51 protein-coding genes and 5 pseudogenes (1 of these 56 running past the window's edge) are annotated in these 57671 nt (G+C 46.7%); 26 read left to right on the top strand and 30 right to left on the bottom strand.

The window, feature by feature from the left end; genetic code table 11:
- The 5 genes from A3SI_RS05850 to A3SI_RS05840 form a co-directional block, all read left to right on the top strand.
- Window positions 1–884, top strand: the 3' portion of a protein-coding gene (locus tag A3SI_RS05850) for an ABC transporter permease (protein ID WP_009054310.1). It extends 472 nt beyond the left edge of the window; 884 of the gene's 1356 nt are visible here — the last part of the coding sequence; its start codon lies beyond the left edge, outside the window; it ends in the stop codon at window positions 882–884.
- Between the two features lie 158 nt (window positions 885–1042).
- On the top strand, window positions 1043–1225 hold the full coding sequence (locus A3SI_RS23170) for a hypothetical protein (protein ID WP_394330352.1): 183 nt from the start codon (window positions 1043–1045) through the stop codon (window positions 1223–1225).
- Window positions 1159–1965, top strand: coding sequence for an ABC transporter ATP-binding protein (locus tag A3SI_RS05845; protein WP_394330351.1), 807 nt, complete (start codon window positions 1159–1161; stop codon window positions 1963–1965). Before A3SI_RS23170 ends, A3SI_RS05845 begins: the two co-directional genes overlap by 67 nt.
- A 42-nt stretch (window positions 1966–2007) precedes the next feature.
- Entirely contained in the window at window positions 2008–2178 is a 171-nt protein-coding gene (locus A3SI_RS20275) for a hypothetical protein (protein WP_238531617.1), read from the top strand.
- A gap of 67 nt (window positions 2179–2245) precedes the next feature.
- On the top strand, window positions 2246–2875 hold the full coding sequence (locus tag A3SI_RS05840) for a sugar phosphate isomerase/epimerase family protein (protein WP_009054307.1): 630 nt from the start codon (window positions 2246–2248) through the stop codon (window positions 2873–2875).
- A 119-nt stretch (window positions 2876–2994) separates the two neighbouring features.
- Here A3SI_RS05840 and A3SI_RS05835 read toward each other — a convergent pair whose 3' ends face one another.
- The gene (locus A3SI_RS05835; protein ID WP_009054302.1) at window positions 2995–3573 is read right to left on the bottom strand and encodes a hypothetical protein; all 579 of its coding nucleotides are present in this window, start codon (window positions 3571–3573) and stop codon (window positions 2995–2997) included.
- 282 nt (window positions 3574–3855) lie between these two features.
- Here A3SI_RS05835 and A3SI_RS05830 point away from each other — a divergent pair, with 282 nt between their 5' ends.
- Together A3SI_RS05830 and A3SI_RS05825 are read left to right on the top strand one after the other, a co-directional pair.
- Window positions 3856–5634: a tetratricopeptide repeat protein gene (locus A3SI_RS05830; protein WP_009054301.1), complete on the top strand. Its 1779-nt coding sequence runs from the start codon at window positions 3856–3858 to the stop codon at window positions 5632–5634.
- Window positions 5635–5638: 4 nt separating this feature from the next.
- The gene (locus A3SI_RS05825) at window positions 5639–6706 is read left to right on the top strand and encodes a pyridoxal-phosphate dependent enzyme (RefSeq protein WP_009054300.1); all 1068 of its coding nucleotides are present in this window, start codon (window positions 5639–5641) and stop codon (window positions 6704–6706) included.
- A gap of 27 nt (window positions 6707–6733) precedes the next feature.
- Here A3SI_RS05825 and A3SI_RS22280 read toward each other — a convergent pair whose 3' ends face one another.
- The 16 genes and pseudogenes from A3SI_RS22280 to A3SI_RS05755 all read right to left on the bottom strand — a co-directional run bounded on the left by A3SI_RS22280 (window position 6734) and on the right by A3SI_RS05755 (window position 24207).
- Window positions 6734–7048, bottom strand: a complete 315-nt coding sequence (locus A3SI_RS22280; protein WP_316929097.1) for an MFS transporter — start codon at window positions 7046–7048, stop codon at window positions 6734–6736.
- Entirely contained in the window at window positions 6939–7997 is a 1059-nt protein-coding gene (locus A3SI_RS05820) for an MFS transporter (RefSeq protein WP_009054299.1), read from the bottom strand. Before A3SI_RS05820 ends, A3SI_RS22280 begins: the two co-directional genes overlap by 110 nt.
- Before the next feature lie 157 nt (window positions 7998–8154).
- Window positions 8155–9952 (bottom strand): annotated as a pseudogene (locus A3SI_RS05815) (acyl-CoA dehydrogenase family protein).
- 34 nt (window positions 9953–9986) lie between these two features.
- Window positions 9987–11161, bottom strand: a pseudogene (locus A3SI_RS05810) (thiolase family protein).
- A gap of 116 nt (window positions 11162–11277) precedes the next feature.
- Window positions 11278–13683, bottom strand: coding sequence for a 3-hydroxyacyl-CoA dehydrogenase/enoyl-CoA hydratase family protein (locus tag A3SI_RS05805; RefSeq protein WP_009054285.1), 2406 nt, complete (start codon window positions 13681–13683; stop codon window positions 11278–11280).
- An 11-nt stretch (window positions 13684–13694) separates the two neighbouring features.
- Window positions 13695–14171 (bottom strand): MarR family winged helix-turn-helix transcriptional regulator, encoded by a 477-nt coding sequence (locus A3SI_RS05800; RefSeq protein ID WP_040670306.1) that lies wholly within the window; start codon window positions 14169–14171, stop codon window positions 13695–13697.
- 322 nt (window positions 14172–14493) lie between these two features.
- On the bottom strand, window positions 14494–16248 hold the full coding sequence (locus A3SI_RS05795) for an AMP-dependent synthetase/ligase (protein ID WP_009054282.1): 1755 nt from the start codon (window positions 16246–16248) through the stop codon (window positions 14494–14496).
- A gap of 435 nt (window positions 16249–16683) precedes the next feature.
- Entirely contained in the window at window positions 16684–18387 is a 1704-nt protein-coding gene (locus A3SI_RS05790) for an Ig-like domain-containing domain (protein WP_238531616.1), read from the bottom strand.
- 86 nt (window positions 18388–18473) lie between these two features.
- Window positions 18474–19061, bottom strand: coding sequence for a class I SAM-dependent methyltransferase (locus tag A3SI_RS05785; RefSeq protein WP_009054280.1), 588 nt, complete (start codon window positions 19059–19061; stop codon window positions 18474–18476).
- A 25-nt stretch (window positions 19062–19086) separates the two neighbouring features.
- A complete protein-coding gene (locus A3SI_RS20270; RefSeq protein WP_238531615.1) occupies window positions 19087–19365 on the bottom strand; it encodes a hypothetical protein in 279 nt (92 codons plus the stop codon).
- Between the two features lie 7 nt (window positions 19366–19372).
- A pseudogene (gene mnmG / locus A3SI_RS05780) lies at window positions 19373–21239 on the bottom strand (tRNA uridine-5-carboxymethylaminomethyl(34) synthesis enzyme MnmG).
- A 629-nt stretch (window positions 21240–21868) separates the two neighbouring features.
- The gene (gene ybeY, locus A3SI_RS05775) at window positions 21869–22300 is read right to left on the bottom strand and encodes an rRNA maturation RNase YbeY (protein ID WP_009054279.1); all 432 of its coding nucleotides are present in this window, start codon (window positions 22298–22300) and stop codon (window positions 21869–21871) included.
- 3 nt (window positions 22301–22303) lie between these two features.
- Complete coding sequence (locus A3SI_RS05770; RefSeq protein WP_009054278.1) at window positions 22304–22705, bottom strand: ATP-binding protein; 402 nt, start codon at window positions 22703–22705, stop codon at window positions 22304–22306.
- A gap of 7 nt (window positions 22706–22712) precedes the next feature.
- Window positions 22713–23477 carry an exodeoxyribonuclease III gene (locus A3SI_RS05765; RefSeq protein ID WP_040670302.1) on the bottom strand — a complete coding sequence of 255 codons (765 nt, stop codon included), beginning with the start codon at window positions 23475–23477 and terminating at the stop codon, window positions 22713–22715.
- A gap of 11 nt (window positions 23478–23488) precedes the next feature.
- Window positions 23489–23857 (bottom strand): hypothetical protein, encoded by a 369-nt coding sequence (locus tag A3SI_RS05760; RefSeq protein WP_009054276.1) that lies wholly within the window; start codon window positions 23855–23857, stop codon window positions 23489–23491.
- Window positions 23854–24207, bottom strand: coding sequence for a carboxymuconolactone decarboxylase family protein (locus A3SI_RS05755; protein ID WP_009054275.1), 354 nt, complete (start codon window positions 24205–24207; stop codon window positions 23854–23856). The genes A3SI_RS05760 and A3SI_RS05755 overlap by 4 nt, the downstream gene beginning before the upstream one ends.
- A 312-nt stretch (window positions 24208–24519) precedes the next feature.
- On the opposite strand from A3SI_RS05755, the gene A3SI_RS05750 reads away from it, so the two are divergent.
- Window positions 24520–24978: a ComF family protein gene (locus A3SI_RS05750; RefSeq protein WP_238531614.1), complete on the top strand. Its 459-nt coding sequence runs from the start codon at window positions 24520–24522 to the stop codon at window positions 24976–24978.
- Between the two features lie 12 nt (window positions 24979–24990).
- On the opposite strand, the gene A3SI_RS22275 is transcribed toward A3SI_RS05750, so the two are convergent.
- The 5 genes from A3SI_RS22275 to A3SI_RS05730 form a co-directional block, all read right to left on the bottom strand.
- Entirely contained in the window at window positions 24991–25410 is a 420-nt protein-coding gene (locus tag A3SI_RS22275; protein ID WP_009054273.1) for a hypothetical protein, read from the bottom strand.
- Between the two features lie 5 nt (window positions 25411–25415).
- A complete protein-coding gene (locus tag A3SI_RS22270) occupies window positions 25416–25802 on the bottom strand; it encodes a TPM domain-containing protein (protein ID WP_316929091.1) in 387 nt (128 codons plus the stop codon).
- Between the two features lie 4 nt (window positions 25803–25806).
- Complete coding sequence (locus A3SI_RS05740) at window positions 25807–26241, bottom strand: TPM domain-containing protein (protein ID WP_009054270.1); 435 nt, start codon at window positions 26239–26241, stop codon at window positions 25807–25809.
- A gap of 11 nt (window positions 26242–26252) precedes the next feature.
- Entirely contained in the window at window positions 26253–26843 is a 591-nt protein-coding gene (locus A3SI_RS05735; RefSeq protein ID WP_009054269.1) for a LemA family protein, read from the bottom strand.
- Between the two features lie 103 nt (window positions 26844–26946).
- Complete coding sequence (locus tag A3SI_RS05730) at window positions 26947–28179, bottom strand: aspartyl protease family protein (RefSeq protein ID WP_009054268.1); 1233 nt, start codon at window positions 28177–28179, stop codon at window positions 26947–26949.
- 300 nt (window positions 28180–28479) lie between these two features.
- Here A3SI_RS05730 and A3SI_RS05725 point away from each other — a divergent pair, with 300 nt between their 5' ends.
- On the top strand, window positions 28480–28950 hold the full coding sequence (locus tag A3SI_RS05725; RefSeq protein WP_009054267.1) for a Fur family transcriptional regulator: 471 nt from the start codon (window positions 28480–28482) through the stop codon (window positions 28948–28950).
- A 116-nt stretch (window positions 28951–29066) separates the two neighbouring features.
- Here A3SI_RS05725 and A3SI_RS05720 read toward each other — a convergent pair whose 3' ends face one another.
- The 4 genes from A3SI_RS05720 to A3SI_RS05705 form a co-directional block, all read right to left on the bottom strand.
- Window positions 29067–29516: an SRPBCC family protein gene (locus tag A3SI_RS05720; protein WP_009054266.1), complete on the bottom strand. Its 450-nt coding sequence runs from the start codon at window positions 29514–29516 to the stop codon at window positions 29067–29069.
- A gap of 138 nt (window positions 29517–29654) precedes the next feature.
- Complete coding sequence (gene hflC / locus A3SI_RS05715) at window positions 29655–30590, bottom strand: protease modulator HflC (protein ID WP_009054265.1); 936 nt, start codon at window positions 30588–30590, stop codon at window positions 29655–29657.
- Complete coding sequence (hflK, locus tag A3SI_RS05710) at window positions 30587–31564, bottom strand: FtsH protease activity modulator HflK (RefSeq protein WP_009054264.1); 978 nt, start codon at window positions 31562–31564, stop codon at window positions 30587–30589. The genes hflC and hflK overlap by 4 nt, the downstream gene beginning before the upstream one ends.
- Before the next feature lie 34 nt (window positions 31565–31598).
- A complete protein-coding gene (locus A3SI_RS05705; protein ID WP_009054263.1) occupies window positions 31599–32207 on the bottom strand; it encodes a cytochrome c oxidase subunit 3 in 609 nt (202 codons plus the stop codon).
- Window positions 32208–32411: 204 nt separating this feature from the next.
- On the opposite strand from A3SI_RS05705, the pseudogene mfd reads away from it, so the two are divergent.
- From mfd to A3SI_RS05680, 7 genes and pseudogenes are all read left to right on the top strand, one after another.
- Window positions 32412–35776: pseudogene (gene mfd, locus A3SI_RS05700) on the top strand (transcription-repair coupling factor).
- Between the two features lie 119 nt (window positions 35777–35895).
- The gene (gene gldJ / locus A3SI_RS05695) at window positions 35896–37119 is read left to right on the top strand and encodes a gliding motility lipoprotein GldJ (RefSeq protein WP_040670300.1); all 1224 of its coding nucleotides are present in this window, start codon (window positions 35896–35898) and stop codon (window positions 37117–37119) included.
- Between the two features lie 327 nt (window positions 37120–37446).
- The gene (locus A3SI_RS05690; RefSeq protein ID WP_009054261.1) at window positions 37447–39492 is read left to right on the top strand and encodes an alpha/beta hydrolase family protein; all 2046 of its coding nucleotides are present in this window, start codon (window positions 37447–37449) and stop codon (window positions 39490–39492) included.
- Complete coding sequence (locus A3SI_RS22265; protein WP_316929090.1) at window positions 39489–39644, top strand: hypothetical protein; 156 nt, start codon at window positions 39489–39491, stop codon at window positions 39642–39644. The genes A3SI_RS05690 and A3SI_RS22265 overlap by 4 nt, the downstream gene beginning before the upstream one ends.
- Window positions 39641–39877: an alpha/beta hydrolase family protein gene (locus A3SI_RS22260; RefSeq protein WP_316929089.1), complete on the top strand. Its 237-nt coding sequence runs from the start codon at window positions 39641–39643 to the stop codon at window positions 39875–39877. Before A3SI_RS22265 ends, A3SI_RS22260 begins: the two co-directional genes overlap by 4 nt.
- A 153-nt stretch (window positions 39878–40030) precedes the next feature.
- The gene (locus A3SI_RS05685) at window positions 40031–40693 is read left to right on the top strand and encodes a hypothetical protein (protein ID WP_009054259.1); all 663 of its coding nucleotides are present in this window, start codon (window positions 40031–40033) and stop codon (window positions 40691–40693) included.
- Between the two features lie 157 nt (window positions 40694–40850).
- Window positions 40851–43793 (top strand): DEAD/DEAH box helicase, encoded by a 2943-nt coding sequence (locus tag A3SI_RS05680; RefSeq protein WP_009054257.1) that lies wholly within the window; start codon window positions 40851–40853, stop codon window positions 43791–43793.
- An 11-nt stretch (window positions 43794–43804) separates the two neighbouring features.
- On the opposite strand, the gene alr is transcribed toward A3SI_RS05680, so the two are convergent.
- Window positions 43805–44959 carry an alanine racemase gene (gene alr / locus A3SI_RS05675; RefSeq protein WP_009054255.1) on the bottom strand — a complete coding sequence of 385 codons (1155 nt, stop codon included), beginning with the start codon at window positions 44957–44959 and terminating at the stop codon, window positions 43805–43807.
- Between the two features lie 4 nt (window positions 44960–44963).
- Window positions 44964–47797, bottom strand: a pseudogene (gene polA / locus A3SI_RS05670) (DNA polymerase I).
- Window positions 47798–48082: 285 nt separating this feature from the next.
- Between polA and A3SI_RS20265 the strand changes: the two are divergent.
- On the top strand, window positions 48083–48406 hold the full coding sequence (locus tag A3SI_RS20265) for a hypothetical protein (protein WP_009054254.1): 324 nt from the start codon (window positions 48083–48085) through the stop codon (window positions 48404–48406).
- A gap of 177 nt (window positions 48407–48583) precedes the next feature.
- Here the strand turns inward: A3SI_RS20265 and A3SI_RS05660 are convergent, their stop codons facing one another.
- Window positions 48584–49168 (bottom strand): hypothetical protein, encoded by a 585-nt coding sequence (locus tag A3SI_RS05660; RefSeq protein ID WP_009054253.1) that lies wholly within the window; start codon window positions 49166–49168, stop codon window positions 48584–48586.
- Window positions 49169–49417: 249 nt separating this feature from the next.
- Here A3SI_RS05660 and A3SI_RS05655 point away from each other — a divergent pair, with 249 nt between their 5' ends.
- Together A3SI_RS05655 and A3SI_RS05650 are read left to right on the top strand one after the other, a co-directional pair.
- Entirely contained in the window at window positions 49418–50248 is an 831-nt protein-coding gene (locus A3SI_RS05655) for a tetratricopeptide repeat protein (protein WP_040670282.1), read from the top strand.
- Between the two features lie 23 nt (window positions 50249–50271).
- Complete coding sequence (locus tag A3SI_RS05650) at window positions 50272–50637, top strand: tetratricopeptide repeat protein (protein ID WP_009054250.1); 366 nt, start codon at window positions 50272–50274, stop codon at window positions 50635–50637.
- On the opposite strand, the gene dgt is transcribed toward A3SI_RS05650, so the two are convergent.
- On the bottom strand, window positions 50634–51875 hold the full coding sequence (gene dgt / locus A3SI_RS05645; RefSeq protein ID WP_083836451.1) for a dGTP triphosphohydrolase: 1242 nt from the start codon (window positions 51873–51875) through the stop codon (window positions 50634–50636). The genes A3SI_RS05650 and dgt overlap by 4 nt on opposite strands.
- Window positions 51876–52088: 213 nt before the next feature.
- Here dgt and A3SI_RS05640 point away from each other — a divergent pair, with 213 nt between their 5' ends.
- The 7 genes from A3SI_RS05640 to A3SI_RS05610 all read left to right on the top strand — a co-directional run.
- The gene (locus tag A3SI_RS05640) at window positions 52089–52886 is read left to right on the top strand and encodes a DUF4382 domain-containing protein (protein WP_009054244.1); all 798 of its coding nucleotides are present in this window, start codon (window positions 52089–52091) and stop codon (window positions 52884–52886) included.
- On the top strand, window positions 52883–53959 hold the full coding sequence (gene ribD / locus A3SI_RS05635) for a bifunctional diaminohydroxyphosphoribosylaminopyrimidine deaminase/5-amino-6-(5-phosphoribosylamino)uracil reductase RibD (protein WP_009054241.1): 1077 nt from the start codon (window positions 52883–52885) through the stop codon (window positions 53957–53959). Before A3SI_RS05640 ends, ribD begins: the two co-directional genes overlap by 4 nt.
- A gap of 27 nt (window positions 53960–53986) precedes the next feature.
- Complete coding sequence (locus A3SI_RS05630) at window positions 53987–54469, top strand: GAF domain-containing protein (RefSeq protein ID WP_009054240.1); 483 nt, start codon at window positions 53987–53989, stop codon at window positions 54467–54469.
- Between the two features lie 10 nt (window positions 54470–54479).
- Entirely contained in the window at window positions 54480–55070 is a 591-nt protein-coding gene (rdgB, locus tag A3SI_RS05625) for an RdgB/HAM1 family non-canonical purine NTP pyrophosphatase (protein WP_009054239.1), read from the top strand.
- A gap of 72 nt (window positions 55071–55142) precedes the next feature.
- Window positions 55143–55763, top strand: a complete 621-nt coding sequence (gene udk, locus A3SI_RS05620) for a uridine kinase (RefSeq protein ID WP_009054233.1) — start codon at window positions 55143–55145, stop codon at window positions 55761–55763.
- 123 nt (window positions 55764–55886) lie between these two features.
- On the top strand, window positions 55887–56267 hold the full coding sequence (locus A3SI_RS05615) for a hypothetical protein (RefSeq protein ID WP_009054230.1): 381 nt from the start codon (window positions 55887–55889) through the stop codon (window positions 56265–56267).
- Window positions 56268–56370: 103 nt separating this feature from the next.
- Window positions 56371–57671, top strand: a 1301-nt coding sequence (locus A3SI_RS05610) for a SecDF P1 head subdomain-containing protein (protein ID WP_040670278.1), incomplete at its 3' end; no start/stop codon positions are given.

The following is a 57671-nucleotide window of genomic DNA, read 5'->3' as shown; positions in this document are numbered from 1 at the left end:
TGGTTTTTGTCTTCAGTATTCTTTTTATCGAGTCGAAGCAGCGCGGACAGCGCCGTTACAGTAATGTTAATGGTCTGAACAAGCCGCTCGTCCGTCTGAAGTTAAGTCCAGCTCGTCAGGGACTGCTCACCTTACTCTGCGGCCTACTTTTCGCGGTTAGCTTTTTTATTCCCTTTTTACAGCTGCTGTACTGGGCGAAGCTCACCTATGCGAAAGTCATCGATGCGGCATTTTTTACGCTTATTTACAGAAGTTTTACCCTCGCTGCCACGACGGGGGCGCTGGTCGTTTTTTTAAGTGTGGTCTTACTGTACGCACTGCGGCTCTCTCCTTTTCGGGAGATGAAAGCGCTGGTAAAAGTGGCCACTTTAGGCTATGCCATCCCGGGAGCCGTGATCGCCGTGGGCGTCCTGATACCCGCTTTAGCCTTAGACAAGTGGCTTTATGCGACCTTCGTGTCGAAGGAAACGCTGGGGCTCGTTCTTTCGGGCACGCTCTTCGTGCTGGTCTTCGCCTATATCGTACGTTTTATGGCGGTAGGCTATAACCCCGTAGAAGCCGGTTTCGAAAAGGTGGGCATGCATGTGCATGAGGCCAGCCGACTGTTAGGAAGTAGAAGCACGCGTACCTTACGAAAAATCGAACTGCCATTAGTAAAAACAAGCTTGATTTCGGGCATTCTGCTCGTCTTTGTGGATGTTTTAAAGGAATTACCCTTAACTTTGATCCTTAGGCCCTTCAACTATCATACCCTAGCCACGAAGGCATTCGATATGGCTACGAATGAGATGATAGCAGAATCGGCCAGCGCTTCCTTAGTCATTATTCTAACAGGAATTATTCCCATTATCGTTTTAAATAAACTGATTAAGAGGCGCGCTTAATTTATTCACCTAAGCTTAAGCATGACCTTATTAAAACTTAAGGGAATATCGAAGCGCTACAGCAGTTCGAAATCTTATGCTGTACGCGACCTGGATTTGGACGTAGAAGAGGGAGAGATCGTGGCCTGATCGGGGAAAGTGGCTCTGGAAAGACGACTTTGCTTCGCTTAATCGCGGGTTTAGAGCATCCGAATTCGGGTAATATCCGCCTTCTAAATAAAGAAAGTCAGTCTCAGGTAGTTTTACGGTGCCGGCGCATGAGCGCCAAATCGGCATGGTCTTCCAGGATTATGCGCTTTTTCCTCACCTCACCCTCTTGGAAAATGTATGCTACGGATTAAAAGGCAGTAGAAAGGATCAAGAAACCGTGGCCATGAACACGCTCCGCCTGGTCGGACTACAGGAAAGTGTAAAAAAATACCCACATCAGCTCTCTGGCGGGCAGCAGCAGCGTGTGGCACTGGCACGGGCGATCGCACCCAATCCTAAAATTCTGCTGATGGACGAACCTTTCTCGAATCTGGATGCTGTCTTAAAAGATCAGGTTCGAGAAGAAATCCGCCTTATCATTAAAAAAACGGGGATTACGGCCATCTTTGTGACCCATGACACACGAGATGCGCTATCGACCGCGGATCGAATCGCCATTTTACATGAAGGCAGACTGCAGCAGGTAGATGTGCCTCGCACGCTTTATGAACAACCCGCGAATGCGTATGTGGCTAACTTTTTTGGCAAGCAAAATGCCATTTTGGCCAGTGCTACTACGGAAGGCTTTTATACCGATTTCGGTTACATTCCCGATCCACGAGCGGGGGAGTATAGAACGAAGGTACAGATCCTTTTTCGCCCTGAGCATGCGCAGCTTTTGCCGGAGGCAAAAAAGACAGATGACCCTAGCCACCCCCTTCTTTTCGGCCGTTTATATAAGGTAAACTACTATGGCGACCATCAAATCGTTAAATTGAGCGATGAATTCGGAAAGAGAATCAGCATTCGGGTAGCGGCAGACATGGTTTTACCCGAATCTGGGCTGCTGGCCTTCCGACTGCTTCAGTATGCGACGGCAGAGGCGGTATAAGCTCCGAGCATTATTTTAAACCTATATAAACCAAGTTAACCCATGAAAAAGAACCCTTATGACCGGCGAACATTTCTCGCACTAAGCGGAACGGTGCTGGCGGGAACGCTACTCAGTCCAGGAATCGGCTGGGCGAAAAGACACGAAAAAACCATCGGCCTTCAGTTATACTCCATCCGCGATAATATGCAGGCACACGCAAGGCGCAGCTAGAACGGGTGGCGGAGATCGGCTATAAAGAGCTGGAGACGGCCAGTTATGCCGATGAAAAATTTATACGATGCGCCCGACAGAGTTTAAGGGTTTTATAGACGGCTTAGGTTTACAGGTGCGTTCGGCCCATGTGATGGGACCGGAATTTGATCCAGCAGGAACACAGTATGCCACAGATTTTTGGAAAAAAGCTGCTGATGATCATGCCGTTTTAGGGGCGACTTATTTGGTAAAGCCTGCGATGCCGGTGCCTGAGACCAAGGCTGCTTTAGCGGCATGGGTGAAGTATTACGATACTATTGGGGCTATTTGCGCGGAGCGCGGACTGAAATTCGGCTTCCATAACCATGACTGGGAATTCCGACAGGTGGGTGATGTACGCATGCTCGACTTTTTAATCGAGGAAACCAATCCTGAGCTGGTGACATTTGAGCTGGACGTGTACTGGTGCCAAAAGGCCGGGGTATCGCCGGTGGAATTTATGGAAAAACACCCTGGGCGCTTTGAACTTCTCCATATAAAAGACGAAAAGGAAATCGGCGAGAGTGGGGAAATGGATTTTGCATCTATTTTTCATACTGCGCGTAAGGCGGGGGGCATGCGCCACTATTTCGTAGAGGTAGAGCGCTATAATTATGAGCCGATGGAATCTATCGAGCGCAGCTTTAACTATCTGGCTAAAGCGGACTACGTCTAACCGGAAGGCCTGAGTGCCCCAAGTATGTAGGCTAAAATGAAAGCCCTTCTCCTCCCTTTCAGGTATGGAGAAGGGCTTTCGTATGTGCGGGCCAGCCCCTTTCTGGCTTTGCTTCGTGCTTAAAAAGAATAGCCAAAGCTCACCCCGAACCAGAAAGGCCAAAAGCCATTTTGATTAAATATAGGCGTCATCTGCGCACGAAACAGGAAGCCACTTTTCTCTGGAACTAAGCGATATCCCAGGGTAAAGGTACCCATTAAGGAGGGGGTTTCCCCCAGGTCGAGGATAAAGTCGTAATCGTTACGGCGAACAGGTCGCTGGGTATTCCAGTCGGTAAAGGTATCTTGGAAGTAAACGAAGCTAGCCCCTCCACCTACTTCGAAGAAATGCTTGCCATTCCCATACAGCCTATTAATCTGTACGGGGACTACGAGCATGCCTTCCGAGGAATCCCATCGTGGCTCTCGGCGGTAGAATCCTCCCAGACCTGCGCGCATTCCCCAGCCGTCACGCTGGCTGCGATCAAAGCGGAAGTCATAGTTAAAGGAATAAATCAAGGAAGGGCCACCAAGTTCAATAAAAAAGTTATTCGACCCTGGTGCTTTTCCGGGGTTCACCTCTTGAGCGTAGCCACTTAATGGTCCGAGCAGGCACAGGAATAAAAATGCGCCGGCTAGCGGTTTCAAAATAGTTTTCATAGTTGCTGCATCTTGAATTTAAGGGAAAGCTACGCTAAATTTTGTCTTATTCAAAGGATCCCTTATTAAATATTCTTAGCTAGCTATACCCGATAGCTTCTTAGGCTGAATATAAACAGTAAAAAAAACTAAAAACTTGGTAGGTTAAAACCCTATTTCCCGCTTTTAAATTGGTAAAAATGTGTGTAATTTCACTGATAAGCCCAAACTACAAGTACCTTGAATCGCCCTGTTCTATCCCCACTCACCCGATGTAAAGTCGCACCTTCCCTATTTTGGTGCTTGCTTTGCTGCTATTGGATCAGCTTCGGCCCCCTTGCCGCCAGGCAAAACCCCTCTCCTGAGCGTGAGGAATACCGTGCCCTTATCGACAGTGCGGAACAGCTTCAGCGGGCTGGGGACTACACGCTGGCCATACAAACCTGCGAGCAAGCCTACCGTGGAACTGCTGATCAGGCATTTCTTCAGGACCTGCGTGCGGAGGCGGCCATGCGGATCGGTTCGCTTTATGCTTGGCAGTCTCAGATGGAGCAGGCGCTACAGTATCTGCTGGAGGCGAGTACACTTTTTACGGCATTAGACGATGGCATGATGGCGGCACGAACGCTGAATAATATTGCTGCCATTTATCAGGAATTAGACGATCTAAAACAGGCTGAGGAGTACCTAAAAAAAGCCCTTGCCTTTATGAATCGGCTGAATCACCTGCCAGGTATCGCTGTCATTTCTGGCAATTTAGGAAATTTATATGCACGTCTGGAGCGCTTCGAAGAAGCTAAGGACTTCTTAAATCGGGCCTACGAGCTGCAGGTGTCCTTAGAAAATCCCGTGGGTCAAGCGTATAGCCTAAACTACTTGGGCGGGGTCTTCGAAAAGGAAGGGCGTACCCAAGAGGCCATCGCGAATTATGAGCTGGCCTTACAGATAGAAGAGGAGATCGGAGAGCATTTTCTTATGATGCATTCCTATTTTAATCTGGCGCAGCTCTACCAGCTGGAGGCAGCAACTTACGCGCTGGCGGAGTCGTACTACGCGCAGGCCGCTGAAAAGGCCCTTCAAATCGGCTCTCCTAAAATGGGGCTACGGATTTTGGATGCACAGGCTGCTCTGGCCGCGCTTAGGGGAGATTTTCAGCTGGCCTATGCGCTATCTACCCGCTCACGCGAGGAGGCGGACAGCCTGGCCTTACTGGAGCGAAACGAGCAGGTGGCGGAAATGCAAGCTAAATTCGATCTAAGCCAAAAGGAAACTGAAATTCTAGCCCTCTCGCAGGCGAATGAAATTCAGCAGCTGCAGCTCGCACGCCGTAATACCCTCCTGGCTGGTGGCCTGGGCACCCTGCTGCTTCTACTTATCGCAGGCTATACCTATACCAGTAAAAAGAGCTTGGAAAGCCGTATCGTACAGTTGGACGCTGAACAGCGCTGGCGGCGGGGTCAGATGAACCCCCACTTTTTATTCAATGCCCTTAACGCCTTGCGGTCCGTCGTTCTGCAGGAGCGCGTGGCCGACGCTGATAGCTACTTGAATGCCTTTTCCCAGCTGATGCGCAAGGCCCTAGATGCATCCGAGCAGGAATTTATCGACCTGGAGGAGGAGCTACAGTTTCTTCAGCACTATGTGCAGCTGCAGCAGTTGCGCTTCCCGGGGCACTTTCGCTATGAGGTAGACGTGGCAGCGGAGCTGCAACATCTGGGTGTGCGTCTCCCCGTGATGCTACTACAGCCCCTGCTGGAAAATGCCATCGAACATGGACTTCGCCATCGTGCTCCTGGAGGTCACCTGACCCTACGGATTTTACCGAAGGTGGCTGGCGCTACGGATGAGGGCGCCCCTATTCGGATAGAAGTGGAAGACGATGGGATCGGACGGGCAGCTTCTGCGGCACTCTATGCCCAGCAAGTGCGCGGTCATGTCTCTAAGGCCACAGGAATCATCAAAGAACGCATCGAGCTGATGCGTGAACGAAACGCTTTCCCTATCGTTTACGCTGTAGAAGATCTACATGCAGACGGCACGGGCACCTTAGTATGCTTGGACATGCCGCTAAAAACCTTTTAAGCTGATGGCGATTCGACGTTTTTACCTCCAAAACCCCGATTTTAACATAGGGCTCAGTGCCGCGCAGCTGGAAATGCTGCAGGACAATCGGGCCATCGCTTATCATGAACGATTACCGGCTTATCGGATGGCTCCTGTGCGACTACAGCGCTTAGCACACTGTCCGGCGCCGATTTTCATAAAAGATGAAAGCGAGCGTTTCGGGCTTCAGGCCTTTAAGGCGCTGGGTGCCTCCTATGCTCTACACCGCCTACTGGAACGCGAACCCTCCATACAAGGGGTCTGCACTGCCACAGATGGAAATCATGGGCGCTCACTGGCTTGGTCCGCCGCACGGGAGGGCTTGCCTGCATTGATTTTCGTACCTCGGGAGGTGTCGGCTGCTCGCAAGTTAGCGATTGAAAAAGAGGGTGCTGAGGTTCAGCAGTTAGACTTGAATTATGATGAGACGGTCGCCTTTGCGCTGGCGCAAAGTCAGGTAAGGGGCCTTACATGCGTTCAAGATACTGCTTGGGAAGGCTACACGGAGATTCCCTCTTGGATCATGGCGGGCTATCGAACGCACCTGATAGAGCTGGAACGGCAGGGTGTTTTTAAGCGTTTATCGCAGAATAGCTGGGTGTTTTTGCAAGTAGGCGTAGGCTCTTGGGCAGCTGCCGTGGCGCTTTATTTGTATGAACGCTTTGGAAGGGAGATGCCGCAGGTGCTGCTGGTGGAGCCCGAAGGATCGGCGGGATTTCTGAGCAGTTTGGAGGCAGGATATCGAAGAGCACCTGAATTCGAAGGGCCGACCACTATGGGAGGCTTGCAGTGTGGCATTCCTTCCAGTTTAGCTTGGCCCATTTTACGTGCATTAAGTCGGGGGGCGCTAACTATTAGTGAAGAGGCAGCAGCAGCGACCCTTCAGTTTTTTAAAGGGCAGGTAGATTTTGGCGCTTCAGGAGTGGCGGGCATGGCTGCGGTGCGTTCCTTGGTACAGGATTCGGAGGTGGAAAAATTGCGCGAAGCGCTCCACTACTCGGCAGTAGATGGCATTTTAGTCTTCAACACGGAGGGAGCTCTTCTGTCCTGACATTTTTTCGAAGTATTTCTCCATATATCATGGATTCATTTCGTGCATGACTTCCTTTCCATTCGGCATTCGCAGCAGGATCAATACCCCTGAGGCTATGGTTAGGGCACCGATGGTGACGATAGCCGCGGAGATACCAAAATAATCTGCTAAAACTCCCGATAACATCGCCCCGAAGGCATATCCAAGATCCCTCCAAAGTCGGAAAGTCCCGATACTTTCGGCCCTCTGGCTAGGGTGTGTGGCGCTGGCTATAGTGGCCAAGAATGTCGGATAAACCAGTGCGGTACCCAAGCCAAGTACCACAGCCATCAGCGCGATCCCTGTAAAGGAAGTCCAGATGGTAATGCCGATGATGGCCACCCCTTGCGCCAGCATTCCCCATCACCAAGAGAGGCTTTTTCGCCAATACATCCGCTAATTTTCCTGTGAAAAGTTGACCCAAGCCCCATACGGTGGGATACAATGCGGTTAAAATAGCGGCATCTGCGGTAGAAAACTGGTTTTGGAGGAGTAAAACAGGCAGAAGTCCCCAAATCATGCCATCGTTTAAATTATTTATTAGGCCAGCCTGTGTAACTGTACTTAAGGTCTTGTTACTAAATGTTGTGGCCAAAAAAATATTGGGAAAGATAGCTTGCGTACTAAGCTCTGGCGCTGAAGATTCAGCCTGCATGTGCTGTATAGTATCTTTGACGAAAAAAACTGAAAAGAATAGACCCAATAAACTAATACCTATACCGAGGTAAAAAGGATAGGGATGGACACCAAAATTCGATGCGACAAGACCTGTAAGAAAAGCGATTAGGCCTACGGCAAAATAACCTGCAAACTCATTAATGCCCATGGCGAAACCCCTATTTTTTTGTCCCACGAGGTCGATTTTCATAATCACCGCGGCACTCCACGTTAACCCTTGGCTGATACCCAGTAGGATATTAGCTGCTATGACCCAGTTCCATGTGGGGGCAACTAAAAGTAGCATCGGTACGGGAAGGGCTATAATCCAGCCCACTACTAAGAGCTTTTTTCTACCTAATCGCTGCGCTAAACGGCCTGTATAGTAGTTTGCGATGGCCTTCGAGATGCCGAATGCAAGAATAAACGTAAGCATCACTGAGGTAGAAACTAGCCCGAAGCGAACGGAGGCAAATTCCGGTAAAATACTTCTCTCCATTCCGATCATACCGCCTACGAAAGCATTAACCAGTACGAGAAGTGCGAACTGTTGCCAATTTTCTCGCAGACCTAAAGTGATTTTATTAGAAGTATTTGACTTTAAAACAGACATACACGCAATTTACGCCGCTCTGCTGCCAAAATCTGTTCCTTTTATCACATAAGGCTTTTACTTTTTCCAAAATCCGATCGAAAGGTATTTCTATAAAAAAAAGGCCTCCTACGAATAGGAGGCCTTACACTTATTTACTTAGGGGCACTTCAGCTTATTAAGAAAAGGGGTATTTTCCTTTTTCGATCATGTAATCTGCGATCTCACGACGTAAAGAACGTGTATCGATTAGATCCATTTTAGTGAAGCGCTTCAAGCCCATGAGCATCACTTTCTGCTCATCACCCTTCGTGAAAGAGGCGATGGCTTCTTTTGCTGCCACATTGATTTTATCTGCTGCTTCTGCTAGATAAATACGCGCCATGTTGATCTGATGCTTTGTCGCTTCCTCACCTTGGATGCTCGGCAAGTTTCTCAGCCCGTAGGATAGCAGATTCTGCAGCATAAATTTCGATCATCACATCTGCGAGGTTCATCATGATTTCCTGCTCAGACTCGATGCGATCCTGCAGAGCCATCGCCGCTTTACCGCCTACCATGAGGAAGACCTTCTTCAGCTTTTTAATCACTTCTTTTTCTGCTGCGAAAAGCTCAGAAGTGTCGATAGAATCGAAGCTTGGTACAGAAGTAAGCTCTTTCGATACGGCCATAGCAGGATCGAAGAGATTCACCTCTCCTTTCATCGCACGCTTAAGGAGCATTCCTACCATAAGCATACGGTTGATTTCATTTGTACCTTCGTAGATACGTGCGATACGGGCATCACGATAGGCACGCTCCATCGGTGCATCGGCCGAATAGCCCATACCACCATATACCTGTACGCCCTGATCCACGACATAATCCAGAACCTCCGAGCCATGGATTTTAGAAATCGCACATTCGATCGCGAACTGCTCTACTCCTTTTAATTTCGCTTCCGTAGGATCCATACCTTCCTCGATAAGCGCAGCGATACGGTCTTCTACATCCTGACCCGCACGGTAAGAGAGGGACTCACTCACGAAAGTCTTCACTGCCATTTCAGCGATTTTAGATTTTATGGCACCGAAGGTATTGATGGACACTCCGAACTGCTTACGTTCTGTAGAATACTTGATGGCATGGGAGATAACCGTTCTACATCCACCTAGGACACCTGCACCTAACTTGATACGTCCGATGTTTAGGATGTTTACGGCGATTTTAAACCCATTACCACGATCGGAGAGCATGTTTTCTACAGGCACCTTGCAGTCGTTAAAGAACACCTGGCGGGTCGAAGAACCCTTAATACCCATTTTCTTCTCCTCCTCGTTCATGGTGATGCCACCGAAATCCTTCTCTACGATAAAGGCAGTCAAATTTTTATCGTCTTCTATTTTCGCGAACACGATGAAAATATCCGCAAATCCCGCATTCGAGATCCACATTTTCTGACCATTAATGACATAATGCTTACCATCTTCGGTAAGTACGGCTTTGGTTTTACCGCTATTAGCATCAGAACCTGCATCTGGCTCGGTCAAGCAGTAGCAAGCTGCCCACTCGCCTGTCGCTAGCTTAGGAAGATACTTGGATTTCTGCTCCTCATTTCCATAGTACAAGATCGGAAGAGTACCGATACCTGTATGTGCTCCGTAAGTGGTAGAGAAGGCTCCAGCAGCTCCGATGATATCTGCGATTAGCATCGAGGTGTTAAAGCTCATTCCCATCCCCCCGAATTCTTCAGGCACTGAAATACCTAAAAGACCGAGCTCTCCTGCTTTCTTAAAAATAGCTGGCACTAATTCAGGGTGCTTCATCGAATCGATTTCCTCCATCTTCGGAGTAATTTCGGTGTCGATGAAATCCTGACAAGCCTGCGCCATCATGCGCTGCTCCTCATTAAACTCTTCGAAGATAAAGATATCTTGGGCTTGGGTTTCCTTAATAAGGAATTCTCCTCCGTTAATTGATTGTTTTTGCGTTAGCATAATGATAACCTTTAATGCGTTTAATTTTCGTGTCTTATTTCAGTAATTCTACCACACCGGCTACACCCTGACCACCGCCGACACAAGCGGTAACGAGTCCATATTTGCCGTTCCTTCTTCTAAGCTCATTGATAATTTGGACGGTGAGCTTAGCACCAGTACATCCGAGTGGGTGTCCGAGTGCCACCGCACCACCATTCACATTCACAATATCCGGATTCATATCCAGCGACTTGATTACTGCGAGACCCTGTGCTGCAAAAGCCTCGTTTAATTCGATAAGGTCGATGTCTCCCAAGCCGATACCTGCTTGCTTTAGCGCTTTCGGCACGGCTTCCTTCGGGCCTATACCCATGATACGCGGCTCCACGCCCGCTACACTGTAAGACACTAGGCGTGCTACTGGCTCTAAATTGAGCTCTTTCACCATGCGCTCTGACATCACGAGGACGAAAGCGGCACCATCAGACGTTTGGGAAGAGTTCCCCGCTGTGACCTGACCTCCCTGTCGGAAAGCAGGACGGAGATTTGCTAAGGCCTCCATGGTGTACCCTTTCGAGGTCCTTCATCGGTGTCTACGATATACTTGCGCGTCTTACGCTTGCCTTTCTCATCCAGGTAGGTTTCTTCTACTTCCACAGGCACGATCTCGTCTTTAAAACGCCCTTCGGCGATAGCCGCTAGTGCTTTTTCGTGAGAGCGAACGGAGAAGGCATCGGCATCTTCTCGTGTGATGTCATATTCACCCGCCAGCTCCTCCGCCGTGAGGCCCATGCTGAGGTAGTAATCAGGCGTCTGAGAAGCTATTTTCCAGTTGAGGGCCGTTTTATACCCCATCATAGGAACCATGGACATGGACTCTGTACCACCTGCAATGATGCAGTCTGCCATGCCGGCTTTGATTTTGCCTGCGGCCAAAGCGATGGCTTCTAAGCCCGATCCGCAGTATCTATTGATGATAAAACCTGGAACCTCTTTTCCGAGGGCCAAAAGGGAAATCATCCGGCCCATCTGCATGCCTTGTTCTGCTTCAGGTATGGCATTTCCTACGATGAGGTCATCCACCCTTTTCGGGTCTAGGCCTGGGGTTTTTTCCACTAAGAACTTAATCACGTCAGCGGCTAAGTCATCTGGGCGATAAAATCTAAAGCCACCTTTCTTTGCCTTGCCCACTGCTGAGCGAAATCCATTTACGATATATGCTTCCATGTGTTGAATGTCGTTATTTTGTGTTTTTGTTTTTCCGTGCTCATCCATGTTTGGATACATGGTAAGGGGCCTGAAAACCGTTCACTTTGGCCTTTAGGCCCCCGCCTTAAAAACGCTTAATTTCTTAGCGGCTTTCCTTTAAATAGAATGCTGTGAATACGCTCCAGTGTTTTCTGCTCACCTGTTAAGCTGAGGAAGGCCTCACGCTCTAGGTCTAGCAGATACTGCTCGCTCACTTCGGTCGGGCTGGATAAATCACCTCCGGCCATCACATAAGCCAGCTTACGGGCGATTTTCGCATCGTGCTCGGAGATGTATTTTCCATACTGCATGCCAGTGATACCTGCTTCGAAGAGCGCCAGGGCCGTTTTTCCGAGCACACGAATATCCGTGCGGTGAATCGGCTGTGTATAGCCGGCCTCATCTAAGCTGAGTACCTTGGCTTTGGCGTCCGCCAAAACACGTTTTCTATTTAAGGTAATGGCGTCCTTGTCCGCTAAATAACCCAGCCCATAGGCCTCTTTAGCGGAAGTAGATACCTTCGCCATCGCGATATTCATGAAATATTCCTGTAAACGGTTAAGCTCCACGTCGCCGGACTTCACCTGATCGGCAAAGCGCAGGGTCATTTCTTTCGTTCCACCACCAGCAGGGATCAGGCCGACACCTACTTCGACGAGACCCATATAAAGTTCTGCATGAGCCTGAATGGCGTCTGCATGCAGGGAAAGTTCACAACCGCCACCAAGTGCCATATTGTGAGGCGCCACTACTACTGGCACAGAGGAGTAACGTGCACGCATCATGGTGTTTTGGAACTGTGCGATCATCAGGTTGATTTCATCAAAATCCTGATCTCCAGCGAACATAAACAGCATGGCTAGATTCGCCCCTGCGGAGAAGTTACCTCCCTCATTTCCGATAACAAGTCCCTTAGCGGATTTTTCTGCCATGGTGATGGCGGTATTAATGCCTTCGATAACTTCGGCACCTAAGGAATTCATTTTCGTGTGGAACTCTAATCCGTAAACATCATCCCCTAAATCATGGAGTGTGGCACCCGCATTCCCCCAAACTTTTTTATTAGCAGCTTTAAGGGTATCCAAAAGGATAAATTCTCCTGTTCCTGGGATAGTCTGATACGATTTGGACTGGATGTCGTAGTATTTCTTCTGGCCGGACTCTACTTTATAGAAACTTTCATGTCCAGCGGCTAACATTTCATGTACCCAGTCAGCGGCCTTTTCTCCAGCAGCTTCCATTTTCTCTACCGTTTCTTTTACGCCGAGAATATCCCAGGTCTCGAATGGACCTAACTCCCAGCCGAAACCTGCGCATACCGCCTGGTCGATGCGATAGAGTTCATCCGAAATCTCAGGAATACGGTGTGAAACGTACTTGAATAAATCATAGAAGGAAGCCCGGTAGAATTCCCCTGCCTTATCTTCGAAGTTCACAAGGAACTTGATGCGTTTTTTCAGATCATCTATTTCCTTCGAAGCCTCGAGCGCCTTGAATTTTGGCTTTTCGGCATCCTTATATTCGAAGGTATTAAAGTCAAGCTCTTTCAGTTCTTTACGTCCATCCTTATGACGGATCATTTTAAAGTAACCCTGACCCGTTTTATCACCTAGCCACTTATTTTCATAGAGCACTTCCACGATTTTAGGAAGCTTGAATTTTTCTCTGGACTCATCCTCTGTAAGGGTTTTGTACAGGTTATTCGCTACATTCACTGTAGTATCCAAACCGACGACATCCATGGTTCTAAAGGTGGCTGACTTGGCTCTACCGATAACGGTTCCGGTCAACTTATCTACTTCAGAAACGCCGAGACCCATCTTTTCTACGGTATGCATGCCTGAAATGATGGCATAGACACCGATTCTATTCGCGATAAAGGCAGGTGTATCTTTACATAAAACAGTTTCTTTACCGAGGAAACGATCGCCATAGTGCATAAGGAAATCTATGATTTCTGGCTTGGTTTCTGGTGCTGGGATAATTTCTAAAAGACGCAGATAGCGTGGAGGGTTAAAAAAGTGCGTGCCCGCAAAGTGCGTTCTAAAGTCTTCCGAACGGCCTTCTGTCATCAGCTGCATCGGAATACCTGAGGTATTAGAGGTAATGAGTGTACCGGGTGTTCTATATTTCTCTACCTTTTCGAAAAGGCTCTGTTTAATATCTAAACGCTCCACCACTACTTCCATGACCCAGTCGTAATCCTTAATTTTAGGGAGATCATCATCGAAGTTACCTGTGGTGACCAAGCTAGCATTTGCTTTATCGTAGAGAGCTGCTGGTTTGGCTTTCAGTGTATTTTCAAATGCGGCATTTACAATGCGGTTGCGCACTGCTTTATCCTCCAAAGAAAGGCCCTTGGCTTTTTCATCATCGCTTAACTCAGATGGGACGATATCTAAAAGAAGCACCTGTACACCGATGTTAGCGAAGTGGCAGGCGATTCTGGATCCCATTACTCCTGAGCCTAGAATAGCTACTTTTTTAATGGTTCGTTTCATAATTTTGGTTTTTAGCTGTCGTATAAGGCCGACTTATACTTATTTGGGTTCACGTTTTCTATTACTATATCTTCGATGACAGACTGGATTTTCTCAAAAACCCGGAAAAAAATGGTTAATTCTTCTTCCGAGACCCTTTCGCGGACATGTAAGTTGAAAGCTTTAATCACCTGGACGGATACTTTTTTCTTTTTAATGCCTTCCTCTGTTAAGAAGATACGCACAGAACGCTTGTCGGTTGGATCTTGCTTTCTATAGATCAGTCCCTTCTCTTCCATACCTTTTAGCATACGGGTTAAACTCCTTGACTCTAGTCCCATCAGCGGCGCTATCTTAGTGGCTGGCGTGCCCTCTTTTGAGTTGATATTGATAAGCACAAACCCAATCGAGGTGGTAAAGCCCTCCTTGGCGGCTTGCTGATTGTACATTCTGGATATGGCGTGCCAGGAACTCTTAATGTGGTGATCGACTGTCTCCTCTCGTTTCATAGGCACTTTATTTATGCATACTAATTTAAGAAAAAAAAAGTTATGCATGCATACTATTAGAGAAAAAAAATGCTGCATGCATAAGAAATTAAGTTGGCATCTTTGGGAGCAAATCCAAATATTATAACAGGTTAAATCAAAATAAACTCTATTTTAGAAATAATATTCTTTTAAAAACTAATAATTCGAAAATTAGTTTCTTGAATTTTTTTTTCGGAATTTTTGTGCTCCGAACGCAGTAATTTCTCCTATGTTACCCCCGACGTGTTAAAAAAAGGACTAACAGTTCCATCTGCTAGTCCTTTCTATCTGTGAACAGGTGCTAAGCGTACAAGCGCTCTATTTCCTTGGCATATTTACTATGGATTATCTTTCTTTTTAGCTTCATCGTAGGGGTTAGCTCTCCTGTCTCCACAGTCCATGGTGCTCCTAGGAGCGTGTAACGCTTTATCTGCTCCCAGTTTCCAAAATACTTGTTGAGCTGCTCGATCTCCCGATCAAATTTCTCCTTAATCTCGGGTTTTTGGATCATCTCCGCATCGGTCGTATAAGGAATATCCTTGTGTTTACAGTAATCCTTCAGGCCATCAAAGCTCGGAACGATAAGTGCCGCTGGATACTTTTGATTTTCCCCTACGATAATGAGCTGTTCGATCAGAGTAGACTCCTTAAACTTATTCTCCATTGGCTGTGGAGCGATGTACTTACCTCCCGAGGTTTTAAACATCTCTTTCTTACGATCAGTGATCTTCAAGTAGTGTTTTTCTACGATTTCTCCGATATCGCCAGTCGAGAACCAACCGTCTTTTACTACCTCAGCAGTCATTTCTGGCTGTTTGTAATAGCCCATCATTACATTAGGGCCTTTTACCATGACCTCGCCATCTTCAGCGATGCGGACTTCTACATCGCGAACGATTTTACCTACGCATCCGATGCGAATATCTTCATGGGAACGTACAGAGGCGGCCACTACGGGAGAGGTTTCTGTCAGTCCGTAGCCTTCGCACACGGGAATGCCAGCACTCCAGAAAACACGAGCCAGTCGTGGCTGCAGCGCAGAGGCACCGCTATTGATTTGGATTATTTGCCCGCCTAGGGCTTCCCTCCATTTACTGAAAATAATTTTATTCGCTAACTTGAGCTGAAAGTTGTAAAAAGCACCTTGATTCTGGTTAGGTTCATACTTGAGACCAAGATTAAGCGCCCAGAAAAAGAGTGATTTTTTTATCCCTGTGAGTTCATACCCTTTTGCCACGATTTTATCGTAGACTTTTTCAAGTAGTCGAGGTACAGTGTTGAAAATCTGTGGCTGCACCTCCTTTAAGTTATCGGCGATAGTCTCCATACTTTTCGCATAATAGATGGAGATACCCATGTACATAAAGCAGAAGGAACCTGTGCGTTCATAGATGTGGCAGAGCGGAAGAAAGCTTAGTGCCTTGGAAGTGCCTTTGGGTGCTACGATGCGATCTTCTACCGCGCGCACATTATGCATAACATTCGCGTGGCTGAGCATAACCCCCTTAGGCCTTCCGGTGGTCCCTGAGGTGTAGATAATGGTAAAGAGGTCCTCTTCCCTCACCTGCTCCTTTAAAGCGTGCAGATCGGCTAGATTACCTGATTCTCCGGAGTCCATGAAATCCTTCCAGAATTTTTCTCCCTTAATTTGATCGAAGGTGTAAATAGGTACCTTTTTTTGGGCATTCGCTACTTTGGCTTTTGCCAAAATTTCCTCGTCACCGACAAAGATCATGGCTACCTCGGCATGATCAAATATATAGGCATAATCATCCGCCGAGATCGTCGGATACATCGGAACTGAAATAGCATGGACCTGCTGTAAGGCGAGATCTATGAAATTCCATTCGGGACGGTTATTCGAGATGATGGCTACCTTGTCGCCTTTTTGAATACCAGCTTGGAGAAGCGCAAGACTGACATTATCCACGATCTGTTTAACGTCGCGAGAAGAATAGCTTCTCCAGCTTCCATTGGTTTTTTGGGCGAGTGCCACTTCTTTGTCGTATTGAGCGATTTGATGATCGATGATATCAAAGAGCCTGGTTACTTTCATGGTTATATGGGTTTGGGATGTTGAAAATATTAAAAAGTTAGCCGTTATGCAAATCCACTGTCCACACCCTATTTAGTAATTATATAAGTATATATAAAAAAAACTATTATTGTTATTAAGGCGTGCATAAGTGGATAACTTCTTGGTAGCTTTTTATCCACGGTATTCTGCACCATTTATGCACGTGATTGGAGCTTTATCCACAAGTTGTGAACGTGTACTTAGCTGTAAATGTAGGTTTTATCGTATTATCCACATTTTGGCCTTATTTTCCACTTTCTGCCCTACGTGTGTATCTCTGTGTGCATAACAGAAACTTAACTTGTGCATAACCTAGCGTTTATCCTCAGCTTAAAATTCTGATCTCGAAATTTAGAGCCTGCTGGGGATAAGCCTTCCTTTATGCACAAGTTATCCTGATTTATCCACGCTTATTTACTGCTTATCCACAGGGTTTTCTACCTTGTTTTCCAGCCATTCTTGGATTTTCAAGTCCATTTGTTCCGGTGTTAGAATGGGTTCAATGACACTTTTTGGAGCCTCCTCCTTAGCTTTTGGTCTCCATCCCAGGGGTGGTGTTTCTGTGATAGTAATGTTATTCTCCCATCCAGCTTTTAAAATGACATCCCGTTTATTTTTTTCTGCCTCTGGATTGATCGCATAAAATACCTCTTCTGCTTGCCTTCCCTCATAGAAATTAGAAGGATCCCACCTGTTGTTTTCATTAGCATCCACGATGACTCTCACCTGATAGGTGTCTGGATCCACCTGTGTAAATGCCACAGTTTTCTCTTTTGTCGTGATGTGTCGGATGACTTCTTCCTTCTTAAGCAGCTCATAGCGGAAGGGCCCTTCTTTTTCTGTTACGTAGGTAATTCCTAGTCGTTCAGCTAATGTTTCTGGATTAGATCGTTTAAAATTTACTTCTACCTTACCTTCAAAAAACAACCCTTCTACATCTAAGAATGTAGAATCTGCAGCGGATAGTTTAAAGTTTCGCGTTGTGCTTACGGTGTCTATAATGCTTAGATCGATGCGTATATCTGTTCGTTTAGCTGAATCTAAGAAGCTTATCCATTCTTTTTGTACCGGTATGACACTTGCGGAATCGTATTGTATGAGAAGGGAATCTAAACGTATTTCTGCTATGGGTTTATTGAAATTTATTTCTGCTGTGAATGCCTTCAAAAAGCTTTTACCGCTATTGGTCTTAACCTCTAGCTTCTCTTTTCTTCTTTCGCTGCTCTCAAATTTAGCGAATAGCACGGTATCAATATGGAATCCTACGGAGTCTTTAAACTGTAGGCGCATCGATGTGCTGTCTTCCTGTAGTGCCGTATGATAGAAGCGTAGTGTTTTTTCGTTTAATCGGTAAAAAAGTGTTTTACCTATATCCTCATTTTCCAGTTCTATTTTCACTGGTGTTTTACTTAAAACGATATCAAAGTTGCTTCCAGAGCTTGCGGCGCGTGTAATTTTAAAGTCGGAGAGATCCGCCTTACTGATGTAAAACTGTAGGTCTTTGACGTTTTCTTTTATCTGAATGGTATCTAAGATAAAGCCATAAGCCTCTGTTTTATCTTCCGCTTTTATGGAATTATTATCATCGTGCCAAGCATAGGCCATGTATTTTCCTGGTCGTAGGTTGGTCATCCTAAAATTACCACTCGTATCTGCGTTGGCTACATAATAGGGTGGTGCTGTGAGTACATTCGTGGTATCCCCTACTTCATAGAGACCTACGAGTACATCTTCCATTTTATTCCTAGGAAAAATAAAGCGTACATTTCCTTCAGCTGTTAAGCTATCGATATCAGGACCTGTGGAAAATACCAGCTTTAAATTTTCAGCTGGATTTCCCTCTGAAATGTCCTGAATACTTTTTTGAAAGTTGAATAGGTAAGTCGTACTGTCTTCTAGCTCCTGGTTCAACTTGATCAGGACTCGATTTCGATTAGCCGTTATCTCCATTTCATCCTTTTTTACCCGCGGAGTGATAATAATTTGTTTGAGTGCATTATCTAGCTTCACGAACTCATCAAATTCCAATTCTATAACCTCTGGCTTGACATTTCGTGTTTCGTTTTCTGGTTTGATTCGTATCAGTTGAGGCGGTGTTTCGTCTTTTGGACCGCCCATGGGTGTGCTTTGCTGTGCACATGCACCTATCAACAATAAGCTCAATAAAAATAAGAGTGGAATGTAGGGTGAATATACCTGGTTCATTAGATTTTCTTTAGCGTATATTGAATACTTGATGCGCTACGGATGTTTTTTCTGGCTGCCCAGTAAGACTTCAGACCCATGAAGAAGCCCTTTATGTAGTGATTTAACGTAGATGCCTCTGGGTTTTTATATGTTTCAGATAAGAGACTGACATAAAAACTATCAAAGGGCATGAGCTCCTCTGTTATAATTTCAAATTTAAACTTTTCACATAGATAGTGGATGCTTTCCCTGTTAAAGTGGTACAAGTGCCGCGGTACATCGTATGCTGCCCAGTATTCCTGATACATAGATCGCTCATATGCGTCATGATTAGGAACAGCCACGATAAGGTAGCCTCCTTCTCGTAGCGCCTTTCTAAGCCGTTTTAAGGTGGATCTCAGGTCATGTATATGTTCTAATACATGGTACAGTGTAATGACATCGTAGCTATCCCTATTCAAGTTATCTAGGCTTTCTTCTAATGGAATTCCTTTTTTAAGAATCTGGTTTTTCGCTTGTTCATTTGGTTCAAATGCTGCCACTTCCCACCCCGCTTCTCTCGCTGCCTCTGGTAAATATCCCAAGCCACTTCCTACATCCAGCATTTTTTTATGTGCTGTCTGTAAGCCGTTAAGGTGCTTTATCTTTTTTTGAAGGTTGATTCCGCGTACCCTTTTTGTAAAGCCATGTTTTCAGTCCAGCACCTTCATCTTTGTGGGAGGTGTAGTTGTCAGAAGCATAATAGGGAGCTATTTCAGATGCTGTGGGTCTTTTATTTGTAAAATGTAATTTGCACTTCGTGCAATGGCAAAGTGTAAAGGTTTCCTTACTAATCGCATGGTCCTTTACTTTGGTAAAGACAAGAAAACGCCCACTTTTACAAAGTGGGCAGTGTAAGAGGTCTTCCATGTATTTTTTATCTTCCTAGATAAACTGTTAGTATAGAAACATCTGCGGGACTTACTCCGCTTATTCTACTTGCTTGTCCGAGTGTTTCAGGTCTAATTTTGTGTAACTTTTGCTTTCCTTCTGCAGATAAAGCAGGTACTGCGAGGTAATCAAATTGCATCGGAATTTTAAAATTTTCCATTTGATTGATTTTCTCAACCATCTGTTGTTCCTTTTCGATGTAACTGTCGTACTTCACCTGTATTTCTGCTTGTTCTCGTACCTCTTTACTGAACTTGCTCAGATAGTCCGCTAAATCTGTTGTTAGCGTAGCGATGGCATCCAGTCCTAGCTGGGGACGTTTTAGTAGTTTATCAACAGTTATTTTCTCTCTTATTTCAGCTGTTCCGATTCCAGTTAGTTTATCATTTACTTCATCCGGAGTTACCTTTTTTTGAGTTAAATCATGGATTAATCTTTTGGTCTGCTTTTTCTTATTGTTCATGGCTTCATAGCGCTCATGACTGGCTAATCCTATGGCATACCCTTTTTCGGTAAGACGTAGGTCGGCATTGTCTTGGCGTAGCAGCAGTCTGAATTCTGCACGCGATGTAAACATACGATAAGGTTCTTCAGTCCCTTTGGTTATTAAGTCATCGATGAGTACACCTATGTATGCTTCAGAGCGTTTCAGAATAAAAGCTTCCTCTTCTCGCACTTTTCGAATAGCGTTTATTCCTGCTATAAGCCCTTGGGATGCCGCTTCTTCATAACCAGTAGTCCCATTAATTTGCCCAGCAAAATAGAGGTTTTCGATTAGCTGTGTCTCTAATGTGAGTTTCAGCTGGGTAGGTGGGAAGAAATCATATTCTATCGCATAACCGGGCCTGAACATTTTCGCATGTTCAAAACCTGCTATTTTACGCATCGCTTTATACTGTACATCTTCAGGTAGAGATGTTGAAAAGCCGTTCACGTATATCTCTACTGTGTTCCACCCTTCTGGTTCAACGAATATCTGATGCCTTTCTCGTTCAGAGAATCGATTAATTTTATCTTCTATAGATGGGCAGTATCGTGGTCCTAGTCCTTGAATTCGGCCATTAAACATCGGTGAACGATCGAATCCGGTCTCTAATGTTTCGTGTACCTCTTTATTTGTATAGGTAATCCAGCACGAATGTTGCTTTTCGAGTGGTTTGGTTTCGTCTGAATAGGAAAATTTTTCGGGTTGCTCATCACCATATTGAATCTCCATCCTAGAGTAGTCGAGGCTTCTGCCGTCCACACGTGGTGGAGTACCTGTCTTCATTCTTCCCGCTTCAAATCCTAAGCTTATCAGTTGTTCGGTGATACCTTTTGCTGCGGATTCTCCTGTTCTTCCTCCTCCAAATTGTTTTTCTCCTATATGAATTATTCCATTCAGGAAGGTACCATTGGTAAGTACGACAGATTTCGCTTTTATTTCTAGCCCCATACCTGTCTTAACCCCTAAGACATGTCCATCTTTTACGATAAGTTCGCGCACCATTTCTTGCCAAAAGTCGACGTTTGGTGTTTTTTCAAGAGTCTAGTCTCCACTCTTCGGCGAAGCGCATTCGATCATTTTGTGTTCGTGGTGACCACATGGCAGGGCCTTTTGATCTGTTCAGCATACGAAACTGAATCATGGATTTATCAGATATTATCCCTGACATACCCCCTAGCGCATCGATTTCTCGCACGATTTGACCTTTGGCCACCCCACCCATGGCGGGGTTACAAGACATCTGTGCAATGGTATTCATGTTCATCGTGCATAGTAAGACCTTTCCTCCCATGGTAGCGGCAGCATGTGCTGCCTCGCATCCCGCATGTCCTGCACCAACTACTATTACGTCGTATTCTGAAAACATATCTTTATTCTTGTGTTCCACGTGGAACAGTTACTTATTCACTATTATTTTATAGCTCCTGCCTGCATAGAAGCATAGAAGTTAACTAGACTTTCTATGTACGCATGAATCGGTTTCATTTAGAAGCTCATTTGATTTCATTCTACTAATAAAAGCTAATCCGCTACCTTTCGTCCTTCAATTCATTTTGATGATAATTGGTTTCATTTATCCCCTATTTTTGGCATTCTTTTCTTTATTCTAACTTTAAAACCTGACTTTTCTTTAAACGAATCTAGGCTTCATACTCCACACATGGTCCTTGTTGTCTTTGTTACCTTGCTCAGATTCTCATCTCCATTCTTTAGAAGTGTTCCACGTGGAACATTTGCTTTCCCGCATGTGGCTTTATGTTATTAAGGATGTTATATCAGTTCTGCTCAATTTTAATAATTCTGGGATAAATCCGTATTTGTATTGTTTGAATTTTATGTCTAGTCCTGGTTCACTCCTTAATTGCGTTTCAGGGTAGAGGTAAGAACTTTGTTGGATTCATTTACTCTTGTTTCAGTTCTACCCTAGTTCGTCCTTTTTTATTTCCGTTGTTTTGTTAACGACGATTTCTGTTTTTATGTGTTCCACGTGGAACATCAGATAGTTTCATACTGTGCGATAGCGTCATCTTCTGCTGCACGCATGGCTCGCGCCTCCTCTTCACTTTTGTCTTTAAAACCCATGAGATGCAGCAGGCCGTGTGCTAGTACACGGCGCATTTCTACTTCAACTGGTTCTGCTAGCTTGGCTGCATTCTCCTTAACTCTATCTACACTGATGTAAATGTCCCCTTCTATCGTCTTATCGGTAGGATCATCAGATTGATCGAAAGTGATAATGTCTGTGTAGGTGTCATGATTGAGGAAATTTACATTCATCTCATGTAGATAGGGGTCTGAGCAGAAAACGTAGCTCAACTCTGAAATGGTAAACCCTTTACTTTGCGCTAGCGTCCTAAGCCATTTCTTATGTGTATTCTTAGGTTTCAAATCATAGCGAACATCCTCTACGAAAAAAGAAATTGCCATAACTTAATTCATGTAAAAGGTAAGAAATGCTTTACTGCCATTATTTTCATATTTGACTTCATCTGCTAAATGCTCCATAATGTAGATTCCTCTACCTCCTGTTCTTTCCAGGTTTTCAGGTGCTGTAGGATCTTTTAGCGTATCATGGTTGAAACCCGTTCCTTCGTCAGAAACGATAAAGGTTAGCTGGTCATCAGAAAAATGTAGCTCTATGTGGACCTTCTTTTCGATATCTTTTCCATTACCATGAATAATCGCATTACTAACGCACTCAGTAACGGATATCATGATGTTTCCATAGATATCATCATTAATGTCAAACTTCTCTCGAGCATTATCGATGAAACTTTCGATGATTGTTATGTTCTCTATCAGAGAAGGAATCGCTATTTTAAATGAAGTCATAGTCTGTCTAAATATCTATTTCTACTGCTACAGGACAATGGTCCGAATGATGTACATCCGGTAAAATACCGGCTCCTTTAACTTGTGGTACTAATGCCTCGCTGACCATGTGGTAGTCGATCCTCCATCCCAGGTTCTTCGCCCGAGCATTCGCACGATATGACCACCAACTATAGTGATCCGGACCTTCGTGAAATAAGCGAAAACTGTCTTGAAAACCGTTTTCTGTCAACTTATCCATCCAAGCACGCTCTTCCGGTAAAAAGCCCGAACTTTTCTTGTTGCTCACCGGATTATGAATATCTATCGCTTTATGACAAATGTTATAATCCCCGCTTACAACTATTTTTTCTTTCTCTTTTAATTTTCCTTGGATAAATGTATAGAAATCATCCAAGAATTCATATTTAAAGTTTTGTCGTAGGTCTCCTGTAGTCCCCGATGGAAAGTAGGCGGAATAAAAGGAAATGTCGGCTATATCGACACGTAATACCCGTCCCTCTGCATCGTATTTAGGGTTCTCCATACCAGTAACTACCTGATCCACGGGAAGACGACTCAGAAAAGCCACACCGCTGTACCCTTTTTTCTCGGCATCATGCCAGTACGCTTGATAGCCTAAATCTTCAAATGGACGTAGATCTACCTGCTCTTGGCTCGCCTTAACTTCCTGCAGGGCGATTAAATCAGGTAATTCTTCCGCCATCCAATCCGCAAAGCCTTTTTTTAAGGCCGCACGAATACCGTTTACATTATACGACAAATACTTCATCCTTTTAATACTCATAGGATTTCTATCCCAAACTCTTCCTCAAAGTAAGTGAGCACAGATAGCTTTAAAAGCTTTTCTTGCTCTAAAATGTCAAAATGAGGGAGCTCTTTCTCTAATTTCCAATGTGGCCAACCCTCTTGATCGATAAAGTCCAAGCTGTAATAACCATTTAGACTTAAAACCTTGCAAATGGCGATATGCATCAGGTCTTGTTTCTCCTCTTTTGTAAAGGTTCGGTTCCCCCTACCTAGCTCTTGAACACCTATTAAGAATAAAACACCATTTAAATCTTTCGGACGCTTCCCTATCGTCTCCTCTAAGCCGAGAAGTAACTTGGACCAGCGCTTTTCTAAATCGTGTTCTTTTTTAACGCGAATCATGCCTTCTCCTTTTCAACTTCTAAAGCTTCCCAATATTCCACAGCACGGCGCAAATGAGGGATAACGATAGAACCTCCGATTAACGTGGCGATCGAAAATACCTCAAAAACCTCTTCCCGCTTCATGCCTAGTTCGAAACACTTCCCTAAATGATAGCGCACGCAGTCGTCACAGCGTAAAACCATCGAGCACGACAAGCCGATCATTTCTTTCGCCTTCACATCTACCGCGCCTGCCGCATAGGCGTTCGTATCTAAATTAAAGAAGCGCTTAAGTACTTTATTATCCTCACTCAGGATGCTTTCATTCATCCGCGTTCGGTAGGAATTGAATTCTTCTACTAAATTCATTATTTTTAGCTATAGGTATACTAATTAACAAATATAACAGGTTCATGCCTGCATTAGATTCATTACAACGCTTTTTTAACCATGAAATACCCCATTTTTCAAGACTTTTTCTCGCTTTTGTTTCCGAAGCATTGTGTAACCTGTACAGAAGTACTGCTGCCAAATGAAATTGGACTCTGTTCTACCTGTTTTTACGCACTTCCAGTCACTTCTTTTCACTTAACTCCACATAAAAATGAGCTTGTCAATAAGTTGATTGGACTCTGTCCCGTCCATCAGGCTTTTGCTTATTTACGATTTTCTAAAGGGGGTATGAGCCAGAAAGTGCTGCACGCCATTAAGTATAAAGACAGCCCCGAACTGGCTACCTATCTTGGAAATGCCTATGGAACCCTATTAAGGAATCTGGGGAATCCCCTAGCGCACATAGATGCTCTAGTTCCTGTGCCGCTCCATCCTAAAAAAATGACCATTCGAGGCTATAACCAAAGCCAGGCTTTGGCCGAAGGCCTACAGCAAGCACTCGAAATCCCCATACTCCAAGGGCTAGTCCGAACCCAACATTCCCTCTCTCAAACCAAAAAAAATCGCATGGAACGCCTGGAGGTTGTTAACCAAATTTTTCAAGCTCAAGAAAATGTGAAGGGAAAAAATGTGTTGCTCATCGATGATGTGATGACTACCGGTGCCACGCTCATCGCCTGCATGAATAGTCTGGTGGAGCAGGGGGCTAAGCGCGTAGATGTCTTCGTTTTAGCAGCGGGCCGCTGAGGGGAAGGTGCTTTACCAGCTTCCCCCTGCTCCTCCTCCTCCGAAAGAGCCACCACCAAAACCACCAAAACCACCGCCGAAGCCTCCTCCGAAAGAGCCCCTTCCAGCGCTAAACTGCCCATATTTGCCTTTGCTGCCTCCTTTCAGGATGTTCGCGAGCATGATGGTGCTCATCAGATCCACGTCTGCCCCTCGCCCTCCGATGTGGTTTCTGCGGTCTCTTTTATTCCGTAGAAGAGGTATCAGGAAGAAGAGCACAAAAAACAAAAAGACGATAAATCCGCGCAGTACTTCAGGCTGTGAGGGTGCGCCTAAGGCTTCCTTAGGGGAAAATTCACCCGCAGCCAGGCTGAAGATCAGGTCCGTCGTTCTATCTAAACCTGTGTAGTAAGCCTCCATGCGGAAATTCGGAATGATAAGTTGCTCGATCATCCGCTTCACCAGAGCATCTGGAAGGACCCTTCCATGCCATAGCCCGTGGCTATAAAGACCTTTCTGTCCTCGATAGCGGCTAAAATCAGGACCCCATTATCCACATCTGAGCGGCCGATTCCCCAGCGGTCTCCCAGTTGAAAAGCATAATCACCGATGTCATAAGCACCCACCGAGCGCAGCAAGACGATGCTGACCTGTGTACTCGTGCTATCGTTATAGGCCACTAACTTGCGCTCCAGCTGCTGAATTTCCGCAGGTTTTAAAGTCTGCGTGAAATCATTCACCAGGCGCGGCGGAGAAGGCTGGCTAGGAAAATCATTTTGGGCCATGGCCCAAAAGCAAAGGAAAAGCAGGCTAAGGGTAAGAAAGAAGTTTTTATGTGCTGCCATGGGCTTACCCGAAAGAAATATCATCTGGAAGTTCGTTTGTATCCCCTTTATCTGCATAAGGGAAATGTGTGCTAAGGGCCTTGCCAGCCCGTAAAATACCTATTTCCAGGCCTTTGGTGAAGGCGCCGGATTTAAAATGCCCGAGCATTTCTTCTTTAATATCGTCCCAAAACCCTTCCTCAACCACAGCATGAATCCCCGCATCTCCGAGGATGGCGAACTTTTTATCTCCTGTCGCCAAGTAAAAAAGCACCGCATTTCGTGCAGCAGTTTCCTGCATCTTCAGGGCATCGAAGACTTCGGCAGCGCGGTCTAGCACGTCTTCCTTACAGTATTTCTCGATGTGTACCTGAATCTCTCCTGATGTTTTTCGTTCCGCTTCCTGGATGGCGGCGGTAAGTAAAGCGCGATCGTCTTCTGAAAATAGGTCTTGTGGCATGCTTAGGGAGGTTAGAAGGTTACGGTAGGTGCCTGCTCTGCACCGGCACTGGCTTCGAAGTAGCCTTTACGCTCTAGGCCGAAGAAGCCCGCGATCATGTTATTCGGGAAGGTGCGGATGTTCCCATTAAACTGCTGGACCGACTGGTTGAAGTTTCTACGCGCTACGGATATCCGGTTCTCGGTACCCTCTAGCTGTGCCTGCAGTTCTAAGAAGTTTTGATTAGCCTTCAGCTCGGGATAGCGCTCTACGGATACCAGGAGCCGGCTTAGCGCTCCACTCAGCTGATCCTGCGCGGCCTGAAAATTGGCCAGATTCTCCGGTGTGAGCTGATCGGCATTTAGGGTGATGCCCGTCGCTTTAGCGCGAGCTTCCACCACACCCGTTAGCGTTTCCCTTTCGAAGTCCGCGAAACCTCTGACGGTATTCACTAGGTTAGGGATGAGATCGGCACGACGCTGATACTGCGTCTCGACCTCGGCCCACTTACCATTTATATCCTCCTCTATCGTCACCAGTGAGTTATAGGTTCCCACCGCTTTGGAGTATACAAAGAGGCCCAGACCGAGCAAAATAAGAATAGGAATAAGTGCTTTTTTCATGGCTGAATCGTTTAGACTTTTTACGCGAAAATACAGCATAAGGGTTAATGCTTCCGCACAAAGGGCGGGCAGAACACGGATAGCTGTCCACAAAAATAAGCGATTAAATTTCTCTTTTCAGAATAAAATTAACTTCATGCGTTTCCACCACTGGATTTTCTTCCGTGCTGCCTTCTCCTAATCGTAGGACACGCATGAAAATTTGTTTCCCAGGTTCCGAGCGCAGGAGGTCAATCATCTTGGTCAGGTTCCAAAAATCCACGGGAACCTTATTTAAAGAGACGATTTCGTCACCGACCTGGATGCCGGCCTTTGCCGCAGGCGAGTCCGCCCGTAAATCTGCCACATAGTAGCGCTCCACCTCTCCGTCGGGGTAGGCTTTTAGGACGATGCCTGACATATCGAACTCGAAGGGCACATTAAAACTCTTCGCTTTTTTAAATAGCAGCCGCTCTCTTCTGTAATCGATGATTAATTCTAAGCGGGCAAAGATCTCGGAGCCCAAGCTCCCCTGTCGGCCGGACTCTTTAATGACGTAGGAAAATTCTGTTTCATCGGGAAAGGAGGTGATGACATCGTAGAAATTTAGCCCTTCTATGGTCAGGCGCCGCTTTCTGCCGAGCAAGCCATAGAGGTCACCGCCCAGAGACTTGCCTAAATCAGTCTCGATGTACCGCGCGGGAAGATTAATGCGGTCACTGGTTTCTCGGTTCAGCAGTAAGCCATGGTTCGCACCCGTATCGATCAGGAGCTTTACAGGAAGTACACCGTCCAGCTGTTTAACTTTCGCTTGGATATAAGGCTTACCATTATCGAAGGTCATAGCTGTTTTTCGAAAACCGATGGGTCTCCAGCGCAGTGCATCAGAGCGGTAAAAGTCAATGCGTTTTTTATCGTAACTGATGCGCACGGGGTTATATTTAAAGAATTCATAACCTATAATACCGTGAATGGGTACGCCTACGATGCTTTCTAGCTCAAAAACATTTTCGTTTAGTACTAAAATCGTTTGAAAAATGCCCTCTACCTCTCCGAGATCGATCGTGTTATAAGGGGAGACAGAGGCCGTTATCAGCGTCCTTCCATCCGCACCTACGAGGTTTAAACTCCGTGTAACTTCTAAGCCTAAGCGCTCTATATCGGCGGGATCAAATAAGATATTCGTCTTTACTCCCGTATCTAATAAGAAGTTTCGATCTTCTTTACCGTTAATGCGGACAGGAAGTACGACGAGATTATTATGAATCTGAACAGGAAAAGAGACCTTGCGTTTGCCTGGCTCCTTGGTGTAAAAAGCAGGAATTTGAGCTGAAGCAGACAGGCTCAGGAGGTACATGCATACGAGAGCTAGTAAAGACTTTATCAGCATAAACTCAATTCAATCAGAGGTTTCTCTATTAAAAGAAAATCGAGCAAATTTGTTCGATTTTTTACACTTTCGGTATTTTTAGGCGTAATATTTGCCTTTTAAGTAGGTTCTACGTGCGAGTCACTTCCATTCGTTCGGGCGAATCGAAGCCAAAGCGTTTTCATTATTTAGATTAAAGGTAAATTATCCCTTTCAAAAGCCCCTGTGCGCGAAAAAATTGAAAATAAGGTAAAAAAGCGGCATCTTTACCCTTTATAGTTGTGAATCATGGCAGATAAATCAGTTTTAGAAAAAGCGAAAAAGATATTTGAGAATTTTTTAGCCCGCCAGGGCAGTAGAAAAACACCGGAAAGGTTTTCGGTAATCGATGAATTGTATGGACTTCCGCAGGATGAGCATATCGATGTGGAAGGCTTATTCCTTTTAATGAGGAATAAAGGCTACACGATCAGTCGCGCCACTATATATAATACATTAGATCTTCTGGTGGAGTGTGGGCTCGCCGTCAAGCATCAGTTTAAGGATAAGGTCGCCCTCTACGAGCAGGCTCTGACCTATAAGCACCATGACCACCATGTCTGTAATCAGTGTAGAAAGATCCGTGAATTTTCTGATGAGCGCATTAATCTCATCAAGGAAGCCATGGGGGAAGAATTCCAGTCTGGCATCACCAGCCATTCCTTAGTCCTTTATGGAGACTGCCAGATAGAGAATTGTGAGAATTTAAGTCTACTATAGCGGTTTTTTTTGCGCGGAGCGCAAAGTTCCCGTCTCGCGGAAGCAAAAAAGGTGAGGAATCGGATTATAGCCTGCGTCCTCACCTTTTTTATTATGCTTCTATTTTTTTTGGCACCTTAGGCATTTTCTAGTTTGAAAATCCGCTTGTAAATCGGTTTGCGCATCCAAAACTGCACATAAAGGGCGGGGTAAAGTAGCGCACTTAGCCAAGTGGGTCGACCTTTGTAGGCGATTTCATCACGGATTTCTGTTCGGCCGTCGGGCAAGTTTACCATGACATGCTTATGTTTCCAGTAGGATAAGAAGAACGGTAGCTCTGTACCTTCGTCTATGAAGTAAAACTGATGGGCATCTGTGTGGTCATGGGTAATTAAACTCGTCCAGGTCTGCTTAAATAAGAAGAAATTTAGCTCCATGGAGACGATATCTCCTTTTCGGGAGCCATCAAAGCGCTTAAGTGCTAGTGGGGGAAAAGGCGGTGCCAGTTTTCGAAAGAGACTTTCATTAAACCCAGCCTTTACGGTTAGGTAATCCTGATCCACAGTGGTTCGAATCGTAAACTTCATGAAAAAGAAAGCATTGATGGGGAGAAATGTTTACCCCTCCATACATGAGGGAGGGGTAAACGGGTACTTTGTATCCTTTTGATTAATAACGAAAAGTCTTAAAACTTCTCGTCTACATCTGGAATGGTCATGCTAGACTTAGTTTGCTCTCTTCAAGTATTTAAAGAGCTCACTATCGCTGGAGATAATGACGCTGGTATTTTCGTCTAAAGATTTTTCGAAACTTTCGAGAGAACGTAAGAATTTGTAGAGCTCCACGGATTGTCGGTTTCTGTTATAAGCGGCAGCATAAATATCTGCGGCCTCAGCATCTGCCTTACCTTTAATCAGTTCCGCCTCACGGAAGGCCTCAGACTGGATCTGCGCCAGGTCACGCTCCTTATTCCCTTCTATTTTACGGGCTTCTCCTTCCCCTTCAGAACGGAACTGGTCTGCGATTCTATTTCTTTCGGAAATCATACGGTCGTATACGCGATCTCGCACTTCGTCTACGTAGTTCATTCGCTTAAAGCGAAAATCGAGAATTCTAACGCCCAAATCGGCGGTTCTTTCATTTGCCTTTTCGAGAATAATCTTTTCTACGGCGGCACGGCCCACCGAAATGTCTTCGAGTATTTCGATTTCCTCCATGAAGTCTTCCGTCACTTCGGGGTTCCGGTTCGTAGAGCGAACGATATCCAATAGGTCATGCGAAGCTACTGCATTACGCGTCTCACCATCGAGAATATCATCTAGGCGTGACTGCGCACTACGCTCATCGCGAAGACGAATGAAGAACTGCAGGGGGTTTGTGATTTCCCAGCGCGCGTAGGTGTCTACGAAGATAAACTTTTTATCTTTGGTAGGGACTTGATTTTGATCTCCGTCCCACTCCAAATAGCGCTTATCGAAATACTGCACTTTCTGTAAAAAGGGCGTTTTGAAATTTAGGCCCGGAGAAGTGCGCGGTTCACCTACAGGTTTACCAAACTGCGTGACGATAGCTTGGTTCGTTTCATCTAAAATGAAGATGGTATTCGATAGGGTAACGATCGCCGCAATCCCTACGATAAGGTATATAATGGTTTTACTCATGGCTTTAAAGGTTTGGCATTATCCAAGTTTAATAAGGGAAGAACATTCGAGCCACGCTCGTCTACGATGACCTTATTTCCTAATCTTGGCATCACACGCTCCATCGTCTCTAGGTAGATACGCTGCTTCGTTACTTCAGGGGCCTTCACATACGCCTGGTAAAATTCATCAAAGCGCTGCGCCTCCCCTGTGGCACGGTTTACACGATTAAGGGCGTAAGCCTCTGCCAGCTGTATCGTCTCTTCGGCTTCCCCGCGTGCCCTTGGAATCACACGGTTATACTCTGCTTCGGCGCGATTAATAAGGGTTTCACGTTCCTGCTGGGCCTGGTTGACGGCATTAAAGGAAGGTTTTACAGGCTCTGGCGGATTCACATCCTGAAGCACCACCTGATCGATGCGAATTCCGTTCTCATATTCTTCACACATTTCCTGAAGTAATACTTCCACTGCGGAAGCTACCTCTTGGCGACCGACGGTAAGCACTTCATTTACGGTTCTGTCGCCCACGATTTTGCGCATCGCCGCCTCTGACATGTCACGAAGCGTTTTTTCAGCATTTCTTACCCGGAATAAGAAGCGATAGGAATCTACGATTCTGTACTGAACGACCCACTCCACATCGGATAAGTTTAGGTCACCCGTCAGCATCATGCTTTCATCTCCGAAGGCAGACTTAGAAAACTCCGAGCGTGTGTCAGAGCTTCTCGTCCGGAAACCAAACTCCTGCTTGAGCTGACGCTGTACAGGAATTTTATAAAGGGTTTCGATGCCATACGGCAAAATAAAATTCAAGCCGGGTAATAGCGTGCGGTCGTATTTTCCGAGTTGTAGTACGACACCTTCTTCCTCCGGGCCGATCGTTTTGATACTGGTAAAGGCTCCCAGAAGCAGAGCGATGCCCAAGACGATTCGCCAGGCATAGCGCTTTATCCAATCCGGATCAATATTGATCTCATACTTTTCTTCTGACATAGATTTTTAAATTAATTTAATGAAGTGAATTTTCTTAAAAAACCAATAAAAAGGTAACAAAGAGCACAATCCACACAGCATCCATGAAGTACCAGTACACCGCGAAGAGCTGGATACGCATCCGCTCGAAGGGGTTGGTCAGCATGATAAGCTGGGCGATGCCATCTTTTTCCCTTTTGGCATACTGGGCAACTAAAATTAGCGCGAACACCATAGCTCCAAGTAAATGGAACAGGTGAATGCCGCTTAATACGTACAAAAAGCTTCCACTCGGAAGCCCTCTGAAATCAATTCCAGAATCGGTTAATTCTTTCCAACCGATAAATTGTAAGATAGTAAACGCAAGTCCTAAAAAAAAGGTGCTTAGCAGGCTATTTTTAAGTCTACGTACATTTTCGGCTTTAAAATGAACTTGCATCTTAGAGGTAGAATAGCCGCTAGCTAAAATAATCACCGTGCTAATGATAAAGGATAGTGGCATTTCGAAGGTAAAGCTGTAGAGCTTTCCAGAGACGGAGGCCAAAAAGGCCACGGTCATGAAAAGAAAAATCAGACCACTTCCAAACATGCCTAAATAAATTAGGGTTTGATAGGGGTGCATGTTTTCGAGGCGCTGAAGCCAAGTCGGAGAAGAAGAATCCATATGCTATGATAAGTACTATAAGCTTTCAGAATGAAAACCCTTTAACCTGTAGGTAGTTCAGGGAAAAGCAAATTTTATAGACGAAATGCGTAGAATGTGGTACTTTTGTCACGAAAACTGGCAGCACTCCCTATTTTTGGCGCGGGAGCGCCGAGGAGAAAAACTGATTTACACACCCGAATTTAAACACAAAAGTACTTCGTTTTGAATATACACGCTTTTCTGTCCTTGTACGAAAATGATCCCTTTTACCGCGCTTTTTTAGCGGAAATCGGGACGCGTAAAGACGGCGTTTTCCATTTAAAAAAGGCTACTGGAAGTCTGGATAGCCTCCTGATAGCAGCGGCCACGCGCCATTTAACCGGCCTTCAAGTGTTTATCGCCTCCGATAAAGAGGAAGCTGCGTATATACAGTCCGACCTCCAAGAAATTTTAGGAAATAAAAATTCATCTTTATTTCCTTCTAGTTTTAAGAAGGCGTACCAAATAGAAGAAGTGGATAACGCGAACGTACTGATGCGGGCCGAGATCCTGTCCACACTCTCGCGACTAGACCCGGAGACCCCTTATGTGCTGGTCACCTATGCGGAGGCACTTTACGAAAAGGTGCTGAATAAGCGCTCTTTCACAGAAAATAGCATAGCGGTAAAGGTCGGTGAAAAAATCGACATCGAGTTCCTTTCTGAAATGTTACAGGCCTATGCCTTCGAACGGGAGGATTTCGTTTATGAGCCGGGCCAGTTTTCTATCCGAGGTGGTATTATCGACGTCTTTTCCTATGCTAACGAATACCCTTACCGCATAGAGCTTTTCGGCCGGGAGGTGGAGAGCATCAGGACCTTTGATCCGGAGGATCAGCTTTCACTAGAACCGGTGGAATCCATCAGCCTGCTGCCGAATGTGCAGACCCAGCTGCTGAAAGAAGAGCGCCAGTCGCTACTTGATTTTCTGCCCGAGACCAGCGTGGTATGGCTAAAGGATACCCAGCTGACCCTGGAAACGATGGACAAGTTTTATCTACGCGCCCAGGAGCAGTACCAAGTGCAGGTGGAACGGAGTAAAGCCAGTCTGCTGCCTGAGCCCGCGCTGCTTTTCGATTCGGGGGAGGCGCTCGCGCAAAGGCTGCAGCGGTTCAAGCGTGTCGAAATCGGCCATCGCTTTCACTATAGCGTCTCCGATGCGGATACACTACACTGGGACGCAGCTCCCCAGCCCTCTTTTAATAAAAATTTCGAGCTGCTCGTGACGGATTTACAAGAGTATGCCAAGCAGGGTTTCACGACGATTTTAGCAGCTGAAAATGATAAGCAGCTGGAGCGATTAGCCAATATTTTTCGTGAGCTGGACCCGACTTTAGGGGTGCAGTACCTGCAAATCGGGCTTCGCGAAGGATTTATCGATCGGCGCATGAAGCTGCTCTGTTACACAGACCATCAACTGTTCGAACGGTATCACCGGTATAAGGTCAAGCGGAAGTCGTCGAAGTCGAAGGCCCTCACGCTGAAGGAGATTAAAAACCTTCAGCCTGGAGATTTCGTGGTCCATATCGACTATGGTATTGGGCGCTTTGCGGGGCTGGAAAAGGTAGATGTAAATGGCAAAATGCAAGAAGCTATCCGTCTCATTTTCCGTGATGACGATCTGCTGTACGTAAATATTCATGCGCTGCATAAGGTTTCTAAATACAGCGGTCAGGAAGGGACCTTACCGACCATGTCTAAGCTGGGTTCGCCAGAGTGGGACAATAAAAAAGCGAAGGTTAAGCGTAAGGTAAAAGACATCGCGAAAGACTTGATCGCCCTGTATGCTAAGCGTCGCAATGCCCCAGGTTTCGCTTTTAATGGCGACTCGGTACTGCAGGTAGAATTAGAGAGTAGCTTTGTGTTCGAAGATACCCCTGATCAAGCTTCCGCTACAGCAGATGTGAAAAAGGATATGGAAAAAAGCTATCCGATGGATCGGCTCGTGTGTGGGGATGTGGGCTTTGGCAAGACAGAAGTAGCTGTGCGTGCGGCGTTTAAGGCAGTGAACGACCGGAAGCAGGTGGCTGTGCTAGTGCCAACTACCATTCTGGCCATGCAGCATTTTCGCACCTTTCAGGAGCGTCTAAAGGATTTTCCCGTCAAGGTGGATTACATTAACCGTTTCCGCACGGCTAAGGAAATTAAGGAAATCATCAAGCAGGTGGCCAGTGGAGAAATCGATATTCTGGTGGGCACACATCGTATCGTGAATAAGGATATCTCCTTTCGAGACCTCGGGCTGCTCATTATCGACGAAGAGCAGAAGTTCGGCGTGAAAGTGAAGGACCAGCTAAAGCAGATGAAGGTAAATGTGGACGTGCTCACCCTGACCGCCACCCCGATTCCACGTACGCTGCACTTTTCTCTTATGGGGGCGCGGGATCTTTCCGTTATCGCCACCCCACCCCCTAACCGGCAGCCGGTAACCACGGAAATTCACACCTTTCAGGAGGAGGTCATCCGAGATGCGGTCGCCTATGAGCTACGCCGTGGTGGTCAGGTTTTCTTCGTGCATAACCGCGTGGGAGAAATCGATTCCATCGCGAACTTGATCATGCGTCTGGTACCTGATGCCCGTGTGATAGGGCCCATGGCCAAATGGATGGCAAGAAACTGGAAAAAGTGATGGTGGACTTCATAGAAGGTGCTTATGACGTACTCGTTTCTACAAATATCATAGAATCCGGTCTGGACATTCCGAATGCGAATACCATCATTATTAACCGCGCACACATGTTCGGGCTAAGTGATTTACACCAGATGCGCGGTCGCGTGGGGAGAAGTAATAAAAAGGCCTTTTGTTACCTGCTGACCACCCCTACTTCAGGTCTTACACCCGAGGCGCGGAAGCGCTTACAGACGCTAGAAGAGTTTTCTGATTTGGGAGATGGATTTAAGGTGGCCATGCGGGATTTAGATATCCGAGGTGCCGGTAACTTGTTAGGAGCGGAGCAAAGCGGCTTTATAACGGATTTGGGTTTTGATATTTACCATAAAATTCTCGACGAAGCCGTGCAAGAGTTGAAAGAAAATGAGTTTGCAGCACTTTTTGAAGAAGACTTTAAGGAGAAGGTCCAGGTTTTAGTTCAGGACTGCGTGATCGAAACGGATATGGAGATACTTATTCCTGAAACGTATGTTTCGAATATTTCCGAGCGGCTCGCGCTGTATAGTAAGTTGGACGGAATTAAACAAGAAGCCGAACTGGAGGCATTCGAGAAGGAGCTGGTCGATCGTTTTGGGCCCCTGCCCCCTCCTATCCTCCGGTTAATGGCCACAGTGCGCTTACGGTGGGAGGCGGAGCGTCTCGGTTTCGAAAAGTTAGTGCTGAAAAATGAACAGATGAAGTGCTATTTCGTTCCTTCCGATAGGGAGCAGTATTTTAAGCAGGATGTTTTCCAGAAAATTCTAAAGTTTATCAGTTATCACCCGAAAACCTGTAAAATAAAAGAATATCGGAAGCGTTTAATGCTTACTGTTTCAGACGTAAAATCGGTCAAAAAGGCGATCGAGTGGTTACAGGGCATGAAAAATGAAGTTTTATAACGTCGGAATTTCCGATAAGTCCTGTAGATTAGCATAAATTACCCGCATGTTTTATTGTGCTGGGTGAATATTGCACCTATATTAGCGTTTTAATAGCGACAATTACAAACATGAAAACCATGACTTCAAGTAGTTCAAAGTGGAGTTTATTTATGGGAATCGCGCTTATCGTGGGGGGAAGTATTTTAGCCTCATGTAATCGAAATCCTAGTTATGGTAGAAGAACTGCCGCCAAGCCCGGAAAGACTTCTGCCTCCACAGGTGCTTCTTATAGCTTTAAGGATGCGGATAGCACAAATTTTTTCGTTACGAAGATATCGGATCAGAAGGTAGGCCCGCGCCTTCGTTACATTCAGGGAGGAAGAACTGTTTTAGGTTCTCAGGAAGAGGATATTATGGCTTTTCGTGATAATGCGGAGCGTACAGTGACGGTGGCCTCTTTCTACATGGATGAGACAGAGGTGACGAATGTGGATTATAAAGAGTTTCTTTTTGACATGCGTAAGCGTGTCAGCACGGACTCCATCATGAAGCTAGAGCCAGACGAAAATGTATGGAGAGGGTCACTTTCGTATAATGATGTATACGATAACTATTATTTCCGATTCCCTGGATTTAACTTTTACCCCGTGGTAGGGGTGTCTTGGAAGCAGGCCACCGCTTACAGCCAGTGGAGAACAGAAGTGGTGAGCCGTCTTTTTATGGAAAAAAATAAGGTGGACAGCACCCTTTCGAAGACCCGCTTAATCGAAAGAGGTGTGGCCATCGCTGAGTACCGCTTACCGAATGAGGCGGAGTGGGAATATGCTGCCAAAGCCATGGTAGGCACCCAGTACCGCGATGAAAACCAAGAAAATGGACGTATCTATCCATGGGATGGTCGCGGCCTAAGAAATCCGTACACAGTAAGAAGAAAAGGTAGCCAAGGGGATTTTCTCGCTAACTTTAAACGAGGTAGAGGGGATTATGCGGGTCTTTCCGGTGGCATGGCGAATGATGGGGAGATTTTACCTACTAACGTGTACGATATGCCTCCTAATGATTTTGGACTTTACCACATGGCTGGTAATGTAAACGAATGGGTGTACGATGTGTATCGTCCGATGTCCTACCAAGATATGGATGACCTGAACCCAGTGCGTAAGGATGGTTACAAGGACCCGGAGGAGGATTATATGATTTCGTTTTTCGATGATAACCACCGCGTGTATAAAGGAGGGTCTTGGAGAGATATGGCCTACTGGTTGTCTCCAGGTACCAGACGTTTTATGCATCAGGATTCTGCCACGAACCACATCGGCTTCAGATGTGCTATGATTTCGGTCGGAGCGAAAGGAAAATAAATAAGCGTTATGCTTCAGCGCTTACGCGCAAAGGAAATAACAAGAGCCAGGATGTACGTCCTGGCTTTTTTCGTGAACTCTCTGTGAGTACCTTTTAGGTTAAGCTGATTTCCTTATGGGAAAGCGTTTTTGTTTTTTTAGATGAAGTTATCCTGCAGCATGCGTAGCTGGACTTGTTCTTGGGAAAACGTTCACTGGCTAGGCCTTTTTTTCAATTTATGCGATTAGCGAACCATTTATATAAGAGAGTAGCCTGTAAAAGTAAAACAGGACCAGTAGCTTTTAAAATACTGTATTTTTAACTGATCATTTTATAAAAATAGCAATATGTGGAAACCTAAGGTTACCTGGTTACGGATAGGTCTTGCGGCCTTTATGCTGTACCTCGCTCCTGCTGCTTCATTCGCGCAGGACAAAGCGACCTATCAAGTGCCCCCGAAAGCCATCGCAGATTTAGTAGATGCGCCGAATACACCGTCGATTAGTTTTAGTCGTGATGGTGAGATGATGTTAGTATTAGAGCGGGCTGGAAATCCGAGTATAGAGGATTTAGCGCAGCCAGAGCTCCGAATAGCGGGTATCCGAATTAATCCTGCCACCACAGGTCCTTCCCGAACGGGAGGTGTCGAAAATTTTAAGATCAGAAAGACTCGCTCAGGAGATGAAATTCAGGTAAAAGGCTTGCCGGCAAAGCCGAAGCTTTCTGGCTTCTCTTTTTCTAAGGACGAGAAATTTCTTTCTTTTTATCATACGGAAGCAGACGGTGTGACGCTATGGGTCGTCGACATGGTGACTTATGAGGCGAAACAGCTCGGAGACCTAAAGGTCAATATGGTTTACGGAAATGCTACCACTTGGACGCCAGAAAATACGATCATCGTAAAGGCGGTGAATCCGAAGCGTGGGACGATGCCGCAGGCACCTTTGGCCCCGGTAGGGCCTAATGTTCAGGAAACTTCAGGAAATGCAGCTCCTTCCAGAACTTATCAGGATCTGCTGACGAATCCTTACGAAGAGGATCTTTTCGCCTATTTTATGGATTCCCAGCTCATGGAAGTGATGCTGGATGGCAGCCAAAAGCCTGTAGGTGCACCGGGTATGATTAAAGGGATGAGCCTTTCTCCTGATGGCAAGTTCCTCATGGTGGATCGCATTCAGAGACCGTTCTCTTATTTAGTTCCTGCCTCTCGTTTTCCTTACGATGTGGAGGTACTGGATCGTACGGGTAAGCAGGTGAAGCTGATCACCTCTCGACCGCTGGATGAAGTGCGCCCTACAGGTTTCGATGCCACGGTGGAGGGTCCTCGTTCTATCAGCTGGAGAGCCGATAAGGGGGCTACCTTATACTGGGTAGAAGCTCAGGACGGTGGTGATCCGCGCAAGCAGATGGAAGAAAGAGAGATCATCTATACTTGGGATGCGCCGTTTAATGGTGAGAAGCAAAAGTTAGCGGCTATCGGATACCGTTTTGGTGGCATTACGTGGTCGGAAGATAAGAATTTCGCGCTTTTAAGTGAGCGCTGGTTTGCTAGTCGCCAAGAGCGGGTGAGCGTAATTAACCCGGAGAATCCTGCGCAGAAGCCTCGTGTAATTATCGAGCGCTCTTCGGATGATATTTATAACGATCCAGGGTCACCAGTTACGAAGACAAATGAGTTCGGTCGCTCTGTCTTGCTTAAAAAGGGCGATGATGTCTTCATGACCAGTGAGGGAGGCTCCCCTGATGGCAGTTACCCTTTCCTTTCCGCATTTAATGTAAAGAAAAAAGAACAAAAGATCCTTTGGAGATCGGAAGCGCCCTTCTATGAGCGTGTCGTACGGGTGTTAAATGCTGATGCTACAGAGTTTATTACCTTAAAAGAGAGCACGGAACTGCAGCCTAACTATTGGTTGGTCAATACCAAGCGCCGTATCGCACCGATGCAGTTAACAGATTTCGAAAATCCGTATGCGGCTATCGCAGGCATACAGAAGGAACTGGTCACCTACTCTCGTAAAGATGGGCTGAACCTTTCTGCTGTAATTTATACGCCGGAGGGTTATGATGCAGAGCGTGATGGTCCACTTCCTGTGGTGATGTGGGCGTATCCTCGGGAGTATAAGTCTGCCGAAGTAGCTGCGCAGGTACGTGGGTCCAAGCATACCTTTACCCGCCTGAGCTGGGGGTCTCCACTGTACTGGGTAACCCAAGGTTATGCGATTATGGACAGAACAGAAATGCCGATCGTAGGTGAGGGTGAAATCGAGCCGAATGACAGCTTCGTAGAGCAACTGGTAGCGAATGCAGAGGCGGCTATCGATTATATCGTGGAGCGTGGTATCGGTGATCGTAACCGTATCGCTGTAGGTGGACACTCGTATGGGCCTTTATGACGGCCAATTTACTTTCCCATTCAGATCTATTTGCGGCGGGTATCGCGCGTAGCGGTGCCTATAACCGTACGCTGACACCTTTCGGCTTCCAGTATGAGCAGCGTACCTACTGGGAAGCCCTGATGTGTATAATACCATGTCTCCTTTCATGAACGCGGATAAGGTGAAAACGCCTATTTTACTCATCCACGGAGAGGCGGATAATAACTCCGGTACTTTCCCAGTACAAAGTGAGCGCTACTATAATGCGCTAAAAGGGCACGGAGCTACTACTCGATTGGTTTTCCTTCCGCATGAAAGCCATGGCTATGCGGCTCGTGAGTCTATTCTGCATACACTTTATGAGCAGCACGAATGGTTAGAGAAATATGTGAAAAACAGATAATTATTCTTTAATTACCTGCTTATGGATGTGCCTGCTTGTCTTCGTGATGGGCAGGCATTTCTTTTATGAATTGGATTGAGGGTCTCGTGCAGGTTCGAGCCTTTTTCGTGAATTCTCACTTTTCGCAGGGGGGAATTTACCTATCTTTATCACATGAAAAGAGCACAGGACATAGGACTTATTTTTGTGATTCTTTTTTTGGGTACAGCATGTAAGAAGGCGTCTGTTCACAAGGATGATCTGGAAAGAGCGTTTTTGATTAGGGTAGAAAAGGGCAGCGCACTCACGAATGGCATGTTTGATTTTATGGTAGTTTTTGAAAGTCCCGAAAAGGAATATGTCCTGTCTTTTCTTCAAGGTGAACGCGCCTGTCGAATCGATGCATCTGACTATGCAGCACATCAGATACCTGACAGCGCCTATGCTGTATGGTCTATTCACTTAGAGGGTGGCCACCAGGATATTTATTTTTTAATGGGCAGTGACTGCCCAAAACTTTTTAAGCGAAACTTACACACCAGCCGGGAGGAGCTTTTTGTAGAGCTTCTCCCGGTTATTTTTGGTTATTGGCAGGAAGAGCAAAACGAAGCTCTCTGGTATACCATAGGTCCTACACACATTTACAATGAAAAATATCCTCAAGGGCGTCCTTATGTCATCGATACTGCGGGGTACTTGTGGATCCTCGATGAACAACATCAAGCTAGCCGATTTCGCTTACATGAAGTGGGCGCTACCCGCCTTACCCTTAGTGACACCGCCGGAACCTACTATCATTTCGAGCGAATAAGTGCAAGAAAATCAGTTCTCAGCTGATAGAGAAGCGTATTTTTTCTTCTTCCCACCAAATAACGTTTCCTTTTTAAGTACTTAATTTCTTTTATACTAAAAAAATAAATGCTAATTTTCGAATTGAATTACGAAAAAATTTAGCACTAAATCGCTTGTATAGCTGACTTATACGGGCCCATCTATGAAAGTTTCTGCAGAGGCACCTCATCAACTTATTTACTCGCTTTTCGAGCATGAATACCTCGGATTACTTTTCGAGTCATTTGTCGTGCAGTTAAATGAAAAGGGAAAGCTTTCCTTCGCTTATCAAAATATATCTTATAAAAACGCGCATGAATTTGCTGCTTCTTGTGATGAGGCGGATTATAAGCTTATCCGCCTAATGGACAGTATGCAGCAAGAGGAAGTGGTGAAGCCATTTAATAAAAAGAAGCTTAAGCCGAAGGAGTTCTTGCGTAAAATTTTCGATCCGCAGGCACCGAATCAGCAGCTCATAGACCTTATCCGCCAAAATATGGATACGAAGCGTGCTCAAATTTTAGAGCTGCTGCGTAACAAAAGGCTTTTCGTTATGGGCTCGGATGGAAATCCTACCTGGAAAGAAATAGAAATACTCCCTAAGCGGGCGCAGGTCCTCTTTCATTTTATGCGAAATGAGGAGGTGACCCATTACTGGCCGACGATTAAGTACCAAGGGGAACTGGTTAACTGGCAGTTTAATTCTTCTTACCTGATCTGTCACGATCCTGCGTGGATGATCGCGGAGGACAAATTGTATAGCTTTAAAAAGGGTGTCGATGGCTATAAGCTAAAGCCTTTCTTTTCTAAGAAAAGAATTATCGTTAAGAAGGCCGTAGAAGAAGTTTATTATAAAAAATTTATCACGCAGCTGGTATCTTCCTTTGATGTGCATGCGGAGGGCTTTGATATCATCGTGGAGAGAAGTAAACCGCAGGGGATATTAACGTTTATGGACTTTGCCGAAGGCAAAATGGCCCAAGACCTATTCGGAAACAAGCTGGCTGTGGAGGAGGAAAGCAAAATCGTTTTCACACTGCACTTTCAGTATGGTTCTTATCGCTTTCGAGCGGATAACCGCGTGTTAAGTAATGCAGAGCTCGAAAAAATCGGGGATGAGTATACTTTTTATAAGGTAGTTCGAGACCCAGATTTTGAAAATCAGCTGCTGGAGCGCCTGAAGTCTCTCGGGCTGCACATCCAAAGCAGCAAGGCGGTGATGAAAAAGACGGAGGCCTTCGACTGGCTGAACCGTTTTAAGACGACGCTCGAAGAGGAAGGCCTACAGTTTGTCCAGCGCCAAGCTGGAGAAAAGGAAAAGCGCTATTTCGTGGGCCATGCGAAGATTAATATTCGTCTGGCTGAAAATATCGACTGGTTCGATGTGCATGCTGTAGTAAAATTCGGGGAGCATGAGATTCCTTTCCATAAAATTCGTAAATACCTGATTAAGGGTGTCACGGAATTTGAACTACCAAATGGAGAGATCGCGGTTATTCCTCGCTCTTGGTTTGTGGATTACGGAGAGATTTTCTCTTTTCTAGAGGAGGAGACGCAGCCGGATAGTACGACGACGAGCCTAATCCTGAAAAAGCACCATATCGCGCTCGCCCAAGAGCTGAATGAAAATAAATTACTGAAGGTCAGCCTTTCCGATAAGTTAAGGAAGCTACAGGACTTCACCCAAATCGAAGATTATCCGCTATCCACTTATTTTAAAGGGAAGCTTCGCCCTTACCAGCAGGCAGGCTATAACTGGCTCCGCTTTCTAAACGAATACAGTTTTGGAGGCTGCTTGGCTGATGATATGGGTCTGGGGAAGACGGTACAGACTTTAGCGCTGCTGGCGCACCGCAAAGAGGCCGCCGAGGGAACCACTTCCCTACTTATCATGCCAACTTCACTGATTTACAACTGGGAAGTGGAGGCGAAAAAATTTACCCCAAAGCTTAAGGTGCTCGTGTATGCCGGCACGCATCGGATTAAGCGCGCCGCACAGTTTAGTGCCTATGATGTCGTGCTTACCTCGTATGGCATTACGCGCATCGATATAGAGATTCTGAAGTCATTTTACTTCGATTACATCATTTTAGATGAATCCCAAGCTATTAAAAACCCAGGGAGCCGGATTGCAAAAGCGGTTAATGAACTGCACTGCAATCATCGCCTGATTTTAACAGGTACTCCCGTCGAAAATGGCACGATGGACCTCTGGTCGCAGATGAACTTTATCAATCCAGGCCTTTTAGGGAATCAAAATAGTTTCAAAAAACAGTTTTTGCTCCCGATCGAAAAGCAGGCGGATACGGATAAAATCGTGAAGCTGCATGCCACGATCAAGCCTTTTATCTTAAGGCGTCTAAAAACCCAAGTGGCCACAGATCTGCCTGAAAAGGTGATCAATGTGCGCTATTCATCGATGACTGCCGAGCAAGAAAAAGTCTACGAGGAAGTTAAAAGCCGTTACCGAGAGAAAATCGCACAGGAGTTTTCCATCTCTGGACTGCGCAACCAGCAGTTTACCCTCTTACGTGGATTAACGCAGCTTCGACAGCTGGCGAACCACCCCCGCCTAGTGGATAAAGGCTATACCGGAGATTCCGGGAAACTAGAGGATGTGATCCACATGCTCGATGCGACGGCCAGTGAAGGCCATAAGGTGCTTGTTTTTAGTCAGTTTGTCCGGCATCTGGCTATCATCCGAGAATACTTAGAGGAAAAGGGTATGCCCTATGCCTATTTAGATGGTACGACGAAGGACCGCCGAGAGCAGGTAACTAAGTTTCAGGAGGACAAAGAGGTGAAAGTCTTTCTAATTTCCCTGAAGGCGGGTGGAGTAGGCTTGAATTTAACGGCTGCCGAATACGTATTCCTCTTGGATCCCTGGTGGAATCCAGCCGTGGAGGCGCAGGCAATCGACCGTGCGCACCGTATTGGGCAGGAAAATAAGGTGATTATCTACAAGTTTATCTCTAAAGAGACAGTAGAGGAAAAAATTATGGCGCTTCAGGAGCGTAAGTTGGCTTTGGCCGGAGGCCTAATTTCTACGGAAGAAAGTTTTATGAAGAGTCTAAGCAAGGAGGACATCGACGCCCTCCTCGATTAAGCGGCTTCTTTTCAAGGCACGATTTTCCGCGGGATGTTCATGGGCAGTCGGGTGAGCAGCTCATAGTTGACCTGCTGGGTGGATTCTCCAAAGGAGGCCACGGTAATTTCATTCTTGCGCTGCCTACCGATGAGTACGACCTCGTCCCCTTTTTTAATGCCTTTTGCGTCGGTGATGTCTACGGAGATGCTGTTCATGGTTACGGTACCCACTACAGAGAGAATTTTTCCTCCGATGAGGACCTTGCCCTGGTTACTTAGGGTGCGTGCGAAACCATGCGAATAGCCGACAGGAACGAGTGCGATCGTCATGTCGCGCGGAGCCATGTAGCTGGAACCGTAGCCGATAAACTCGCCCATTTTCACCTGTTTCAAGCTCATTACACTTGATTTCCAAGAAATGAGACGCTTTAGGGGATTCTTGTCGTCTTCGGGTAACGAGTCGAACCGGTACATGTAGGTTTCCTGTGTGGGCCAAAACCCGTAAGAGGCGATGCCTACGCGTACCATATCCATGATCGTGGAGGGATAGCTGAGCATGGCTGCCGAACAGGCGCTGTGATAACGGTCGAAAGAGAGACCGACCTCCTGGAAATAAGTATAAAAGCGTTCGAAGCGTTTGATCTGCTGCGTTACGCGCACATAGTTGGAGATACTTTCTGCGCCTGCATAATGTGTGCAGAGGCCTTTTAACTCTAGATGTTCGCCGTAGTTTTTCAGGATTTCAGTGAGGGCTTCTCGGTCCTCCCACTCGAATCCGGTACGCTTAAATCCTGTCTCCACCTCTACATGGATGCGGGCTTTTTTACCCAGCCGGCGTGCCACTTCTATGGTACTTTTTAAGCGATCGAATTCAAAAACGAAAAACTCGATACCTTTTTCTATGAGTAGCTCCATATCTTCATCCTGAAGCATGCCCATGATCATCACCGTAGCGTTTTTTCTGCTGCAAGCATGCACGCGCGCTGCCTCATCCGCACTGAAGGTGCTGAAGTGCCGAATGCCATTCGCCTCTGCCAGCGGAATGATTTCCTCGATTCCATGGCCATAGGCATTGCCCTTCACGACGATCGAAATTTCGGTGCCCTCCCCTACTTCTGAGCGGATAAAGGCGATATTTTTTTTGTACGCAGATTTGCTGATCTCTAAATATGAGGTGTGTAACATGCGTTTAATGTGCTTCTAACCAATTCTCTCCTGTTCCTACTTCCACGACTAGCGGCACCTTTAGTTCCATCGCTTCTTCCATCAGCCTCGGAATTTCCTGCTTCAACAGCTCCACTTCTTCCTTATGAGCATCGAAAACCAGTTCATCATGCACTTGCAATATCATCTTCGAGCGCAGGCCTTCCGCTTCCATCCAGCGGTGTACCTTGATCATGGCGATCTTAATCATATCGGCCGCTGAGCCTTGGATCGGCGTGTTGATGGCATTGCGTTCCGCAAAACCCCTCATCGTGAAGTTGCGACTGTTAATGTCCCGGAGGTAGCGCTTTCTGCCCAGGAGTGTACTCACAAACTCCTGTTCACGTGCCTCTTCTATGACCCGATCCATGTAGGCCTTTACTGTAGGAAACTGCTGGAAATAGGTTTCGATGATGGCTTTGGCCTCTCCCCGTGGAATCGAAAGGCGTTCCGCTAGTCCGAAAGCACTAATCCCATAAATGATGCCGAAGTTAGCCGTTTTCGCTTTTCTTCGCATATCGGACTCCACTTCCTCCAGAGGCACCTGAAAAATTTTAGCCGCCGTCGCCGCATGGATGTCCTGCCCTTCCTTAAATGCTTCGATCATGGACGTATCTTCCGCGAAGGAAGCCATAATTCGCAGCTCGATCTGCGAGTAATCCGCCGCCAAAATCACATGATCCGCATCCCGCGGTACGAAGGCCTTCCGAATCTCTCTGCCTCGCTCCGTTCGAATCGGAATATTCTGTAAGTTGGGATTCGTGGAGCTAAGTCGTCCTGTCGCCGTGACAAACTGGTTATAGGTGGTGTGAATGCGTCCTGTATCCTGGGCGATAAGCTCCGGCAGTGCGTCTACATAGGTGGACTTCAGCTTCACCAGCTGCCGATGCGATAAGATCAGTCGCACGATTTCATGCTCCCCAGCCAGCTTACTCAGCACCTCTTCTCCGGTGGCATACTGTCCCGATTTGGTTTTCTTCGCCTTCGGATCTAAGGCCAGCTTACCGAAAAGAATCTCCCCTAACTGCTTTGGCGAAGCCAAATTAAACGTCTCGCCTGCCAGGGCATATACCTGCTCCTCGATTTCTGCGGCCTCCCGCTCTAATTCTTTCGACATGAGCGCTAAGTCCTCCGTGTTCAGGCGAACCCTTCCAGCTCCATAGCCGTCAGCACAGGAATTAACGGGTTTTCCACCTCCAAAAGCAGCTTTTCCAGCCCTTGCTCACGAATAAGTGCTTGTAAATGGGTATACAGGGCCAGCGTAATGTCAGCATCTTCGGCAGCATAAGGAGCCACCTCCTCCACCGGTACATCCCGCATGCTCACCTGCTTTTTGCCTTTTTTACCGATCAGACTCTCGATCGATACTGGCTTATAATTCAAGTAACGCTCCGCTAAAGCATCCATGCCGTGCTTCGCCTCAGGATCGAGTAGCGAGTGCGCGATGAGGGTATCGTACACGGGCCCACGAACAGCGATGCCCTGCCGCATGAGGACCAGCATGTCATACTTGATGTTATGTCCTATTTTTAAAATATGTTCCGCTTCGAAAAAGGGCCTGAGCAGCTCTAGCCTGGCCGCAGCCTCCTCCTTATCCGCTGGAATCGGCACATAAAAGGCCTCTCCCTCCACATAAGCGAAGGCGATCCCGACTAATTCCGCTTCATGCGCATGCACGGAGGTGGTTTCCGTGTCGAAGCAGCAGCGCTCCTGTCGGAGCAAAAAGGGAACGAGGCCCATGATGTCCTCCTGGCTATCCAGTAAGTGGTACTGATGGGCGCGGGTCGCGATCGTTTCAGGCCCTAGCTCCTGCTCCCCGAAAGGACTATCGCGCTGTTCGGTGGCCTCCACGCCAGTAACCTCTTCCTGCTTGCTTTCCGCTTCTCCTGTAAAGAGGCCGAGCTGCTCGCTCACCTGCACTTTTGGTTTTTTTATGGCTTCGCCAAAGACCCTTTTCGTGAGGGTTTTAAACTCTAACTCTGCGAACAAGGCCTTCAGCACTTCTTCGTCAGGACCTTTATACCGGAGCGCTTCTTCTTCGAAGGCTACAGGAACATCTACTTTTATGGTAGCCAGCTCCTTAGAAAGTAAGCCCTGCTGGGCGAATTCTTCCACTTTCTCTTTCTGCTTGCCTTTTAAGTCCGCGGTGTTTTCTAAAAGGTTCTCTAAAGTACCGTACTGCTTTAGTAGCTTGGCGGCAGTTTTAGGACCGATACCCGGAATACCAGGAATATTATCCACACTATCTCCCATCAGGCCCAGAATATCGCGGACCTGGTCGGGATGCTCGATGTCCCATTTGGCACAGACCTCTGCCGGCCCCTGCACCTCTACCTCATTCCCCATAAAGGCAGGCTTGTAAAGATAAATGTGGTCTTCTACCAGCTGACCGTAGTCTTTATCTGGCGTCATCATGTACACCACGAAGCTAGTACGCTCTGCCTTTTTCGCCAAGGTGCCGATAATGTCGTCCGCTTCGTATCCGTCCAGTTCTAAGGTGGGGATGCGGAAGGCCTGCACGAGCTGCTTCACCCAGGGAATACCTATCTCGATGTCCTCCGGCTGCTCCTGCCGATTCGCCTTATAGGCTTCGAACTGCACATGGCGAAAAGTAGGTGCTTTCGTATCGAATACCACGGCGATGTGGCTGGGCGCCTGTTTTTCCAGCACTTCGAGCAGCGTATTCGTAAAACCCAGCATGATGCCCGTGTTGAGGCCTTTGGAGTTAATACGTGGATTTTTGCTAAACGCAAAATGCGCGCGGTATATCAGCGCCATCGCATCTAAAAGAAATAGTTTTTTATCCCCTTTCTTCGTCATATCAGGTGGGTGCTTCAGCTAGTTTTTTAAATCACTTTCGAACGGGCTAAGGTACGAAATTTAATGGCTCGGCAGGGGATTTTAAGCGACAGAAATCAGATGGCATGGTAAAAGCATAGCATGCCTAATTGATTTTTTTCAGTAAAATACCCGAATATATACTTTTTTAGCTATTCATCTTTAGCTGATCTTTAGAAGTAATGGATTAATTTCATATCTTTGGCCTCAATTTTGAGTTGACGAGTACCTAAATAATTATTACGTACCTAAAAATCAATCAACTACATGATCAAGCAACTGTTATTAGCCTGTGCCCTTGTGGTTACTGTAGGCTTTAGTGCCTGGGCTAACCTAAATGAGCGTACCGATGAGAAGGTAGCGCCCGTGAGCGCTGCTGAAGAGATGCTCGTCAAGTCACGTGCCGAGGAGATTTCGGAGCGCGTGGATGAGATTAAAGACATGGATTTTTCTGCCATGACGAGCACAGAGCGTAAAGAGGTACGCAAGGAACTGAAAGCGCTTAAAAAAGAAGCGAAAAAACAGGAAGGTGTTTATTTAAGTGTGGGAGCGATCATTATTATCCTCCTTATCTTAATCCTGATTACCTAGTTGATGCTCTTTACATAAGGCTTACGTACCCACTTTATTTGTTTCTGGTTGATCTTAGATGAGTGTTGATCCCTTTTCAAATGCGGTGTATTGCGGAGTGGTGTCCGCAAATCGGTCACGTAGGCCTTTCCCATATACCTAAAAAGTCCTCCCGATCCATGGTCAGGAGGACTTTTTTTATTTTTTGCCTTGTAAGGCATCGACTAGTTCACGTTTCAACTTGCGTTCACGATCTAGGGTATTTTTTCGATGCTGTTCGAACTCCTCCATCGTATCTGCGAGGTCTTTGCGCGCTTGCTTGATAATTTTATGAGAGCGGCTAAACTGTATAAAAGAAAAGGCAAATGCTCCTGCTAATGCTGCGATGATGGTCCACAAAATGGAATTATAAACAGTTTTAGAGGTTTGAATGCCTAAGAGGGTCAGGTTTTCGCGATTGGCGATCGCCTCACTTAGTTCAGCCTGCAGGGTCTCCTGATCTTCTTGGAGGCTTTTTATCTCAGCTTCTTGGCGTTTTATCTTTTCGGCCAGAACCTTTTGTTCTTCAGCGTAGGTGCGGAGTGAATCGGTTACGTTTTTTTTCAGCTGTTCGAGGTGGGTCTTTTTTACCACTTTAAACTCCTGATAGTTATTCGAAATCTCATTCAAGTAGTCGAATTGGGTAGAGATAGACCCCTCGTTAAGTGTGCTTTGTGCAGACGCTGTAAAATTGATGCTTAACCCTACCGCAGCCAGCAGCACGTAACGCGTAACTTTGTTCATGATGCCTTACTGTTTTATAGAAACTGTATAATAAAACCTCCGTTCAGCAATAAAGGTGCCGAAAATAACGTGAAATAGCCAGTGACGTCTCTTTTTTAGTCATGTAGATTGCATTTTCAACGGCCTTATGCGAAGAATGTTTCTTATGTAAACGTTTAAATCCAAACAAGCTGTATGTTTTTCGCCATAATACCCTTAAATTTAAGGAGTAGCAACGGTTTCCAGTCTTTTTACGTAATCATTTCTACCATGCTATACAAAAGCCTATCATTTTTATGGATTTTAGCTCTGCAGGCCTTTGCGCTTCAGGCGCAAGACTACAGCCAAAGAGAGGCGATAGCGTCTGTTTTGGTGCTTTGGGAAGAGGGTGAAGTGAAAGGTGCTGAGCAGTTAACTACCACGATTCTTCGAGATCATCCTTATTTTAAGGAAGCGTATCTGCTTCGTGCTGCTATTCGTGAGCAAATGGGAAACCGAGAGGGTGCCATCGGTGATTATGTGCTCCTGCTGGAGCTGGCCCCGAACCTACCACAGGCGCTTTACGGGCATGCTATGCTTCGTGCGGAACGTGGCGATTATGTGGCTGCGATTCCTGACTTAGAGCGCTTGCTGGAGTTACGTTCGCTCGATAATCGGTTACATTATTTGAGAGGAACACGCTACGATGGTATCTTAGGCGATAAGGCCGATATCGTGGCGCAGAAAGCGTCGATTTATGCGACCCTAGCGAAAGGGTATGAAGAGCTGGAGGTTTACGATGTGGCCTTGCAGTATTATTCGAAGGCGATCAAGTACGAGACGAAAGACCCACAGCTTTATTTCGCGCGAGCGGAGCTTTTGCGGCATTTTGGCCATTATAGACTGGCTGTCGAGCACTACACGAAGGTACTTTCGATAAATCCCTACCATTTAGCCTCTTTAAATGGGATGGCTTTCGTGCTGACACTCGCGGAACAGGATGCAGACAACCAAGACCCCGTTTTCTTTACCCAAATGCGAGACGCACTGCCCACGTTTACGGCCCCGGGGAAGGAAAAAGGGCGAACCTGCTTGCAGTCAGGGACTTTGAAACAGCTTTAACCTATTTCCAAGCGATTTTAGCTGTGCATGAAGATAAGGAAATCGTGCTGATGCATACCATCGCACTGGAGAAAACGGGAGAGCTGGATGCTGCCCATGCGGCTTATCAAGAGCTTTTACGTGAGGGTCTGTTTCCGGCGGAAGTGTATTTCGGCCTAGGGAATATAGCGCGCAAGCAAGAAAACCATGAGGAGGCCGTGGCGGCTTATTCCCGTGCCATACAGGAGCGCCCAGAGTTTCCCCAAGCCTATTTTTTACTGGCCAGATCCTTAGCGGCCCTAGATGATACTGCCGGGGCGTGCAGGGCGCTGCATCAGGCTGCCGCCCAAAACTTCAAGCCCGCGCTGCGTCTCCGTGACAAGTGGTGCGCAACGAGTGGTGGCGATTAATGGCCAGGTAAACTGATGCCTCGAACTTTTCGGTAAAGGGTAAGAGACTGCTTGTCGGTCATGCCGCTGATGTGATCCAGCAGCAGGCGAAGCAGCGTGTATGTGGAGAACTCCTCTTGTTTGATTTTAAGCTGTAAGCTTTCTGGAAGAAGCCGCAGCATGCTCTTGTCTTTTCCGCCGTAGCGTTCGGTCTGATAGCGCGCGTGGTGGAAGGCCCGCAGAAATGCTTCTAATAGCCCTTCTAAGACCTGAAATCCTGCCGCCTCTTTTTCCAGTACCGGTGCAGAGCGGTAAATATGCTGCACGGAAAAGTGTGCGATGGCGTTTAGAGGCTCTTTTTCAGGAATGCAGGAGGTAAGGGCCTGATCGAAGGTCCCTTTGCGCATCGCGCTTTCCTCTTCCCGGAAGACCGCAGCACAGCTGTCGATCAGGGTACCGATGGCCAGGGAGCGCAAAACGGCTAGGCGCTGGGTTTTTTCAGGATAAGCGCGCAGTTTTTCCGGCTGAAACCGGTGTCCGAGTAGTGAGGCCAGCAGTTCGACGTAGGTGTTTTCTGAGATCAAGCCCAAGGTACAGGCATCTTCTAGGTCGATCATGCTGTAGCAGATATCGTCCGCAGCTTCCACTAGAAAGCTCAGTGGGTGCCGGTAGAATGCGCCGGAGCCGATTTCAGGTATGCCCAAGTAACTGTAGAGAGCTTCTACGTCCTTTGCCTGGTCGGCAAAGAAGCCGTACTTTTTCTGGCTTTTTCGGTGGGGGTCCGGCTGAAAGAGCTGTGCAGGCCGCGGGTATTTCATGAAGGCAGCCACGGTGGCGGCTGAGAGATTTAAGCCGCTCTGGGGGGCACTGAGCATGCGCAGCCCCTGTGCATTTCCTTCAAAGGCGATCAGATCTTCCCACTCTTCTGGCTGCACATAGCGCTGCCATACCATGCCATATTCGCCGAAGCGAAAGTAGTCGGAGAGGGCCGTTTCGCCAGCATGCCCAAAAGGAGGATTCCCGATGTCATGGCAGAGTGCCGCAGCCGAAACGATGGCAGCGATGTCTGCTGTGGTGTAGTTTTCCTGCAGGGAAGTGTAGCGCTGAAGTAAAAAGTCGCCTACCTGCTTGCCGAGAGAGCGCCCCACGCTGGCCACTTCCAGGCTATGTGTGAGCCTAGTATGGACAAAGGCGTTTTCAGGGAGGGGAAAGACTTGTGTCTTGTCCTGGAGATTTCGGAAGGGTGCCGAAAAAAGGATGCGGTCATAGTCCTTTCGAAAGGGCTCCGGTGCGGCTCAGCACTGCTTACATAAGGTTTTCCAGGGGTGTAGCGTCCCGGGCGGAGTAGATTTTCCCACTGCATCATAAAGACAAAGGTAAGGCTTCTGAAAAGAAATCTAAAAATTCCTGATAAAAGCGTAAATTTACCTTTTAATAAGAAGCTTAAATCGACTAGCGCTCACACATAGGACATGAAATCTCTTCTCTATAGCTTAATCGTTTTTCTCCTCCTCGGCCTCAGCGCCTGTTCGAATGCTGAGGAGCGAACGGAAACCTTGTTAAATATCTTTTTAACCGATGCACCCGGACCTTTCGAGCAGGTTTTCGTGGAAATCGAAGGCGTTAATCTCTTTTTCGAAGGGGAAAGCATGCCGATTTTCGTGCCTTACGATGGCCCCACACGCTTGGTAAATGTTAGCCTTCTCGTGGGGGGACGCCTCGGGCTGCTGGGTAGGGATGAGGTCCCTGCCGGCCAATTAGAACGCGTGGAACTACTCTTCGGCGGTCAGCAGGAAGTCCGTTTTGGAGACGAACGCGTGCTTCCGCTTACGTTTACCAATGAAAATTTGCGCCAGCTAAGTATAAATGTGAACGCGCGTTTACTGCCGGCTTTCGCCTATGACCTCGTGATCGATTTAGATATTTTTCGTTCGATATTCGAAAATGCGAGTGGTCAACTATTTTTCCGGCCTGTGGCACGTGGTTTTGTAACGGCTGAAACGGGAAGACTTCGTGGCGCCGTTCGCCCGGGTGGCATGGAGGTTCAGGTCTGGGCCGTAAACGAAACGGATACGATCGCCACGGGGGTGACGCTAGAGGAAAACGCTGCCACGGGGGATTTCACACTTTTTGGATTAAATGGCACCTATGACCTGTATTTCTTCCCGCGTAACCCCATGTTCGCGGTAGACACCTTGTTTAATCTCACTGTTTTGCCGGGAGGCGAACTGAACCTAGATCCGATCACTTTACAGCAGCGAACCCCATGAGCGACGAAAGATACATGCGAAGAGCCCTGGAGCTGGCCGCCTTAGGAGCAGGCCATGTTAGTCCTAACCCGATGGTGGGCTGTGTCATCGTGCATGAAGATGAAATTATAGGGGAAGGCTATCATCAGGCCTATGGGGGTCCTCATGCGGAGGTGCATGCAGTTCGCGCTGTTCAGGATCCGGCACGCTTAGCGGCATCTACGGTGTATGTTACCTTAGAGCCCTGTGCCCACTGGGGCAAAACCCCTCCCTGTGCCGATTTGCTGGTAGAAAGTGCAGTGAAGAAGGTGGTTATCGCTGCCTTGGATACGAACCCCTTAGTGGCGGGGAAAGGTGTGGCCAAGTTGAGGGCTGCCGGAATCGAGGTGGAGGTAGGCATTCTGGAGCGGGAAGTGCGGCATCAGAATAGGCGTTTTTTTGCTACTTTGCGCCGAAAGCGCCCTTATATCATCCTAAAATGGGCACAGACGGCTGATGGTTTCGTGGCGCGAGAAAATGGAGACTCTAAGTGGATTAGCTCCTCCCTAAGCCGGCAGCTGGTGCATCGCTGGCGGGCTGAGGAGGATGCTATCCTAGTCGGCGCAGGAACTGCTATCGCGGATAATCCCCGCCTAGATGTGCGCGACTGGGTGGGCCCCTCTCCTACGCGGGTACTGCTGGACGAACACCTGGAGGTTCCTGAAGACCGCCATGTGCTGGCAGACGGTCAGCTGACCTTGATTTATCATCGACAGGAGGAATTCACTGCCCCGAAAGTGATTCAAGGCCCGATTTATGTGCCGCAAGGGCCAGGCAGCCAGTTGCACGGTAGTTTAGAGGACCTTTTTGGTCGCGGGATTCGTAGTATTTTCGTGGAAGGTGGCGCTGGGATCCTGCGGAGCTTTGTGGAGCAGGAACTTTGGGACGAGGCGCGCGTGTTTACCAGTGCACAGCGTTTTCACAGCGGCCTAGCAGCTCCCCGTTTAGGCGTTTCCGCCGCGCATGTGGAGGAAATCGGTGGTGATCAGCTGGCCTATTATTATCGTGAAGCACAGGCTGAGGTGGCTGATGCCCCGCCCGGCGCATTTAATTGAATTTGTACAAATAAACCAAAGATACAGATGGCAGAGTCCTTATTTCTACCAGAAACCCGTGAGCGTCAAGCTGTTTACGAGGCGATTTATCCCCAAATTAAGGCACTAATCGATGCAGAGAGCGACCTGATCGCTAATTTAGCGAATGTCTCGGCGGTGCTGCGAGAGGCTTTTGGGTTTTTCTGGGTAGGCTTTTATCTGGTAAAGGATGAGGAGCTTGTGTTAGGGCCTTTTCAGGGGCCACTGGCTTGTACGAGGATTCGAAAAGGTAAGGGTGTCTGTGGTCAGGCTTGGGCGCAGGCGCAAAGTATCCTCGTCCCGGATGTGGATGCTTTTCCAGGCCATATCGCCTGCAGTAGTGCCTCCCGTTCCGAAGTGGTCATTCCTATCGTTAAGGATGGAGTGGTTTTAGGCGTATTAGATGTGGACAGTGATCAGCTGGATGATTTCACAGCGGTAGATGTTCAGGAACTGGAGCGGCTAATGGCAGTAGTAGCCGAGAAATTTTAAGCGGGAGAAGATGAAAATTTGTTTTGCGACGAATAACAAAAAGAAGCTAGCTGAAGTGCAGGCCGCCCTACCGGATTCGGTGGAGTTAGTGAGTTTAGCGGAGATCGGGTGTACGGAAGTTTTGCCCGAGACGGGCGAAACCCTCGAGCATAATGCCTTCGAGAAAGCTAGTTATGTGTTCGAAAAGTATGGAGTGCCCTGTTTCGCGGATGATACAGGGCTGGAAGTGTCTGCACTGGGCGGTGCGCCGGGTGTGCATGCGGCTTACTATGCGGGAGAACCGCGATCAGATGCGCGGAATGTAGCCAAGTTAGCGCAGGAAATGCGTGGAAAAACGGATCGGCATGCTGCTTTTCGAACAGTTATCGCCTTGATTTTAGAAGAAAATGAACGGCATACTTTTATCGGTGAAGCGCATGGACATATCCTCGAGGAGCTTAGAGGTACAGACGGCTTCGGTTATGACCCACTTTTCGTTCCTGAGGGGCAGGAACGCACGTTCGCAGAGATGTCCATGGAGGAGAAAAACCAGATCAGCCATCGGGGTAAAGCCGTACGCCAGCTGGTCGATTTTTTTCAGGAAAGGATAAAAAAGCCCTAAAATAGGTGAGGTTTTAATTTTGAGCGGCAGGAATGGGTTGTAAGTGCTAAGAATTTTCTAATTTTGTAACCCATGAACAGGCCGTACATCGTAGGAATTACAGGAGGCAGTGCTTCCGGCAAAACATTGTTTTTGGATCGTTTATTACATGCCTTCGAACCCGGGGAGGTATGTCTGATTTCACAAGATAATTATTACAAACCCCGCCACCTGCAGCCGATCGATGATAAGGGCGTGCATAACTTCGATACCCCACACTCGATAGATTTCGAACAGTATGCGGAAGATATCGCGAAGATTCAGAGAGGGGAAACGGTGCAGCGGCAAGAATATACCTTTAATAATCCCAATAAAAAGCCGAAGATGCTCAGCTTCGAACCCGCTCCTGTAGTGGTGGTGGAAGGTATTTTTGTCTTGTATTATCCTGAATTAGCAGACTTACTCGATTTAAAGGTGTTTATAGATGCGAAAGAGTACATCAAGCTGAAGCGCCGTATCGTGCGTGATAAGGTGGAGCGGGGCTATGATTTAGACGATGTACTGTACCGCTATGAGCGGCATGTGATGCCGACGTATGAAAAATACATTGAGCCGTTTAAGCAAGATGCAGATCTAATCATTCCGAATAACAAGAGCTTTGATAAGGCGCTCGACATTATCCGGACTTATTTAAAGATGAAAATCAGCCGCTAGACGGATACGGTTAGCCTCCTTTTTTGGTCTTCGGCTATTTCCAAGGTGCTCATCTCGAGGAAATTAACATATTTTTTGTTGATTTTTTAGGGAAGTAGTTGCATTTCACTATCTTTGCCCATTATGAAACAAAATAAGGCAACACATACGGTTACATGGAAGCAGCGCTTATCGCTCCTGCTGGCTGTATTTTTTTGCTTTTTGTTTTCGAGTGGGGAATTTCTTTACGAGCAGCTACGTCAGCATGCTGATGTGCACCTAGAGCAATCGGCAGCATCAGCAGATGCAGAGCGTGAGAGTGTCCCGGGGGAGAGTTTTTTAGCGGCACCCGTGCAGGCAGTTCTTCCTTTTATCAGCTTGATAGCAGAGCAGATGCTCTATTTTATTTATGAAATTTTGCCTCCCCTTCAGCCGAAAGGCGAGTGGACGCTTCGCTTGATACCCCTTTCAGGCGATTTTAACACCATACTTTTTGAGCGTATCATTTCGAAGAACGCCCCTTAATTTCCTTTCTGGTAGTACACTATTCTCGACAGTCCGCCTATAGCTACGGAGCTGTCTCCTAATCATGTAATCATACTTTATACTTTATATTTCTACATTTACTATGCGTAACAAAGGCCTCATTGTGTTTTTGACGGTCGTGATTACAGGGCTCTGCCTGTATTACTTGTCATTCACATTTGTATCCAATAACATCCAAAAAGAAGCGGTCGCCTACGCCACGGATGAAAATGGTAACGTCGACTTCGTCAAGCGACAAGCGTATTTGGATTCCATCTACCGCTTACCCGTGTATAATTTCTTAGGCGCTTCCTTTACTTATAAGGAAATTAAGGAAATCGAATTAGGTTTAGGTCTCGATCTTCAGGGCGGTATGCAAGTTACCTTAGAGGTCTCTCCTACTGAAATCGTGCGGGGTCTGGCTGGAAACAGCAAGGATCCTCAATTTAATGCCGCTATCGAGCAGGCGGTAGAAGAAGCGAAAACGAGCAATCAAAATTTCGCTGACATCTTTTACAGCGCTTGGAAAGATAAGGCAGGCGATCGTAAGCTCAATAGCGTTTTCGCTACTGCCGCTAACCGTGGACGTATCTCCTTAGAATCTTCCGATTCAGAGATTTTAGCGATCATTAACACAGAAGTAGAAAATGCGATAGAGCGTTCTTTTAACATTCTAAGAACACGTGTCGATCGTTTCGGTACTTCTCAGCCGAACATCCAGCGGATCCAAGGTTCCGGCCGTATTCAAATCGAACTTCCTGGTGTAGATAACCCAGAGCGTGTACGTAACCTTTTACAAGGCGTGGCCAAGCTTCAGTTTTGGGAAGTAGTCGAGATTAATGAATATATCGGTGATTTAGAAGCCATCAACACGCTTTTAGTGGAGGAGGCTAAAGCCAAAAAAGCGGCTACTTCTACTAGCACTACTGAAGCAGAAGCTACCGAAGAAGGTGCGTCTGAGGAAGAGGAAATCGACTTAGAGCGTCAGCTCGCTGAAATCGAAGATGGTGATGATTTTTCTTCTCAGGTATCCCCTATTTTCGCACTTACGAAGGCGAATTATGGCTTGGTGTATGATATTCGTGACACTGTAACGATTAATAGAATTTTCGCACGCGAAGATGTGAAAAGCTTGATGCCAAGAAACCTAAAGTTACTCTGGTCTGTAAAGCCTCAGCAGGCGGACGGTATGGAGCTTTTAGAGCTTTACGGTATCCGAGTTAACCGTTCTTCTGACCAGGCACTTTTAGAAGGTGATGTGGTAACAGATGCCCGCCAGACCCTGGATCAAAGTTCCCGACCAGCAGTTTCCATGCAGATGAATGCAGAAGGTGCGCGCAAGTGGAGACGAGTAACAGCAGATAACATCGGCCGCCGTATCGCTGTCGTTTTAGATGACTTCGT

Origin of the sequence: Nitritalea halalkaliphila LW7, from assembly GCF_000265075.1 — a bacterium.
Lineage (GTDB): Bacteria > Bacteroidota > Bacteroidia > Cytophagales > Cyclobacteriaceae > Nitritalea > Nitritalea halalkaliphila.
Note: the sequence above shows the minus strand (reverse complement) of the source record. Positions and strands in the feature narration are given on the sequence as shown.

Bases quoted from the DNA above. Each gene is read 5' to 3' on its own strand.
- A3SI_RS05630 (WP_009054240.1), top strand. From the start codon at position 53,987: ATGGCAGAGTCCTTATTTCTACCAGAAACCCGTGAGCGTCAAGCTGTT.
- A3SI_RS05845 (WP_394330351.1), top strand. From the start codon at position 1,159: ATGGTCTTCCAGGATTATGCGCTTTTTCCTCACCTCACCCTCTTGGAA.
- A3SI_RS05640 (WP_009054244.1), top strand. From the start codon at position 52,089: ATGAAATCTCTTCTCTATAGCTTAATCGTTTTTCTCCTCCTCGGCCTC.
- A3SI_RS20270 (WP_238531615.1), bottom strand. From the start codon at position 19,365: ATGGAAGACCTCTTACACTGCCCACTTTGTAAAAGTGGGCGTTTTCTT.
- rdgB (WP_009054239.1), top strand. From the start codon at position 54,480: ATGAAAATTTGTTTTGCGACGAATAACAAAAAGAAGCTAGCTGAAGTG.
- A3SI_RS05690 (WP_009054261.1), top strand. From the start codon at position 37,447: ATGTGGAAACCTAAGGTTACCTGGTTACGGATAGGTCTTGCGGCCTTT.
- ybeY (WP_009054279.1), bottom strand. From the start codon at position 22,300: ATGGCAATTTCTTTTTTCGTAGAGGATGTTCGCTATGATTTGAAACCT.
- A3SI_RS05825 (WP_009054300.1), top strand. From the start codon at position 5,639: ATGGCGATTCGACGTTTTTACCTCCAAAACCCCGATTTTAACATAGGG.
- ribD (WP_009054241.1), top strand. From the start codon at position 52,883: ATGAGCGACGAAAGATACATGCGAAGAGCCCTGGAGCTGGCCGCCTTA.
- A3SI_RS05735 (WP_009054269.1), bottom strand. From the start codon at position 26,843: ATGAAAAAAGCACTTATTCCTATTCTTATTTTGCTCGGTCTGGGCCTC.
- A3SI_RS05795 (WP_009054282.1), bottom strand. From the start codon at position 16,248: ATGAAAGTAACCAGGCTCTTTGATATCATCGATCATCAAATCGCTCAA.
- A3SI_RS05720 (WP_009054266.1), bottom strand. From the start codon at position 29,516: ATGAAGTTTACGATTCGAACCACTGTGGATCAGGATTACCTAACCGTA.
- A3SI_RS05785 (WP_009054280.1), bottom strand. From the start codon at position 19,061: ATGCTGGATGTAGGAAGTGGCTTGGGATATTTACCAGAGGCAGCGAGA.
- A3SI_RS05765 (WP_040670302.1), bottom strand. From the start codon at position 23,477: ATGAAGTATTTGTCGTATAATGTAAACGGTATTCGTGCGGCCTTAAAA.
- A3SI_RS05755 (WP_009054275.1), bottom strand. From the start codon at position 24,207: ATGAATTTAGTAGAAGAATTCAATTCCTACCGAACGCGGATGAATGAA.
- A3SI_RS05820 (WP_009054299.1), bottom strand. From the start codon at position 7,997: ATGTCTGTTTTAAAGTCAAATACTTCTAATAAAATCACTTTAGGTCTG.
- hflC (WP_009054265.1), bottom strand. From the start codon at position 30,590: ATGAGTAAAACCATTATATACCTTATCGTAGGGATTGCGGCGATCGTT.
- A3SI_RS05800 (WP_040670306.1), bottom strand. From the start codon at position 14,171: ATGAAACGAGAGGAGACAGTCGATCACCACATTAAGAGTTCCTGGCAC.
- A3SI_RS05725 (WP_009054267.1), top strand. From the start codon at position 28,480: ATGGCAGATAAATCAGTTTTAGAAAAAGCGAAAAAGATATTTGAGAAT.
- A3SI_RS05760 (WP_009054276.1), bottom strand. From the start codon at position 23,857: ATGATTCGCGTTAAAAAAGAACACGATTTAGAAAAGCGCTGGTCCAAG.
- A3SI_RS22275 (WP_009054273.1), bottom strand. From the start codon at position 25,410: ATGATCGAGCAACTTATCATTCCGAATTTCCGCATGGAGGCTTACTAC.
- A3SI_RS05685 (WP_009054259.1), top strand. From the start codon at position 40,031: ATGAAAAGAGCACAGGACATAGGACTTATTTTTGTGATTCTTTTTTTG.
- A3SI_RS05770 (WP_009054278.1), bottom strand. From the start codon at position 22,705: ATGACTTCATTTAAAATAGCGATTCCTTCTCTGATAGAGAACATAACA.
- A3SI_RS22265 (WP_316929090.1), top strand. From the start codon at position 39,489: ATGACGGCCAATTTACTTTCCCATTCAGATCTATTTGCGGCGGGTATC.
- A3SI_RS05615 (WP_009054230.1), top strand. From the start codon at position 55,887: ATGAAACAAAATAAGGCAACACATACGGTTACATGGAAGCAGCGCTTA.
- A3SI_RS05740 (WP_009054270.1), bottom strand. From the start codon at position 26,241: ATGCCACAAGACCTATTTTCAGAAGACGATCGCGCTTTACTTACCGCC.
- A3SI_RS05805 (WP_009054285.1), bottom strand. From the start codon at position 13,683: ATGAAACGAACCATTAAAAAAGTAGCTATTCTAGGCTCAGGAGTAATG.
- A3SI_RS05705 (WP_009054263.1), bottom strand. From the start codon at position 32,207: ATGGATTCTTCTTCTCCGACTTGGCTTCAGCGCCTCGAAAACATGCAC.
- A3SI_RS05790 (WP_238531616.1), bottom strand. From the start codon at position 18,387: ATGGGCGGTCCAAAAGACGAAACACCGCCTCAACTGATACGAATCAAA.
- A3SI_RS05660 (WP_009054253.1), bottom strand. From the start codon at position 49,168: ATGAACAAAGTTACGCGTTACGTGCTGCTGGCTGCGGTAGGGTTAAGC.
- A3SI_RS05680 (WP_009054257.1), top strand. From the start codon at position 40,851: ATGAAAGTTTCTGCAGAGGCACCTCATCAACTTATTTACTCGCTTTTC.
- A3SI_RS22260 (WP_316929089.1), top strand. From the start codon at position 39,641: ATGAACGCGGATAAGGTGAAAACGCCTATTTTACTCATCCACGGAGAG.
- A3SI_RS05730 (WP_009054268.1), bottom strand. From the start codon at position 28,179: ATGTACCTCCTGAGCCTGTCTGCTTCAGCTCAAATTCCTGCTTTTTAC.
- alr (WP_009054255.1), bottom strand. From the start codon at position 44,959: ATGTTACACACCTCATATTTAGAGATCAGCAAATCTGCGTACAAAAAA.
- gldJ (WP_040670300.1), top strand. From the start codon at position 35,896: ATGACTTCAAGTAGTTCAAAGTGGAGTTTATTTATGGGAATCGCGCTT.
- A3SI_RS20275 (WP_238531617.1), top strand. From the start codon at position 2,008: ATGAAAAAGAACCCTTATGACCGGCGAACATTTCTCGCACTAAGCGGA.
- A3SI_RS20265 (WP_009054254.1), top strand. From the start codon at position 48,083: ATGATCAAGCAACTGTTATTAGCCTGTGCCCTTGTGGTTACTGTAGGC.
- hflK (WP_009054264.1), bottom strand. From the start codon at position 31,564: ATGTCAGAAGAAAAGTATGAGATCAATATTGATCCGGATTGGATAAAG.
- A3SI_RS05840 (WP_009054307.1), top strand. From the start codon at position 2,246: ATGCGCCCGACAGAGTTTAAGGGTTTTATAGACGGCTTAGGTTTACAG.
- udk (WP_009054233.1), top strand. From the start codon at position 55,143: ATGAACAGGCCGTACATCGTAGGAATTACAGGAGGCAGTGCTTCCGGC.
- A3SI_RS05835 (WP_009054302.1), bottom strand. From the start codon at position 3,573: ATGAAAACTATTTTGAAACCGCTAGCCGGCGCATTTTTATTCCTGTGC.
- A3SI_RS05655 (WP_040670282.1), top strand. From the start codon at position 49,418: ATGCTATACAAAAGCCTATCATTTTTATGGATTTTAGCTCTGCAGGCC.
- A3SI_RS05750 (WP_238531614.1), top strand. From the start codon at position 24,520: ATGAGCCAGAAAGTGCTGCACGCCATTAAGTATAAAGACAGCCCCGAA.
- A3SI_RS22270 (WP_316929091.1), bottom strand. From the start codon at position 25,802: ATGGCAGCACATAAAAACTTCTTTCTTACCCTTAGCCTGCTTTTCCTT.